At 54.7% G+C, this 55,585-nt stretch carries 58 protein-coding genes (1 of these 58 cut by a window edge); 36 read left to right on the top strand and 22 right to left on the bottom strand.

Annotation, left to right across the window (positions count from 1 at the left end; genetic code table 11):
* A protein-coding gene (locus tag FLS37_RS13375; RefSeq protein ID WP_157670472.1) for an SPFH domain-containing protein crosses the window boundary here: on the top strand, positions 1-652 show its 3' portion. 239 nt of this gene lie to the left of the window's left edge; the window shows 652 of its 891 coding nt (coding positions 240-891); its start codon lies beyond the left edge, outside the window; the stop codon is at positions 650-652.
* A 78-nt stretch (positions 653-730) separates the two neighbouring features.
* Here the strand turns inward: FLS37_RS13375 and FLS37_RS13370 are convergent, their stop codons facing one another.
* Positions 731-1,498: a DUF2189 domain-containing protein gene (locus FLS37_RS13370; protein ID WP_157670471.1), complete on the bottom strand. Its 768-nt coding sequence runs from the start codon at positions 1,496-1,498 to the stop codon at positions 731-733.
* A gap of 239 nt (positions 1,499-1,737) precedes the next feature.
* On the opposite strand from FLS37_RS13370, the gene coxB reads away from it, so the two are divergent.
* The 5 genes from coxB to FLS37_RS13345 all read left to right on the top strand — a co-directional run bounded on the left by coxB (position 1,738) and on the right by FLS37_RS13345 (position 6,202).
* Positions 1,738-2,835, top strand: coding sequence for a cytochrome c oxidase subunit II (gene coxB, locus FLS37_RS13365; protein ID WP_232522602.1), 1,098 nt, complete (start codon positions 1,738-1,740; stop codon positions 2,833-2,835).
* Entirely contained in the window at positions 2,832-4,475 is a 1,644-nt protein-coding gene (ctaD, locus tag FLS37_RS13360) for a cytochrome c oxidase subunit I (RefSeq protein WP_157670469.1), read from the top strand. The genes coxB and ctaD overlap by 4 nt, the downstream gene beginning before the upstream one ends.
* A gap of 140 nt (positions 4,476-4,615) precedes the next feature.
* On the top strand, positions 4,616-5,137 hold the full coding sequence (locus tag FLS37_RS13355) for a cytochrome c oxidase assembly protein (RefSeq protein ID WP_157670468.1): 522 nt from the start codon (positions 4,616-4,618) through the stop codon (positions 5,135-5,137).
* 15 nt (positions 5,138-5,152) lie between these two features.
* Positions 5,153-5,320, top strand: a complete 168-nt coding sequence (locus tag FLS37_RS13350; RefSeq protein ID WP_157670467.1) for a DUF2970 domain-containing protein — start codon at positions 5,153-5,155, stop codon at positions 5,318-5,320.
* A gap of 15 nt (positions 5,321-5,335) precedes the next feature.
* A complete protein-coding gene (locus FLS37_RS13345) occupies positions 5,336-6,202 on the top strand; it encodes a cytochrome c oxidase subunit 3 (protein ID WP_157670466.1) in 867 nt (288 codons plus the stop codon).
* Positions 6,203-6,315: 113 nt separating this feature from the next.
* On the opposite strand, the gene FLS37_RS13340 is transcribed toward FLS37_RS13345, so the two are convergent.
* A complete protein-coding gene (locus FLS37_RS13340) occupies positions 6,316-6,489 on the bottom strand; it encodes a DUF2909 family protein (RefSeq protein ID WP_157670465.1) in 174 nt (57 codons plus the stop codon).
* Between FLS37_RS13340 and FLS37_RS13335 the strand changes: the two genes are divergently transcribed.
* From FLS37_RS13335 to cyoE, 4 genes are read left to right on the top strand one after another with little or no spacing between them, the layout of a single operon-like run.
* Positions 6,473-7,189 carry an SURF1 family protein gene (locus FLS37_RS13335; protein WP_157670464.1) on the top strand — a complete coding sequence of 239 codons (717 nt, stop codon included), beginning with the start codon at positions 6,473-6,475 and terminating at the stop codon, positions 7,187-7,189. The genes FLS37_RS13340 and FLS37_RS13335 overlap by 17 nt on opposite strands.
* Positions 7,186-7,635, top strand: coding sequence for a hypothetical protein (locus FLS37_RS13330; RefSeq protein WP_157670463.1), 450 nt, complete (start codon positions 7,186-7,188; stop codon positions 7,633-7,635). The genes FLS37_RS13335 and FLS37_RS13330 overlap by 4 nt, the downstream gene beginning before the upstream one ends.
* Positions 7,636-8,655, top strand: coding sequence for a heme A synthase (locus FLS37_RS13325; protein ID WP_157670462.1), 1,020 nt, complete (start codon positions 7,636-7,638; stop codon positions 8,653-8,655).
* Positions 8,656-8,706: 51 nt separating this feature from the next.
* Positions 8,707-9,606, top strand: a complete 900-nt coding sequence (gene cyoE, locus FLS37_RS13320) for a heme o synthase (protein WP_157670461.1) — start codon at positions 8,707-8,709, stop codon at positions 9,604-9,606.
* Here the strand turns inward: cyoE and FLS37_RS13315 are convergent.
* From FLS37_RS13315 to FLS37_RS13275, 9 genes are all read right to left on the bottom strand, one after another.
* On the bottom strand, positions 9,603-10,469 hold the full coding sequence (locus FLS37_RS13315) for an HDOD domain-containing protein (protein ID WP_157670460.1): 867 nt from the start codon (positions 10,467-10,469) through the stop codon (positions 9,603-9,605). The two genes, cyoE and FLS37_RS13315, sit on opposite strands and share 4 nt — an antisense overlap.
* 136 nt (positions 10,470-10,605) lie before the next feature.
* Complete coding sequence (locus FLS37_RS13310; RefSeq protein ID WP_157670459.1) at positions 10,606-11,595, bottom strand: peptide ABC transporter ATP-binding protein; 990 nt, start codon at positions 11,593-11,595, stop codon at positions 10,606-10,608.
* The gene (locus tag FLS37_RS13305) at positions 11,588-12,571 is read right to left on the bottom strand and encodes an oligopeptide/dipeptide ABC transporter ATP-binding protein (RefSeq protein WP_157670458.1); all 984 of its coding nucleotides are present in this window, start codon (positions 12,569-12,571) and stop codon (positions 11,588-11,590) included. Before FLS37_RS13305 ends, FLS37_RS13310 begins: the two co-directional genes overlap by 8 nt.
* 10 nt (positions 12,572-12,581) lie before the next feature.
* Complete coding sequence (locus tag FLS37_RS13300) at positions 12,582-13,499, bottom strand: ABC transporter permease subunit (protein ID WP_157670457.1); 918 nt, start codon at positions 13,497-13,499, stop codon at positions 12,582-12,584.
* A 2-nt stretch (positions 13,500-13,501) separates the two neighbouring features.
* Positions 13,502-14,512, bottom strand: a complete 1,011-nt coding sequence (locus FLS37_RS13295) for an ABC transporter permease subunit (protein WP_157670456.1) — start codon at positions 14,510-14,512, stop codon at positions 13,502-13,504.
* Positions 14,513-14,806: 294 nt separating this feature from the next.
* Positions 14,807-16,402, bottom strand: coding sequence for an ABC transporter substrate-binding protein (locus FLS37_RS13290; RefSeq protein WP_198314629.1), 1,596 nt, complete (start codon positions 16,400-16,402; stop codon positions 14,807-14,809).
* A gap of 343 nt (positions 16,403-16,745) precedes the next feature.
* Complete coding sequence (locus tag FLS37_RS13285; protein WP_157670455.1) at positions 16,746-17,792, bottom strand: YbaY family lipoprotein; 1,047 nt, start codon at positions 17,790-17,792, stop codon at positions 16,746-16,748.
* Between the two features lie 26 nt (positions 17,793-17,818).
* On the bottom strand, positions 17,819-18,781 hold the full coding sequence (locus tag FLS37_RS13280) for a hypothetical protein (protein WP_157670454.1): 963 nt from the start codon (positions 18,779-18,781) through the stop codon (positions 17,819-17,821).
* A gap of 2 nt (positions 18,782-18,783) precedes the next feature.
* Positions 18,784-19,353, bottom strand: coding sequence for a sugar O-acetyltransferase (locus FLS37_RS13275; RefSeq protein ID WP_157670453.1), 570 nt, complete (start codon positions 19,351-19,353; stop codon positions 18,784-18,786).
* 115 nt (positions 19,354-19,468) lie between these two features.
* On the opposite strand from FLS37_RS13275, the gene FLS37_RS13270 reads away from it, so the two are divergent.
* Positions 19,469-21,094 (top strand): methyl-accepting chemotaxis protein, encoded by a 1,626-nt coding sequence (locus FLS37_RS13270; RefSeq protein ID WP_157670452.1) that lies wholly within the window; start codon positions 19,469-19,471, stop codon positions 21,092-21,094.
* A 56-nt stretch (positions 21,095-21,150) separates the two neighbouring features.
* Here the strand turns inward: FLS37_RS13270 and FLS37_RS13265 are convergent, their stop codons facing one another.
* Complete coding sequence (locus tag FLS37_RS13265) at positions 21,151-21,891, bottom strand: chemotaxis protein CheB (RefSeq protein ID WP_157670451.1); 741 nt, start codon at positions 21,889-21,891, stop codon at positions 21,151-21,153.
* A gap of 115 nt (positions 21,892-22,006) precedes the next feature.
* On the bottom strand, positions 22,007-22,906 hold the full coding sequence (locus tag FLS37_RS13260; RefSeq protein ID WP_157670450.1) for a DMT family transporter: 900 nt from the start codon (positions 22,904-22,906) through the stop codon (positions 22,007-22,009).
* Between the two features lie 235 nt (positions 22,907-23,141).
* On the opposite strand from FLS37_RS13260, the gene FLS37_RS13255 reads away from it, so the two are divergent.
* On the top strand, positions 23,142-24,386 hold the full coding sequence (locus FLS37_RS13255; RefSeq protein WP_304487622.1) for a benzoate/H(+) symporter BenE family transporter: 1,245 nt from the start codon (positions 23,142-23,144) through the stop codon (positions 24,384-24,386).
* A 142-nt stretch (positions 24,387-24,528) separates the two neighbouring features.
* Here FLS37_RS13255 and nudC read toward each other — a convergent pair whose 3' ends face one another.
* Positions 24,529-25,338 (bottom strand): NAD(+) diphosphatase, encoded by an 810-nt coding sequence (gene nudC / locus FLS37_RS13250; protein ID WP_157670449.1) that lies wholly within the window; start codon positions 25,336-25,338, stop codon positions 24,529-24,531.
* 207 nt (positions 25,339-25,545) lie between these two features.
* On the opposite strand from nudC, the gene FLS37_RS13245 reads away from it, so the two are divergent.
* Together FLS37_RS13245 and FLS37_RS13240 are read left to right on the top strand one after the other, a co-directional pair.
* Positions 25,546-25,833 carry a BON domain-containing protein gene (locus tag FLS37_RS13245; protein ID WP_157670448.1) on the top strand — a complete coding sequence of 96 codons (288 nt, stop codon included), beginning with the start codon at positions 25,546-25,548 and terminating at the stop codon, positions 25,831-25,833.
* A 99-nt stretch (positions 25,834-25,932) separates the two neighbouring features.
* Positions 25,933-26,241, top strand: coding sequence for a GIY-YIG nuclease family protein (locus tag FLS37_RS13240; protein WP_157670447.1), 309 nt, complete (start codon positions 25,933-25,935; stop codon positions 26,239-26,241).
* Here the strand turns inward: FLS37_RS13240 and FLS37_RS13235 are convergent.
* Both FLS37_RS13235 and FLS37_RS13230 read right to left on the bottom strand, forming a co-directional pair.
* Positions 26,238-27,500 carry an MFS transporter gene (locus FLS37_RS13235; RefSeq protein ID WP_157670446.1) on the bottom strand — a complete coding sequence of 421 codons (1,263 nt, stop codon included), beginning with the start codon at positions 27,498-27,500 and terminating at the stop codon, positions 26,238-26,240. The two genes, FLS37_RS13240 and FLS37_RS13235, sit on opposite strands and share 4 nt — an antisense overlap.
* Positions 27,501-27,558: 58 nt before the next feature.
* Positions 27,559-28,332 carry an exodeoxyribonuclease III gene (locus tag FLS37_RS13230; protein WP_157670445.1) on the bottom strand — a complete coding sequence of 258 codons (774 nt, stop codon included), beginning with the start codon at positions 28,330-28,332 and terminating at the stop codon, positions 27,559-27,561.
* Positions 28,333-28,457: 125 nt separating this feature from the next.
* Here FLS37_RS13230 and pyrE point away from each other — a divergent pair, with 125 nt between their 5' ends.
* The 3 genes from pyrE (at position 28,458) to ppgK (ending at position 30,557) form a co-directional block, all read left to right on the top strand.
* Positions 28,458-29,105 carry an orotate phosphoribosyltransferase gene (gene pyrE, locus FLS37_RS13225; protein ID WP_157670444.1) on the top strand — a complete coding sequence of 216 codons (648 nt, stop codon included), beginning with the start codon at positions 28,458-28,460 and terminating at the stop codon, positions 29,103-29,105.
* A gap of 3 nt (positions 29,106-29,108) precedes the next feature.
* Positions 29,109-29,696: a DUF4124 domain-containing protein gene (locus tag FLS37_RS13220; RefSeq protein ID WP_157670443.1), complete on the top strand. Its 588-nt coding sequence runs from the start codon at positions 29,109-29,111 to the stop codon at positions 29,694-29,696.
* Positions 29,697-29,789: 93 nt separating this feature from the next.
* Entirely contained in the window at positions 29,790-30,557 is a 768-nt protein-coding gene (gene ppgK / locus FLS37_RS13215; RefSeq protein WP_157670442.1) for a polyphosphate--glucose phosphotransferase, read from the top strand.
* Between the two features lie 89 nt (positions 30,558-30,646).
* Here ppgK and FLS37_RS13210 read toward each other — a convergent pair whose 3' ends face one another.
* Positions 30,647-33,391, bottom strand: coding sequence for a methyl-accepting chemotaxis protein (locus FLS37_RS13210; protein WP_157670441.1), 2,745 nt, complete (start codon positions 33,389-33,391; stop codon positions 30,647-30,649).
* Between the two features lie 158 nt (positions 33,392-33,549).
* Here FLS37_RS13210 and mnmG point away from each other — a divergent pair, with 158 nt between their 5' ends.
* From mnmG to FLS37_RS13145, 13 genes are all read left to right on the top strand, one after another.
* On the top strand, positions 33,550-35,463 hold the full coding sequence (mnmG, locus tag FLS37_RS13205; RefSeq protein WP_157670440.1) for a tRNA uridine-5-carboxymethylaminomethyl(34) synthesis enzyme MnmG: 1,914 nt from the start codon (positions 33,550-33,552) through the stop codon (positions 35,461-35,463).
* Positions 35,460-36,110 (top strand): 16S rRNA (guanine(527)-N(7))-methyltransferase RsmG, encoded by a 651-nt coding sequence (gene rsmG / locus FLS37_RS13200; RefSeq protein ID WP_374756839.1) that lies wholly within the window; start codon positions 35,460-35,462, stop codon positions 36,108-36,110. The genes mnmG and rsmG overlap by 4 nt, the downstream gene beginning before the upstream one ends.
* 89 nt (positions 36,111-36,199) lie before the next feature.
* On the top strand, positions 36,200-36,985 hold the full coding sequence (locus FLS37_RS13195) for a ParA family protein (protein ID WP_157670439.1): 786 nt from the start codon (positions 36,200-36,202) through the stop codon (positions 36,983-36,985).
* 82 nt (positions 36,986-37,067) lie between these two features.
* Positions 37,068-37,922 (top strand): ParB/RepB/Spo0J family partition protein, encoded by an 855-nt coding sequence (locus FLS37_RS13190; RefSeq protein WP_157670438.1) that lies wholly within the window; start codon positions 37,068-37,070, stop codon positions 37,920-37,922.
* 216 nt (positions 37,923-38,138) lie between these two features.
* Positions 38,139-38,474 carry an ATP synthase subunit I gene (locus FLS37_RS13185; RefSeq protein ID WP_157670437.1) on the top strand — a complete coding sequence of 112 codons (336 nt, stop codon included), beginning with the start codon at positions 38,139-38,141 and terminating at the stop codon, positions 38,472-38,474.
* An 11-nt stretch (positions 38,475-38,485) separates the two neighbouring features.
* The gene (gene atpB, locus FLS37_RS13180; RefSeq protein WP_157670436.1) at positions 38,486-39,283 is read left to right on the top strand and encodes a F0F1 ATP synthase subunit A; all 798 of its coding nucleotides are present in this window, start codon (positions 38,486-38,488) and stop codon (positions 39,281-39,283) included.
* 115 nt (positions 39,284-39,398) lie between these two features.
* A complete protein-coding gene (atpE, locus tag FLS37_RS13175; protein WP_348946626.1) occupies positions 39,399-39,665 on the top strand; it encodes a F0F1 ATP synthase subunit C in 267 nt (88 codons plus the stop codon).
* A 33-nt stretch (positions 39,666-39,698) separates the two neighbouring features.
* Positions 39,699-40,169 (top strand): F0F1 ATP synthase subunit B, encoded by a 471-nt coding sequence (locus FLS37_RS13170; RefSeq protein ID WP_157670434.1) that lies wholly within the window; start codon positions 39,699-39,701, stop codon positions 40,167-40,169.
* Between the two features lie 8 nt (positions 40,170-40,177).
* Positions 40,178-40,714 (top strand): F0F1 ATP synthase subunit delta, encoded by a 537-nt coding sequence (locus FLS37_RS13165; protein ID WP_157670433.1) that lies wholly within the window; start codon positions 40,178-40,180, stop codon positions 40,712-40,714.
* 8 nt (positions 40,715-40,722) lie between these two features.
* Positions 40,723-42,264 carry a F0F1 ATP synthase subunit alpha gene (gene atpA, locus FLS37_RS13160; protein WP_157670432.1) on the top strand — a complete coding sequence of 514 codons (1,542 nt, stop codon included), beginning with the start codon at positions 40,723-40,725 and terminating at the stop codon, positions 42,262-42,264.
* Positions 42,265-42,292: 28 nt separating this feature from the next.
* The gene (gene atpG, locus FLS37_RS13155) at positions 42,293-43,171 is read left to right on the top strand and encodes a F0F1 ATP synthase subunit gamma (RefSeq protein ID WP_157670431.1); all 879 of its coding nucleotides are present in this window, start codon (positions 42,293-42,295) and stop codon (positions 43,169-43,171) included.
* Positions 43,172-43,206: 35 nt separating this feature from the next.
* Positions 43,207-44,586 (top strand): F0F1 ATP synthase subunit beta, encoded by a 1,380-nt coding sequence (atpD, locus tag FLS37_RS13150; protein ID WP_157670430.1) that lies wholly within the window; start codon positions 43,207-43,209, stop codon positions 44,584-44,586.
* 11 nt (positions 44,587-44,597) lie between these two features.
* Positions 44,598-45,026: a F0F1 ATP synthase subunit epsilon gene (locus FLS37_RS13145; RefSeq protein ID WP_157670429.1), complete on the top strand. Its 429-nt coding sequence runs from the start codon at positions 44,598-44,600 to the stop codon at positions 45,024-45,026.
* 135 nt (positions 45,027-45,161) lie between these two features.
* On the opposite strand, the gene FLS37_RS13140 is transcribed toward FLS37_RS13145, so the two are convergent.
* Together FLS37_RS13140 and FLS37_RS13135 are read right to left on the bottom strand one after the other, a co-directional pair.
* Positions 45,162-45,662, bottom strand: coding sequence for a GNAT family N-acetyltransferase (locus tag FLS37_RS13140; RefSeq protein WP_198314627.1), 501 nt, complete (start codon positions 45,660-45,662; stop codon positions 45,162-45,164).
* A 107-nt stretch (positions 45,663-45,769) separates the two neighbouring features.
* Entirely contained in the window at positions 45,770-46,030 is a 261-nt protein-coding gene (locus FLS37_RS13135) for an accessory factor UbiK family protein (protein WP_157670428.1), read from the bottom strand.
* 250 nt (positions 46,031-46,280) lie between these two features.
* Between FLS37_RS13135 and glnK the strand changes: the two genes are divergently transcribed.
* The 3 genes from glnK (at position 46,281) to FLS37_RS13120 (ending at position 49,715) form a co-directional block, all read left to right on the top strand.
* Entirely contained in the window at positions 46,281-46,619 is a 339-nt protein-coding gene (gene glnK, locus FLS37_RS13130) for a P-II family nitrogen regulator (protein WP_157670427.1), read from the top strand.
* Between the two features lie 29 nt (positions 46,620-46,648).
* Positions 46,649-47,974, top strand: a complete 1,326-nt coding sequence (gene amt, locus FLS37_RS13125; RefSeq protein ID WP_157670426.1) for an ammonium transporter — start codon at positions 46,649-46,651, stop codon at positions 47,972-47,974.
* Between the two features lie 136 nt (positions 47,975-48,110).
* Positions 48,111-49,715: a methyl-accepting chemotaxis protein gene (locus FLS37_RS13120; protein WP_157670425.1), complete on the top strand. Its 1,605-nt coding sequence runs from the start codon at positions 48,111-48,113 to the stop codon at positions 49,713-49,715.
* Between the two features lie 357 nt (positions 49,716-50,072).
* Here the strand turns inward: FLS37_RS13120 and FLS37_RS13115 are convergent, their stop codons facing one another.
* Genes FLS37_RS13115 through FLS37_RS13105 form a run of 3 tightly spaced genes read right to left on the bottom strand, consistent with a single transcriptional unit; the run spans position 50,073 to position 53,337 of the window.
* Positions 50,073-51,533 (bottom strand): methyl-accepting chemotaxis protein, encoded by a 1,461-nt coding sequence (locus FLS37_RS13115; protein WP_157670424.1) that lies wholly within the window; start codon positions 51,531-51,533, stop codon positions 50,073-50,075.
* The gene (locus FLS37_RS13110) at positions 51,508-52,026 is read right to left on the bottom strand and encodes a PAS domain-containing protein (RefSeq protein WP_157670423.1); all 519 of its coding nucleotides are present in this window, start codon (positions 52,024-52,026) and stop codon (positions 51,508-51,510) included. The genes FLS37_RS13115 and FLS37_RS13110 overlap by 26 nt, the downstream gene beginning before the upstream one ends.
* Before the next feature lie 12 nt (positions 52,027-52,038).
* A complete protein-coding gene (locus tag FLS37_RS13105) occupies positions 52,039-53,337 on the bottom strand; it encodes an HD-GYP domain-containing protein (RefSeq protein ID WP_198314626.1) in 1,299 nt (432 codons plus the stop codon).
* Between the two features lie 200 nt (positions 53,338-53,537).
* On the opposite strand from FLS37_RS13105, the gene FLS37_RS13100 reads away from it, so the two are divergent.
* The 3 genes from FLS37_RS13100 to FLS37_RS17165 form a co-directional block, all read left to right on the top strand.
* A complete protein-coding gene (locus FLS37_RS13100; RefSeq protein WP_157670421.1) occupies positions 53,538-53,942 on the top strand; it encodes a carbohydrate-binding protein in 405 nt (134 codons plus the stop codon).
* Between the two features lie 75 nt (positions 53,943-54,017).
* On the top strand, positions 54,018-55,154 hold the full coding sequence (locus FLS37_RS13095) for a glycerate kinase (protein ID WP_157670420.1): 1,137 nt from the start codon (positions 54,018-54,020) through the stop codon (positions 55,152-55,154).
* A 230-nt stretch (positions 55,155-55,384) separates the two neighbouring features.
* Positions 55,385-55,585: transposase (locus FLS37_RS17165; protein WP_157670412.1), on the top strand; the 201-nt coding region annotated here is incomplete at its 3' end.

Here is a 55,585-nt window from a genome sequence, read left to right as displayed (position 1 = left end):
CGACGAAAGTGGCGCTGGTGATGAATCAATGAATTTCCAGGTGGCTTCTGGTGTGGTGATTAATGCGGATATCAGTATTTCTTACAGCATTGATTCAAGCAAAGCGCCTGTGCTGTACCAGAAATATAAACGCGGTTATGAAGAAATCACCAGCCAGATTATCCGCAATGCCATTCGCAATGCGCTGAATAATTATGGTACAGCCTACGATGCCGAAGGCCTGTTGGCGGGCGGTAAAATCCGGCTGGCTGAGCAAGTCCGCGCCAAAATTAATCAGGAAATGAATCAATACGGTATCGTGGTCGAGCAATTCGGGTTTGTAAACGAATTGCGCCTGCCGCCCAATATCCAGAACGCGATCAATGCCAAAATTCAGGCTACGCAAGAGGCGCTGCAATCAGAGGCCTTGCTGCGCAAAAACCAAGCCGACGCCGCCAATGCGGTAGCCGTCGCCAAAGGTAAGGCCGAAGCAAAAATCGCCGAAGCTGAGGGTGATGCCAAAGCACTAGAGGTCGTTGGAGAGGCGATCAAAAAATATGGTGCGGAAGCCGCGCAAGTGAAAAACCAAACGCTGTGGATTGAGAAATGGAATGGCCAGTTGCCAACGACTAGCCTAGGCAATAACACCACGGCGATGGTGGGTGTGAAGTAAATTGTATAAAGACAAAAGCCAGACAAGGCACGCTGTGCACTGTCTGGCTTTTGGAGATGGTTTGAACAGGGGTTGCGACTATTCAATCATCTCTTTGTAGGCGTACCACGTTGCGTGTCCCAGTAGCGGGAAGATCACAATCAGGCCGACCAGATAGGTGGCAAAGCCAATTGCGGTTAAGGTAACGATCAGTGCTGCCCAAATCACCATGGTGCTGATGTTCTCTGCTACGGCACGCAGGCTGGCCATCATGGCTGTAACACTATCCACTTCCCGATCTGCCAACATCGGGATCGATACGGCGGTCAGCGCAAAAACAAAGCAGGCCAATAAAAAGCCTGCCGCCCCCCAGACCAGGGTGAAATTGAGATACTCGCCAGTCAGCGCCTCGATGATTGAAGCGCCCGCTGGCACTTGCCCGTTGTATAGCAATGCAAACAAAATGGCCGAGACCCGCTCCCATGCAATGGCCACCATGCCCAGAATCACACCCAGAAACGCAATCTGACTCAGATTGCGGGTCACGTCGTGCAGCGATTGCATAAATGAGGTCGTACGGCCTTCTTCCCGTTCGCTGGTCAGCTCGTAAATGCCAGCCGCAGCCAAGGGCGATAAGAGCAAAAAACCGGTAACCAGTGTGGTAAAGAAGTGGCCGTTTGGATCGGCGATGCCCAGCATCAGCCAGCCCACGGCAGTGATGATGAGTCCATACGCCAAGCTCGGGCCGGGGTGTTGCAACAAATCGGCCATCCCCATTTTCAGCCATGCCAGCGGGCGATCAGCGGTGACTTTGCGGGTTTTGGGCAGCGTGAAGTGTTGATCCAGTTCGCTTAAATGCAGGTCCATGATCATGCTCCCTAGATGGCTTTGAGAAGGCGGTAATGATTCTTGTTAGACCGGATTGCCGCGGGATGTTGGTTCGAGCCGACGGGCGGCCATGTTGCGATGCAATAAAAATTGGCTAAAAATCAATAACTTGCCAGAGCTGGAAACTTTGCTAGCTTATAGAAAAGCGCTGCTGGTTGTCAGCAGGGGCGGAGATTGCAGCGATGAACCTGTCTTGTCGTCATCACCGAAACATCTGCATGGCCATCGCCAGTGTGGCCACTATGCCTGTGATGGCTGCAGGTGAATTCTGGACATTTACGCCACCAGCCAGCCAGATGGCACTCAATATCGAAGGTTTGCACAGCTATCTGATGGTGGTGATTCTGGCGATCTTTGTGCTGGTATTCGGCTTTATGTTTTATGCGATTTTGCGACACCGCAAATCACTGGGGCATGTGGCCAAGCCATTCCACGAAAACGTCACCATCGAGATTCTGTGGACCCTGATCCCCGCCATTATCTTGCTGGCCATGGCTTGGCCAGCCGCCAGTGTGGTGCTGGCGCAGAGAGACACGCGGGGTGCAGCCATGACGATCAAGGCCACTGGTTTTCAGTGGTTCTGGTCTTACGATTATCTTGATTATGGTTTTGGCTTCAAGAGCAAGCTGGCTACGCCACGTGCCCAGATTGATAATCATCACGGAGAAGGGCAGGCCAAGGGTGAGCATTATTTGCTGGAAGTTGATCATGAAGTGGTGGTGCCGGTTGGGCAGAAAATCCGCATTTTGACGACCGCCAATGATGTGATTCATAGCTGGGGCGTCCCCGCTTTTGGCGTAAAGCAGGATGCAATTCCCGGCTTTATCCGTGATACCTGGTTTACCGCCGATAAACTGGGCACTTTCCGGGGGCAGTGTGTCGAGCTGTGTGGCAAGGATCACGCCTTTATGCCGATTGTGGTGAAAGTAGTCAGCCAGACCGACTTCAAGCAGTGGGTGGCCGAGCAACAAGCTCGCGCCAAGGCCATGCAGGATGACCCGAACAAGACCTGGACTCAGCCCGAGTTGCTGGCGCGCGGCAAGCAGGTGTACGAAGCTAATTGTGCCGCGTGCCACAAAGCGGACGGCACTGGCGGCGGGCCTTTCCCCAGCATGGTGGGCTCTAAGCTGGTTACAGGCGATAAGGCCGGGCATGTACAGATGGTGCTCAATGGCAAAAATGCGATGCCAGCCTGGGCCAGCCTGTCCGATGTCGAGATTGCCGCCGTGATTAGCTACGAGCGCAATAGCTGGGGCAATCAAAGTGGCTTTGTATTGCCTGCCGAAGTTCGGGCAGCCCGAGGAGCGAGTCAATGAGCACAGTGATCAAGGCGGCAGATACAGTTGATACTCATGGGGGGCATCACGCTGAACACCATGCTGGATGGGCTCGTTGGCTATATGCCACCAATCATAAAGACATTGGCACGCTCTATCTGTGGTTTGCCTTTGCCATGTTCATTACTGGCGGGGTGATGGCGCTGGGCATCCGTGCCGAGCTGTTCCAGCCTGGATTGCAATTCTGGCAGCCCGAATTCTTCAACCAGCTCACGACTTTGCACGGCATTATCATGGTGTTTGGCGCGATCATGCCTGCATTCACCGGCCTGGCCAACTGGATGTTGCCACTGATGCTGGGTGCTCCGGATATGGCGTTTGCGCGGATGAATAACTGGAGCTTCTGGCTGCTGCCGCCTGCGGCTGCACTGCTGCTGATTTCGCTGTTTGTCCCCGGTGGCGCAGCGGCCGGTGGCTGGACTTTGTATCCGCCGTTGTCGGCGCAAGCCGGGATGGGAATGGATCTGGCTATTTTCAGTATTCACCTGCTGGGTCTGAGCTCGATTATGGGCTCGATCAATATCATTACCACCATTCTGAATATGCGTGCGCCGGGCATGACTCTGTTGAAAATGCCCTTGTTTGCCTGGACATCGCTGGTGACCGCGTATCTGCTGATTGCTGTAGCACCCGTGTTGGCCGGAGCGGTGACCATGCTGCTGACCGACCGGCATTTTGGCACCCATTTCTTTAACGCCGCTGGTGGTGGTGATCCGGTGTTGTTCCAGCATATTTTCTGGTTTTTCGGCCACCCCGAGGTCTACATCATGGCTCTGCCCGCGTTCGGGATTGTTAGCCAGATTATTCCCACCTTTGCCCGCAAACCGCTATTTGGTTATGTCTCGATGGTGTATGCCACCTGCTCGATTGCCATACTGTCGTTTATGGTCTGGGGGCATCATATGTTTTCTGTCGGCATGCCTGCGACGGCGCAGCTGTTTTTCATGTTTCTGACCATGCTGATTGCCGTACCAACCGGGGTCAAAGTATTTAACTGGATCGCCACCATGTGGCAGGGCAGTCTGACTTTTGAAACGCCGATGTTGTTTGCGATCGGTTTTGTTTGCCTGTTTACCGTTGGCGGTTTTTCCGGGCTGGTGTTGTCAATCGCGCCGGTCGATACGCAAATGCACGATACGTATTATGTGGTGGCGCATTTTCACTACGTACTAGTCGCTGGGGCGTTGTTTAGCCTGTTTGCTGCGGTGTATTACTGGCTGCCGAAATGGACTGGTTTCATGTATCACGAAGGCCGTGGCAAGCTGCATTTCTGGTGGTCGATGGTCTGGTTTAACGTCACCTTCTTTCCAATGCACTTTCTGGGGCTGGCCGGTATGCCACGGCGTATTCCGGATTACGCCTTGCAATTTACCGATTTCAATACGGTAGCCAGCGTGGGGGCATTCTGCTTTGGTCTGGGGCAATTACTGTTTTTTTATAATGTGATTCACACCATTCGTGGTGGAGTAGGGCCCGCGCCTGCCTCTCCATGGGAAGGCGGCAATACACTGGAGTGGGAAGTCGCCTCGCCCGCGCCGCATCACACCTGGGAAAGCCCACCAGATATCGAAACGGTCAGGCGCGGCCTGATTGCGCAGGCTGTGGAGGAAAAAGCATGAATTCGAACATCAAGACAGCACTTAAGCTCACTGCGCTGGCGCTGCTGTTTTTCTGCCTGGCTATTATCAGGCAGTTATGGGTATTGAGCTAAAGGCTAGATAAATATTGCTCTGCAGCTCATTACATGGGTGGGTATGTCATGACCTCAAGCACTGTGCAACGCAAAAATCAGGTACTGGCCGTCAAACTTGGCCTGCTGGCCTTGCTGATGTTCGGTTTTGGCTACGCCTTGTCGCCGTTTTATGCCGCGTTCTGCCAATGGTTGGGAATAGATCGCGCCGATGCCAGCCTCACCCGCCCCGGTGCGTCGATCCGAGTCGAATTTGACGTGAATATCGCGCCCGGCCTGCCCGTGGTGATGCAGGCACTCGATGGCGTGGTGACCGCGCAGGCGGGTGGCTTGCTCAAATCCCGTTTTGTGCTGCGCAATGACAGTGACCAAGCGCTCACGGTGCGGGCGGTGCCCAGCTTTGCGCCGGTACGCGCGGCAGGTTTGCTGCAAAAGCTGGAGTGTTTCTGTTTTGACGCTTTGACTTTGCAGGCACGCGAAACGCGTGAAGTGACGGTGGTGCTACTGATTGCCGAGCAGTTACCGCTAGAAATGGGCGCTGCCACCCTGTCATATAGCCTGCAACGCGGTGCTGTCGCCGGGGCGGGCTAAGCCGTGTGGGATAGTATGCGCGCGGTTCTGGCGGCATTTTTTGGGGTGCGCAGCCGCGAGCAGGCTAGGCGGCAACTCAAGCCGGCGCAGTTGATTGTGGCCGGGTTGTTGTGCGCGCTGCTGCTGGCTTTGCTGGTTTATGGCGTAGTGCAGTATCTGGTGAGCAGAGCAGGTCTGGGCTGAACTCGGAGGTGAAGTATGAATGTCGAAAACGGAATTCATGACGCGCATTACTATGTGCCGCCACCGTCGCGCTGGCCGATTGTCGGCTCGGCAGCCTTGTTTCTGCTGGGGCTAGGGGCGGCCTTGTCAATCAATCAGGTTGTGCTGGGCAATTGGGCCTTGCTGGCCGGGTTTGCCATTCTGTTCTGGATGCTAACAGGCTGGTTTGGCGATGTGGTTCGCGAATCCGAAGCCGGACAATATGGGCAGCAGGTTGATTACTCGTTCCGCTGGGGGATGAGCTGGTTCATCTTTTCCGAGGTGATGTTCTTTGCCGCGTTTTTTGGGGCCCTGTTTTATACCCGCGTCATTTCAGTGCCTGAGCTGGGGTTGGCTGGTGATACGCAAAGGCTGCTCTGGCCCGCTTTTCAGGCTGGCTGGCCGCTGGAAACCGGCCCGAAAGCGGCCGATTATGCCGCCATGCACCCTTTGGGCTTGCCAGCGATCAACACGGCGCTGTTGCTGACGTCGGGAGCTACACTCACCTGGGCGCACTGGGGCTTGCTGCAGCAGAAACGCCGGGTATTAAGCCGGGGATTGGCCGCTACCATTGCACTGGGCGTGCTGTTTCTGGGACTACAGGCGTATGAGTATCACCACGCCTGGACCGCACTGAATCTTACACTGGCGTCCGGTGCTTATGGTGCGACTTTTTATCTGCTGACCGGCTTTCATGGCATGCATGTACTGGTGGGGACGCTGATTTTGATCACCATGTGGCTGCGCGTGCAACGTGGGCATTTCACACCCATGCAGCATTTCGGTTTTGAAGCTGCCGCGTGGTATTGGCACTTTGTCGACGTGGTGTGGCTGCTGCTGTTTGTGCTGGTCTACTGCCTGTAGGGCATTCACCGCTCATAAGCCCGATGATGCATGTCAGCCTCGCCTAAGTCTGGTGCCGAACGCACTAAAAACCTCACTATAAATTGATTAAGTACACCTGCGATTGAATGACGCTACTGGATGAAATAGCGGCTAAGCAGTAGCAAGACAAACAGCGCTATCGATAGTCCTGCGCGCCAGGCAAGCATCTGCCACATGGGCTCGGATGCACCGCGAATCAAACGCAGCAAGGCCTGCCCGAGCAAAAGCAAGATGGCAAGGAGGAGCACAATGACCACAATTTTCATACCGGATTCTCCACATCTGCCTGCAGGACAGCACCGGGACGATGGACGTTCCCGTCATTCACGCGGTGCAGTCATTTTGCTCTCGCTGATTGCGCTAACCCTGTGTCTGGGCGTCTGGCAGCTTTGGCGCGCTTACGACAAGCATAGGCTACTCGACGAGATTGCGCGGGTACAGGCCTTGCCCCAATTAAGCTGGGAGCAGGGCGTACCGCCAGTCTGGCGGCATGTTCAGCTGCAGGGGCGCTGGCTTGGCCAGCACGAAATCTGGCTTGATCATCGCACTCAGGCGGGCCGCGTCGGCTATCACATCATCACGCCGTTTCTACTGAAAGATGGCACGATTCTGATGGTTAATCGTGGCTGGTGGCCAGCGAATGAACCGGCGCAGCCGCCTGCGGCCAAAGGCATGCCACAAGTGGTGGTGCAGCCCTGGCCGCGTTATATCGAGCTGGGTGCAGCGCCTGTGCAAGGGCGGGTTTTTCAGAATCTGGACCCGGGGCGCTTTGCCGCCTGGGCCTATCTGCCTTTTCCTGCGGCCTATGTGCTTGCCCGCGAATCGGCACCAGGCTTGAGCCCGCTGGCGGCCGAGCGCCCCTTTGGCGTTGAGCGGCATCTGGCCTATGCGGTCAGCTGGTTTTTGCTGGCCGGGATCGGGAGCCGACTGTTCCGGCGTTATCAACAGGGAGGTATGGGGGTATGACGCTGAAATATAGAAACAGGATGATTTTGCTGGCAATACTGGGTATGTGTATTTTGCCTATTCTGCTGGCTCAACTGGCGTGGCAATGGGCCAGGCCGCAAGGCGGGAGCAGTTTTGGTCAATTACTGGCTCAGCCCTTGCTTGAACCGGCGATGCCGCCGGTGTGGCAACTGCTGGCGTACTCCCAGGACGGATGTGGAACCCAAAGCCATGAGTTGGCGCAGTGGGCTGGCCAGCTACAAAAGGCGCAAGGACGGGTGCAAGAGCGGATTAGAGTGGCCGCCTGCCCGTCTTTGCCGCCATCGATGCAAAGCGGTATTTATCTGATAGATCCCCACGGCAACGCGGTCTTACGCTATACGCCGATGCAGCTGGCCGAGGCGGACGGACGGCAGGCTGCGCTGCGCGAAATCGGTCGGGTGCTGAAAAACAATCCGGGGCTTTAAATGAATCAATTCAGCCGTTCCCTTTTGTTACTGTGTATCGCCTGGACTGCCGTGCTGATGACACTGGGGGCCTATGTCCGGCTGGAAGATGCCGGGCTGGGTTGCCCCGACTGGCCGGGCTGTTATGGGCATCTGACTGTGCCGGATGAACATCACGAGCTGCTGCATGCCGAAAACCGCTTTGGCATGCCGGTTGATATTGCCAAGGGCTGGAAAGAAATGATTCACCGCTATGTCGCCGGTGGGCTGGGCTTGTTGGTGCTGGCCTTGAGCTTGCGGCTGGCGCGTGAACGCAGGCAGCATGGCCAATCCGTTTGGCCAGCTTTGCTGCCGCTGGTGCTGGTGCTGGTGCAGGGGGCTTTTGGCATGTGGACGGTAACGCTGAAGCTGATGCCCGTGGTGGTGACTGCCCACCTGATCGGCGGCATGCTGATTCTGATGTACTTATTGTGTCTGGCGGCCCGGGCCATGCCCGGCTGGTCGTGGCCGGCAACGCTGCGCCCTTTGTGGTTGCTGGCCATTGTGCTGGTTGTTCTACAGATTGTGTTGGGGGGCTGGGTCTCGACCAACTATGCCGCGCTGGCTTGTGACGGATTTCCGCAGTGTCAGGGGCGCTGGATTGTGAGCGAAGGCTTGCTGGAAGCCTTGCGGCCAGACCGTGCGCTGGGTGTCAGCGCCGACGGTCTGCCCCTGATGACGCATCATCTGGCCGCCATCCACTGGTTGCACCGGCTGGGGGCATTATTGGTTTCGGTCACGCTGTTGCTGCTGAGCTACCGTCTATGGCCATTGAGTGCGCGCTATGCCCTGCTGATTCTGTTTGCCTTGCTGCTGCAAGTGGGCTTGGGTATCGCCAATGTCCTGCTGGGATTGCCGCTCTGGCTGGCTTTGGCTCATCACAGTGGTGCGGCTTTGTTATTGGCGATACTGCTGTTTGGCTTTGCCCGGTATCGGCCGCAGTTTCGCGCGGCGGTCGTGCCAGCGCTGAGCCGCTTGGCCAGTGAATCCGGCATAGCCTGAGTTTAAATTTTTGGTTTGCATCGCATCTGCATCTGCAGCAAGGGGGCGAAAATGGCTGTTTCAGAGCTGGATACACCGCAGTTGGGGCTGGCCTTGTTCCGGCTGGGCAAGCCGCGTGTTGTTGCACTAATCGTTTTCTGCGCCTGGATCGGCATGTTACTCGCCAGCACCAGCCAGTTTCGCCCCGGGGTGATGCTGGCGGCCATTCTTGGCATCGCTCTGATTGCCAGCGGTGCAGCTTGCGCCAATTGCCTATTTGAAATTGAACGGGATGCGCTGATGCTGCGCACCCATTTACGGCCTTTGCCGCGAGGTGCAATTAGCTGGCAGTGGGCAGCGGCGTATGCTTTGTTGCTCACGGCTAGCGGGGCATTTCTGCTGGGGCAATTTGTAAATACCCTTACCCTGTATTTAACGCTAGCTACCTTTATTGCTTATGCCGTGGTCTATACCCGCTGGTTAAAACCAGCCAGCCCGCAGAATATCGTGATCGGCGGTGCTGCCGGTGCCATGCCGCCCATTCTGGGCTGGGCGGCGATGACCGGGGAAGTATCAGCCATTGCGGCGTCGCTGTTTCTGATGATCTACGCCTGGACGCCACCGCATTTCTGGGCACTGGCGCTGTACCGGATGGAGGATTATCGCAAGGCGGGCTTGCCCATGCTGCCCGTGACGCATGGCCGGGCTTTTACCCGGCTGGCCATCTGGCTATATAGCTGGATTATGGCCGCCACGACATTATTGCCCGTGGCCATCGGGTTTTCAGGCGGGGTTTATCTGTTGGCGAGTCTGGGTCTGAATGGCTGGTTTTTGCTGGGGGCGTGGCGGGTGTATCGCAGCGACGCTGACGAGGATGCCCGTCGCTTGTTCCGCTGTTCAATCGCGTATCTGGCGTATCTGTTTCTGGCCTTGCTGATTGATCATTACGTTTTTGCCCTGCTAAGGCTTTAAAACATGCTGATCATCTCCTGGCAGGCTTCATCCATTTCACTGCACAAATCGGTGTATTTGGCGTGGCTTAGTTCCTTGGGCTCGTGCAAATCGGGCAGGTCCAGTTTTTGCATCTCGGCAAAGCCACCAGCAAACAGATTGGCGACGTAGATCACTTCACTCAGATTGCGCGGGGTATCAATAAAGGGGCGTGGCTGGTCGATTTCATTTACTGCGGCAACCACTTCTTCAGGTAAGCCCAGCGAGTCGAGCAAGATGGTGCCAACACTTTCATGCCATTGTGCAACTAGGTATTCGACGGTTTTTGGGCGCTCGGATAATTCGGGATAGCGTCCGGCGCGGTCGAGCATGAAAAATGCGCCCAGATCGTGCACCAGCCCGGCCAGCATGGCAATTTCGGGGTTAACACGGGTCAGACGCCGGGCGATCACACGGGCGATCATCGCCGTTTTCAGGCTGTGGATCCAGAACCAGTTGGCTGTATCGTCAAAGGCACTTAATTCACGCGATCTGACCAGTTGCTGCATCGCGCAAGCTAGCGCGGTCGAACGCGCGGTTTCCATGCCAAGGCGGGCGAGTGCCGACCCCAGATCCAAGACCATATTACCCATCGGGTTATACACCACCGAATTGGCCAGCTTGAGCAATTTGGCCGTAATCAGCGGGTCTTTCTGGATCTCGTGCACAATCCGTTGAACGGACGCGGTTTTACTCTTCATTACCGTGCTGATTTGGACCGAGGCGTCAAAACAGGTCGGGAAAATCACTTCATTCTCAAGCTCCTTGGCAATGTCGATCAACATGCTCAAGCGCTCATCATGCAGCTGTTCCGGTGTTTTATTGGCATATTGCAGAATGGACATGATTTTCAATTCTGAAAAGTCGATACACCAGCATAGTTAATGTCTGCGCCCAGTACAAAATTTGTTGCGATGCAAAAATGGCCAGATGGGCGGGCAGGGACGGGGAACGCGATGGCGTCACCCGTCCCGCGCTGGATCAGCGCGCAATGTTCTCGATGTGATGGCAGGCAATCATGCGATTGGCTAGTGGGCGTAATGGCGGCACTTCGGCCCGGCAACGCGAGTCGGCGTAGGGGCAGCGGGTGCTAAAGGCGCAGCCAGTGGGCGGATTCAGTGGCGATGGCAGCTCGCCAGTGAGCTTCATTTTGGCGCGGCGGTCTTCCTGCCGGATCGCCGGGGTTGCCGACATCAGCGCGCGCGTATACGGATGCAAGGGCTGCTCGAAAATGGTTTTCTTGTCGCCGTATTCAACGGTACTACCGAAATACATCACCATCACATCGTCAGCAATATGCTCGACCACCGCCAGATTGTGGCTGACAAACACATACGCCGTGCCCAGCTCGTCCTGCAGATCCATAAACAGATTCAGAATCTGCGCCTGAATTGACACATCGAGCGCCGAGGTTGGTTCGTCGGCGACGAGCACTGCGGGTTTGAGCATCATGGCGCGGGCAATCGCAATCCGCTGGCGCTGGCCGCCGGAAAACATATGCGGGTAGCGGTGGTAGTGCTCGGGGCGCAGCCCGACGATGTTGAGCATCTCGCGCACACGCTGCTCGCGCTCGCTGGCGTTGAGCCGGGTGTTGAGCAGCAAAGGTTCGGCCAGCATGCTGCCGATCTGTTTACGCGGATTCAGGCTGGCGAATGGATTTTGAAAAACCATCTGCACCTTGGGGCGCAAGGCTTTGAGCGCGGCGGCATCGGCGTTGGCAATGTCCACACCGTCAATCACCAGATGGCCCGAGCTGGGCTCTTCGATCAAGGTGAGCTGGCGGGCCAGCGTTGATTTTCCACAACCCGATTCGCCGACGACGGCTAGCGTCTTGCCTGCGGCCAGCTGGAACGACACATCGTTCAGCGCCTTGACCGTGGCATGGCCTTGCAGAAATCCACGGCTAACGCTGTAGTGCCGCGACAGCCCCTTGGCTTCCAGAATGGTATTAGGTGTACTTTGATTATTCATGGGTGGGTATCCCGCTGGAGTCCAATGGAGTCAAGCAGCGCACGCTAGTACCCATCAGGGGTAATAAGGCAGGCTTGGTGCTGCGACAGGTATCGGTCACGTAAGGGCAACGCGGGCTGAGCAAACAGCCTTGTGGCCTATCGTATTGGCCGGGGACCACACCGGCCAGCGTTGATAGGCGGCGCGCGCCCTTGCTGTGCTCGGGAATCGAGGCGAGTAGCGCCTGGGTATACGGGTGGCGCGGCGTAGCAAACAGTGCATCGGTGGCGCTGCTTTCAACGACTTCACCGGCGTACATCACCACCATGCGTTGCGCCACTTCGGCGACGACGGCCAGATCGTGGGTAATCAGAATCAGCGCCATCTCATTCTGCTTCTGCAGATTAACCAGTAGCTCCATGATTTGCGCCTGTACCGTGACGTCGAGCGCGGTGGTTGGCTCGTCCGCGATCAGCAGTTTGGGCTCGCAGGCAATCGCCATCGCGATCATCACGCGCTGGCTCATCCCGCCCGAGAGTTGGTGCGGATAGGCTTCCAGCCGTGATTTGGCGTCAGGGATTTCAACCTGTTCGAGCAATTCCAGCGCCCGGCGCCGTAATGCCGCGCCGCGTAGCGGGGTATGCAGCTTGAGCGTTTCCATCAGCTGAAAGCCCACGGTATACGCCGGGTTCAGGCTGGTGAGCGCATCCTGAAAAATCATCGCAATGTCTTTGCCGATGATTTTGCGTTTTTGCGCCGCTTTCATGCCGAGCAAATCCTGGCCGTTAAACTGCAGCGCATCGGCAGTGACGCGACCGGGCGCGTCGACCAGCCCCATCATCGCCAGCATCGTCACCGATTTGCCTGAACCCGATTCGCCGACGATGCCGACGATTTCGCCACGGTTTACCGTCAGATCAAGGCCGGAAACGGCGTGAAACGGCTGCGCTGTGCTGCCAAAGCTCACATTGAGATTGCGAATATCTAATAAACTCATGCTCTGCCCCTTATGCCAGTTTCTTCAGTTTCGGGTCCAGCGCATCGCGCAAACCATCGCCCAAGAGATTGAGCGCAACGACCGTCAGCAAGATGGTGACGCCGGGCATGGTGACTACCCACCATGCGCTATCGATGTAATCACGCGCCGACGCGAGCATGGTGCCCCACTCGGGTAGTGGCGGCTGTGCACCCAGCCCCAAGAAACCCAGCGCCGCAGCGTCAAGAATCGCCGATGAGAAACCCAGCGTGCCTTGCACGATCAGCGGTGCCATGCAATTGGGCAGCACGGTGTTAAACATCAGACGCAATTTGCCCGCACCGGCTAGCCGGCTGGCGACGACATAATCTTTATTCAGCTCGGTCATTGCCGAAGCGCGAGCCAGGCGAACGTAAGATGGCAAAGACACAATCGCAATGGCCAGCATGGTGTTCAGCAGACCCGGTCCCAGCACGGCCACGACGGCGACCGCGAGCAGCAAGGAGGGCAGCGCCAGCATAATGTCCATCAAACGCATAATGCCGTTGCCGAGCATCTTCGGATAAAACGCCGCCAGCAGACCCAGCACAATGCCGGGCAGCATGGATAGCGCAACCGAGACCACGCCGATCATCAGGCTCAGGCGCGCGCCGTGCATCAGCCGCGACAAAATATCGCGCCCCAGCTCGTCGGTGCCCATGATATGCAGCCAGCTGCCACCGTTCACCCAGACTGGCGGTGTGAGCAAGGCATCGCGGTATTGTTCGATCGGCGAATGCGGTGCCAGCCACGGCGCAAACAGCGCGGCAATGACCAGCAGGCCGAAGAAAATCAGCGCAATCAGCGCGCCAAGATTGGCGCTAAATGACTGCCAGAATTCTTTTAAAGGTGAAGGGTAGCTTAGTGCGCCACCGCTATCGTTCAGTGTTGTTTGGATAGGTGTGCTCATACTTACCTCGCGTGGCGGATGCGTGGGTTAATCACTCCGTAGAGGATGTCCACCAGCAGGTTGACGGAAATCACCAGGGTGGCGATCAGTAGAATACCGCCCTGTACGACGGGATAATCACGGCGGGAAATCGAATCAATCAGCCATTTGCCAATGCCGGGCCAGGAGAAAATGGTTTCGGTGAGCACCGCGCCGGCGAGCAGCGTGCCCACTTGTAGGCCGATGACGGTGACGACGGGCATTAGCGCATTGCGCAAGGCGTGCACGATCACGATGCGCGTACGCCCCAGGCCTTTGGCGCGGGCAGTACGGATATAGTCTTCACGCAGCACTTCCAGCATGGCCGAGCGCGTCATCCGGGCAATCACGGCCATCGGTATCGTTCCCAATACCACGGCGGGCAGCACCAGATGATGCAGCGCCGATTTGAAAGCACCTTCTTCACCGGAAATCAGCGTGTCGATCAGCATAAAGCCGGTGACCGGATTGATGTCGTATTCCAGCGCGATCCGGCCCGACACCGGTGTCCAGCCCAGATGTACCGAGAACAGCATGATCAGGATCAGCCCCCACCAGAAAATCGGCATCGAGTAGCCGGTGAGCGCACCGCCCATCGTCACGTGATCAATCACTGTGCCGCGGCGCGTTGCTGCCAGCATGCCTGCGGGCAGGCCGATGGCACAGGCAAACATCATCGCGCATAGCGACAATTCAACCGTGGCCGGGAATAATTTTAGAAATTCGCTCAGCACCGGCTCTTGCGTCACAATTGACTGGCCGAAATTGCCCTGCAGCACATTGAGCACATAGTGCCCGTATTGCACATACAGCGGCTGATCCAGCCCGAGGCGCTGCATGGCGGCGCGATAAAACTCGGGGTCGATCTGGCGCTCGCCCATCATCACCAGAATCGGATCACCCGGAATCATGTGGATCAGCGCAAAAGCGAGCAGGGTCACGCCGATAAAGGTCGGAATGACGACCGCGATGCGGCGTAAAATGAAACTAAACATGCTGACTCTCCCAGCAAAATGCGCGGCATTTCGCAGCGGGTTGGCAAGCAGTGGCGTCTCTGCGCGGCTGGCGTGGGCGCACCTGATGCGCGGGGCGTCAGTGCGGGCTCTGGTGTGCAGAAAGCAGCCTAGCTACTTGTTTGGAAAAATCGCAGCCCGGTGGTGGGCTTGCAGGGTATATCAATATAGCCCTGATCTGATAACGCTTACAGCTTGATACTCACAGGTGTATACGGAGCGCCACGCGGCACTCCGCCGCACCGGGGTTGCAAGTAGACCCCGGCGCGAATGGCCTTATTTCAGGCTCACACCGTAGAAGGAGTTCAGACCAAACGGGCTGATCTTGAAGCCTTGCACTTCCTTGCGCATAGGCTGATACACTGTCGAGTGCGCCAGTGTGGTCCATGGCAGCTCGCGTTTGAAAATCAGCTGGGCTTTTTCATACAGCTTCACGCGTTCGGCCTGATTGGTGGTGGCGCGGCCGGTGGTGATCAGATCATCAAATTCCTTATTGCACCAGCGCGCGTAGTTGTTGCCGCCGACCGCTTCGCAGCCCAGATTCACGCCCAGCCAGTTATCAGGATCGCCATTGTCGCCGGTCCAGCCGATCAGCAGCGTATCGGCTTCGCCCGCTTTGGCGCGCTTGATGTACTCGCCCCATTCGTAAGTGACAATCTTGGCCTTGATGCCGATTTTCGACCAGTCGTTCTGGATCATTTCGGCCATCAGCTTGGCGTTCGGGTTGTACGGGCGTTGCACCGGCATCGCCCACAGAGTTACTTCGGTACCCTCACTCACACCGGCTTTTTTCAGCAGCGCTTTGGCCTTGGCCAGATCGAGTGGCGCATCTTTCAGGTTTTTATTGTAAGACCACTGGGTGGGTGGCATCGGGTTGGTCGCAACCTGCCCAGCACCTTGGAAAACGGCGTCGATGATTGATTTTTTATTGATCGCCATATCGAGCGCCTGGCGAACTTCCAGCTTGTCGAATGGCTTGCGCGTCACGTTATAGCTTAGCCAGCCCGTATTAAAGCCTGCCTGGCTCGGTACAACGAGTTTGGGATTGGTTTGCATGGCTTTCAGATCGGCCGGTTTCGGGTAGGCCATTACATGGCATTCGCCTTTTTGCAGCTTCTGATAGCGCACTGAGGCGTCGGTGGTGATGGCGAAAATCAGCTTGTCGAGCTTCACATCACCCTTGCGCCAGTATTCCTTGTTCGCGTCGTAGCGGATATTGGCGTCTTTCTGGTAAGACTTGAAAACAAAGGGGCCAGTGCCGATAGGCTGGGTGTTGATCTGCTGCGCTTTGCCCGCTTTGAGCAGGCTCTCGGCGTATTCGGCCGAATGGATCGAGGCAAATGACATCGCCAGATTTTGCAGGAAAGCGGCGTCAACTGTTTTCAGTTTCAGGCGCACGGTGTACGGGTCTACTTTTTCAATCCCGATTAGATTGGTGTCCAGCGCCATATCGGACGCGTAGGGGAAATCGGTCGGTGCGGCTTTATTAAATGCGAAATTCTTGTCGGTAAAGCGCTTAAACGAGAACACGACGTCATCGGCGTTAAAGTCGCGTGTTGGCTTGAAATACGGCGTGGTGTGAAATTTCACGCCTTTGCGCAGTGTGAAGGTGTAGCTCAGATTATCGGCGCTGACGGTCCATTTTTCGGCCAGACCGGGACGAATCTGTGTCGAGCCGGGAGAAAACTCGACCAGACGGTTGAAAATGGTTTCGGCTGAGGCATCAAAATCGGTGCCGGTGACATGGCGCGCCGGATCAAAACCGGACGGGCTGCCTTCCGAGCAATAAATCAAAGTACCGGCTGCACTGGCGGTGCCGCTGATCAGTGCAATGGCACTGGCGATGACGACGCGACGCATTTTCTGGGTCATAGTATTTCTCCACAGGAGTGACTGACACTCTTACATTGATGGGACAGGTGAATCGTAGTCTGACGCCCGGCAATCTGACATTCGGACTATCCCGCACGAATCATGAGCTTATGATTCAAGTCAATATTGCGAAACGGAGATGCTGAAGAGGCGGTGCGGAGCGGGCTTTTCCGCTCCAGAGAGGAGGGCGTGAGTAGGCCAGCCGAGGTGAAGATCAAGATGATCGCAACGGCGCTGTTGCCTGCGCACCGCTGCGATTTGCCTGCAAATAATTTGTTTGAATGTGCCTTGGGTATTGCTCTGTAGCTATTTCATTGCATGTTCTACAGGGCTATACCCTTGCTTAATTAAGGATCAGCGTTGCCGTGCGGCCATGGCCATGGGTCAGCACCGGGCGGGCTTCGCTGCTCATGATGGTGCGGCCGTTTTGCCGCAATTTGGCGCTGACCAGATAGCGGTGTTGGGGGTTGATGGCCGCTGGATCAAAGCGCAATACCACTGCTTTGGACGTGCCTTTTTCCAGAATCTGGCTATGCCGGGCGATGACTTCGCCGGCCTTGGCGCTATCCAGATTACGCAGCTCAAGCACCTGTTCGCTGCCTGGGCGCAGCGCACGATCAAGCCAGTGCACGTTCACCGACACGGTTTCTACGGCCTGATTGACGACAACGCCGTACATCGAAAAGCTCTGGGTCAGCTCTTCGCTAGTGAGACGTAACGCGGCAAATTGCTGCGCCGCTGCGCTGCCCGGTTCGAACGGATGATCTGCCCCCAATTGGGCGAAATAAGTACGCTGGCTATCCGTGCCCAGTAGCAGGGTATTGGCCGGGAGTTTACCTACTGGCCGCTGGCTGGCGGGGAAAACCAGCAGATTGAGTAAGCGCGCGTTGGCGCCGTTTTCAGTTTGAAACCGGTATTCGAGCTGATGTGTGGCCGCGTAGCCATCGTGCTGAATGGCCGGGTCAATATCGCGGCCAGCCTGCGCCGTGAGTTTGACATCCAGAGCCAGCCAGCGCTCTGGGGGCACGAAAACGATGCCGCTAGACGCATCGCGCACCGGCGTCAGTGGCTCGCTATCACGGCTGGCGGTGCAATCCCTTGCCAGCGGAGTTTCGCCTTGCAGCAGCATGGCCTGATCACCCTTGATCCACACGGTATAGTCGCCATTGCTGTATTTGCTGCCCGAAGCGCTGACAAGCTGGGTGAGCGTCATGCGCGTCAGGCCGTGCACCGGCTGATACAGACCGCGCTGCACTTGAATCTGATCCTGACCAAGACTGCGAACCTGAAAAATATCACCACTGCCACAGCGGAAAGTGACGTTGTAAGCGGTTTGCGCCAGCGCCAGCGAACTGAGCAGGCTGGTGGCGAGCAAAATCCATCTGTTCATGGTGGAGTCCTGTGGGTAAGTTGAAATTAAAACCGGGCTTCGCCGGTAAAGGTGCTGGGCGCGCACGGGGTTTGCATCAGGCTGCGCGGCACTTGCAGCACCATCAGTAGCTTGCGGATGGGCTCGCTGCGTTGCAGGACCAGTTCGCTGATTGCCATCGCCTGCTCATCCCCCAGACCGCTGGCAATAATGCCCATTGAATCCACCAGCAAGCTTTGCTTTTCCAGCGTCAGGATGTCGGGCGTGGCGGCCAGCTCGGTAATGAATAATTCGCACAAGGCATCGGGGCTGCGCGCTTCGTTACATTGTTGCAGCTGCCCGGTGAGCGAATTGATGCGGCTTTGCTGATGGGTATATTCGGGTGTGTGCGCCTGTGCCATCCGCAGCATGGTGCGGGCATTGAGCAATTCGGCGTCAAGCCGCGCTTTATCCTGCTCCAGCGTTGCAATGCGTAGGCTGGCTTGCATGGCCACCAGCTCCAGAATCCGGCGCGGGCCGGAGGCGAGCAGGCTGGTGAGCGAATCGGCAGTGGCGTTGACACGATAATTGCTAAATTGCAAAACCTGCTGCGGTACATCCTGCCTGATCTGCCCGCCTTCTTCGACCATGCCATAGCGCATTTTTTGCCGCGAATCCGCAGTAAAAATAATGTAGCAGGTGTCGATAAAGGGGTTCTGGGCGAACCAGTTTTGCAGCAGCGTATTTTGCCCGATCAGCTCACCCATTCGAGAAGGGGTGGCAAACAGCAGTTGCAAGATACGCTCCTGTCGCCAGCTCGATACATCGAGCGCCAGCGGCTCCGGCCATTCGGTCGTAAAGCGCTCAGCATGATCCTGCGCCCAGCGTACATAGGGCGAGAGGCGGCTTTGGTATTTGCGCGCCAGCTTGATGGTCGGGCTGGCGATCTCGGTGAGGGCGTCGACCAGCTCGGGGTCGGCTCCGGGAGGCGGAGCGGTTCTATTGAACAGGCTTTTTAAAGTAGCAAACATGGTTAGGGGTTTTTGGCGTAAAGCGTCGCCTCATCGGGTGGTGTCAATTGACGTACGACCTGTGCTGGGTTGCCAACAGCCAGCGAGCACGCAGGAATATCGCGGCTCACTACGCTGCCTGCGCCAATGACGCTATGGTCGCCTATCGTTACGCCAGGACAGATAATCGCATTGGCACCGATCCAGACATTGGCGCCAATCGTGATCGGTTTGGCCCAGAATGCCCATTGCTGGCGCTCGGTAGGGTCTACCGGGTGGGTGGCGGTCTGAATTTGCACATTCGGGCTGATCAAGGTGTGGTGACCAATACTAATCGGCGCTGCGGCCGCGATTTCAACATTAACATTGATAAACGCCTTACGGCCTATGCTGATCAGCTGACCACGAACAATCTTGAGTGGCCCGTTGATCGTCACTTCATCGGCTTGGGCAAAAATCTGTTTGAGCAACGCCGCTTTTTCTTCGCTTTGATCGTATCCCAACTGATTATACTGGCGGATCAGTAGCCGCTCTTGCGTTAAGTCATCGTGTCCAATTTCATCAAAAGCAAATTTGCGGATATTGTCCGACATTGATGCGCCCCAATATTAGTGATGTCTGATTTAGAGTATACTTCTTGCTTTGCAGTATAAGCCACCTATCATTGTAAGGATTGGTGATTTTTAACGCCGGGGAGCGGGTAAAGCGATGAAGACTTGGGGTGTAAAGGCTCGGTTAATGGCAGGATTTGGCCTGGTTTTGGTCTTGCTGCTAGTAGTTACACTCGCCGCTTTGATGAGTTTGGGCACCATCAAAAGCAAGATTGGCGAGCTGGTTGGCGAGCGTTATCCCGCCGCCGTCGCAGCCAATGAGTTGGTGATGGTGGCGTATGAAACCGATTTGCTGTTCCGTAATGCCGCCCTGGCCGAAGATTACGAAGGCATGGATACCGAGCTGAAAAAGCTCGACGAGCAATTGCAGCGTGAAAATGCGCTGCTGACTAGGCTCAAAGCCATGCCAATGGACGCGCAATCGAAAGCGCTGATGGACGAAGTGGGGCGTGTCCATGAGGCGATTGCCAAACAGAAAGTGACTCTGGTCAGCCAGTTCCAGCTTGATCGCACCACCGGCGCTACTTTTATCAATAATATCTACGCCCCGGTGAGTAATGCCTACCGTGACGCTGTGCTCAAGCTGGTTCGCCATCAGGGCTCGGTGATGGAAGACGGCAAACAGCAGGTGGCCAGCGGAACGACTGCGGCGCTGAGCGTGATTTCCATCGTGGCCGTGCTGGCCATTATTACGGGTCTGGCACTGGCTTTGCTGATTGCCAATCAGGTGATTCGCTCGCTGCTTGCCGCCAGCAATGTGGCAGAGAAAATTGCCGCCGGAGATTTGACCCACGATTGGCGCGGGCAGACTATTGGCAAGGATGAAATCGGTCTGCTGCTGTCATCGCTGAAAAAGATGCAGGAAAACCTGACGCAGATTATCGGCCAGATTCGTGATAACTCGCACGATGTCGCCAACGCTGCCCGTACCCTAAGCCATGCATCGCAGCAGATTCATAGCGGAACCGATTCGCAATCGTCGGCGGCGAGCAATATGGCCGCAGCCGTTGAAGAAATGAGCGTCAGCATGGATCAGGTGGCGCACAATTCGGTTGATGTCGAGCAAAAAGCGCGTGATGCAGGCCAACTGGCACAGGTTGGCAGTGGCGATGTGGGTGCTGCGGTAAGGGAAATGCAGGCCATTTCCGGTGAAGTGAATAGCGCGGCACAGCAAATTACCGAGCTGGGACGCAATATTGAAGAAATCGGCAGCATTGTCGTCGTCATCAAGGACGTGGCCGACCAGACCAATTTGCTGGCGTTGAATGCGGCGATTGAAGCTGCACGTGCTGGTGATATGGGGCGCGGCTTTGCCGTGGTGGCCGATGAAGTGCGCAAACTGGCCGAGCGAACCGCCCAGTCGGCATCGCAAATTACCGCGATGGTGAGTTCGATACAGGGTAGCGCCCAGGATGCTGTAGTTCGCATGAGCAATGGCAGCCGCCGGGTTGGCGAAGGACTGAATCTGGCGAATCAGGCCAGCGACAGCATTGGCAAGATCAATGCCAGCAGCAGCAATGTGGTTGAATCGGTCTTCGGTATTTCCGAGCAAGTGCAGGAGCAAAGAATGGCGGCACGCGATATTGCCGTCAATGTGGAGCAGATCGCCCAGATGGCCGAAGAAAACTCGGTGGCCGTGCGCAATATGGTTGATTCCATCAGCCAGCTTGAATCGATGTCCAGCCAGCTCTCGCAAACGGTGCAACGATTCAAGGTGCGCTAAGAAAAATCAGGACACCATGGTCTGGGTGGCCTCGGTGTCCATTGGGCTGCTAACTGTTAGCGATACTGGCTGATTGATTCGGCAACACGCTCCAGCGGCAGTACATCGCGAGTAGCGCCCATGCTCAAGGCTTCTTTGGGCATGCCAAAGACCACGCAGCTCGATTCGTTTTGGGCAAAAGTCTTGGCGCCCACATCCAGCATTTCGCGCAATCCTCGCGCGCCATCGTCGCCCATTCCAGTCAGAATATAGCCAACTCCATTGCGGCCTGCGGCGCAGGCTACCGAACGGAACAGCACATCAACCGATGGCCGGTGGCGGCTCACCAATGGGCCTGCCATCACTTCGACAAAATATTGCATGCCGCTTCGGCGCAATAGCATGTGCTTTCCACCGGGTGCGATCAAGGCCAAGCCGGGTTCTATCCGGTCATTGTTGCGGGCCTCGCGAACTTCGATTTCGCACAGGCTATTGAGCCGCGCGGCAAAACTGCCGGTAAATTTTTCCGGCATATGCTGCACAATCACAATGCCGGCACACGTCTTTTTCAGCTTGGGTAAAATGGCTTCCAGGGCCTGGGTGCCGCCAGTTGAGGTGCCGATTGCAATGACTTTGGCTGTGGCTGGAATTCTATCGAGCGGATTTGGCGGTTTTAAAATGGCGTCGGCATTCAGCTTGGGCGCGCCCATTCTTTCCTGAATGCTCGACTGGGTGTTGTTCATCCCGGCGCTGCTTGCAGCTGGCCGGGCGCTGCCAGTGCTGACGCTGTGACTGGCAAAGCTGTTCATCGTCATCATGCCTCCGCCATGCCAGGCTGCAAAGCACCGGCATGATTCTTTGTTGATGATGACGATGGCTGAAACATTGTTTCTCCTTGGCAAACAGCTTGCCTATTTACCGTGATAGCAGACCCTAGCCTTTCTTGCCAACGATCCAGACCCCGGCCAGTACAATCGCCGCACCCAGCCATTGTAGTGCGCCCAGTGTTTCACCCAGAATACTGACGCTAAAAATAATCGTCAGTACCGGCCCAAAACTGCCTATCAATGCAGTGCGCCCTCCACCGATACGTTGCATCGCTGCCGTTGTGGCGTAGACGGGTAAAATGGTCGAGAACACTGCGATCAAACCGGCATAAGCCCAGACCTCGGGTGTTTGTACCAGCGTGCCGATTGGGCGGGCGAGTACAAAATGCAGCAGCATGGCAAGGCTGGACACTGTGAGCCCCAGCTCGGTAAAACGCATCGACCCGACCTGGGTAATGAGTTTGGGGCTTAGCGTCATATACAAGGCAAAGCACAGGGTGCTGGCCAGAACAAACAGAATGCCAGCCCAGTCGGAGCGGGCATGCGCCAGATCTGGTAGCAAGACCAGTGCAATGCCCAGATACGTTAATGGCATGGCCAGCAGCACGCGTTTTGAAATGGTTTGCCCCAGCAAAATGGCGCCAAGCACAATGGTAAAGGTTGGATAGAGGCACAAAATCAGGCGTTCCAGGCTGGCGCTGACGGTTTCCAGCCCAATGAAGTCCAGAATGCTGGAAAGGTAATAGCCCAGAATGCCCAGCCCGACAATGCCCCATTTTTGTGCGTAACTCAATGGCTCGGTCGGGGCAGCCCGATAAAAGCGGATTATTTGCAGTGCCGAACCCGCGAGGATCATGCGCAAAGTGACTAGAGTGACCGCATCCACGCCGTAGCGGTAGGCCAGTTTGGCGAAAATGGCTTTGGCGGCAAAGCCGGTTGAAGCCAGAAAAGCCAGAATAACGCCAATCTGGTAGGGGCTGAAACGCGAGGTGATGTGCCTAAACATAGTGCTACTCCCAGGTGAGGCGGAAACTACCCGGGGAGGGATCGCCTGCCGCGGGATGGTTTTCCGCGGTAACGATGCCAAAACAGGCGAACGCTAGCGCGCAGGCGCGACTAGCAGCCACGCAGCAGCGTGGGCATGGAGGGCGATCAAATAGGTGTAATGGGTTTTGATGGCTTTCATGCCTTGATCATGCCTTCATCATCTGTAAGCCGTCAACCCGGCACGCTGTAACCAGATGTTCTGGCTTAATCTGCGCCAATCTGTGTTTGCCGCTGCCCGCCAAAACCGCCAGAATAAAGCCGGACCTTGGGGAGTGGGCATGCAGGTATTGAAAGATTTTTCGTTCTCGGCGCTGGTTGCGGGCTTTGTGACGGTGCTGGTGGGTTTTACCAGCTCGGCGGTGATTGTGTTCCAGGCCGCGCAAGCGCTGCATGCCACGCCCGCCCAAACAGCGTCGTGGATGTGGGCGCTGGGGTTGGCGATGGGGCTGACGTGTATTGGTTTGTCGTTGCGCTATCGCGTTCCGGTGGTCACTGCGTGGTCGACGCCGGGCGCGGCGATGTTGGTCACCAGCGTTGCGGGCATCAGCATGCCCGAAGCGATTGGCGCATTTATGCTGTCGGGTGCGCTGATTTTGCTGGTGGGACTGACCGGCTGGTTTGAACGCGCGATGCAGCGCATTCCGCTGGCACTGGCCTCCGCGATGCTGGCAGGTGTTTTGTTGCGCTTTGGCTTTGGCGCTTTTACCGCTTTGCAAAGCCAGCTCTGGCTGGCAATTAGCATGATCGTGACGTATTTGCTTCTGCGTCGCTGGCAGCCACGCTACGCCATAGTGGGGGTATTGCTCGTTGGCACTATACTGGCAGCGACGCAGGGGCAATTACATCTGGGGAGTATTTCATTCGAGCTGGCGATGCCGGTGTGGACGACACCGACATTAAGCTGGCAAAGCGTCGCCAGCGTCGCGCTACCGCTGTTTATGGTGACGATGGCGTCGCAAAACGTGCCCGGCGTCACCGTGCTGCACGCCAACGGCTACCGCCCGCCGATTTCGCCGATTATTAGCTGGACAGGTTTCACCACCCTGGTGCTGGCGCCATTTGGCGCTTTTGCGATCAATCTGGCGGCGATTACTGCAGCGATCTGTATGGGTAAAGACGCGCACGAAGATGCCGCCAAACGCTACGTTGCCGCCGTCGCAGCCGGTGTGTTTTACGTGCTGATCGGTATTTTTGGCGCGACGGTTGCCGCGCTGTTTGCTGCTTTTCCAAAGGAATTGGTGATGGTCGTCGCCGGTCTGGCGCTGCTCAACATCATCGGCAATGGTTTGGCGCTCGCGGTGCGTGAAGAAGCGCATCGCGAAGCGGCGATCATCACTTTTGTCGTCACCGCTTCGGGCGTGACGCTATTCGGTATCGGCTCGGCGTTCTGGGGGCTGGTGGCGGGTGGTGTCGCAACGCTGGTGCTGCGTAAGAATTAGAAAACGACTGCGAGGCACGATTACTGTGTTATCGCTAAAAATCCTTATGTACTCGAGTACATTCCGGTTTTTCGTGTTGCCTTGTCCTCGTGCCTCTCGCTACGTTTTCTAGCGCAGTGTTTGGCGATTTCTTATCGATGAGTTAAACCGCCTCACCCCGACGTACCGCATCAATCAGCCGCCACGCCACGCTGTAGCTGCTTGGCAAATCGGGTAGCGCGGTCAGATCAAACCAGCGCGCATCTTCGATTTCGCCTTCCTGGCAGACGATTTCGCCGGACTCGTAGTCGGCAATAAAGGCCAGCATCAAGGAATGCGGAAAAGCCCAGCTCTGGCTGCCAAACCAGTGCAGATTTTTAATCCGCACGCCGACTTCTTCGAGTACCTCGCGGTGCGCGCATTGCTCCAGGCTTTCTCCAGGCTCGACATAACCGGCCACGGCGCTATACATGCCAGCGCGAAAATGTGGTGAGCGTGCAAGTAAGATCTCGTTCCCGCGCCGGATCAGTACCATCACCGCGGGTGAAATGCGTGGCCAGACGCGATGACCGCAGCTGCTGCATTCACACGCCGCCTCGTGCGCCAAAGGCCGGGTCGACGCGCCGCACACGCCGCAAAAGCGGTGCGTGTGATAAAAGGTGGCAATCTGGCTGGCGCGCCCGGCCAGCAGCCATAATTCTTCGCCAATCAGCGCATGGCTGGCGCGTAGCTCCAGCGCTTTCAGTGTGTCGGGCAATGCTAGCTCGCGCCAGTACAGCAAATGGACAGCCCGCCCCTGATAATGGCCAATGATGAGCTGATAATCGGCGCTGGGCAGGCGCGCAATGTGCGCCATGCTGGCCAGACCGCTTTGATCGCATAGCAGGGTATTGCCATGTAGGGCAATGACAATATCTTCTGCGTGGATATGCTCGGTATGGGTATGTGCGGGAGTGAAATCGTTGGGCAGCATGGGCTCGGGCTTGAATGACGTTGAGCTATGAATTAGCAGGCTCTAGTGTAACAAGCACCTTGCACGCATGCGAATTGATCTTTGATCCGGGCTGCGTGGGCGCTCTGTCTTGAATTTGTCTTGAAAATTAAATCTTTCTGTAATGTGCACCAACTAGAATCGCCAGCATATCCAAGCCCTGTGGGCCACATTCAGAGAGAAGACAAGATGAAACGCATTGCCCTGATCGCGACTTTGCTCGCCGCTGCTACCTTCAATACAGCCCAAGCTTCCGACGCTTGTGTTTGGGCTTGTCTGGCCATGAAAACCAAAGCGGCGCTCGACGCTGACCCTGTTTTGAAGCCATTTGATATCCAAGTGAAGGCCACTGATACCTATGACGTGAAATTAAGCGGTTCGGTTGATGAAGGCGAGCAAATGGCGCAAGCCGGTATGATCGCCGAAGCCATCAAGGGCATTAAATTCGTCAATAACGACATCATGCCAAAAAACTGATTATCCGGTTTTTGCCGCAAGCCAAACCCCGCAGTGCGGGGTTTTGTTATTTTCGGGTATCGTTATGGCCCAGTGCGCCAACAGACGAGTTTCCTGCCAATGCAGCCGTGGTTTGTTTATCTTTTGCGCTGCCGCGACGGCAGTTTGTACACCGGCGTAGCGGTCGATGTAGCCAAGCGCTTTGCCGCACATCAAGCGGGCAAAGGCGCCAAATACACCCGCGCCCACCCGCCCGAATCCATTGCGCTGGTGCTGCCATGCGCCAACCGCAGCGTGGCACTTAAGCTTGAATACGCCATCAAGCAGCTGAATGTGGCCGATAAAAAACGCTGGATCGCCGGAGATGCTCCGCGATTGCCAGCGTTTTATTGTGATGCGCAGCAGCTGTGGCAACTCGCTAGCGCTTAATCGTCGCCCGGCAATTCACGCGGCGCATCCAGCGCGGTGATGGTTTTGCGTAAATACAGAACCAGCAGCAAGCCCGGAATCGCGACGATGGCCGAGAACACAAAGAAATGCGCCCAACCGAGAGCAACCACCAAATAGCCCGAAGCTGGGCCGACATACACGCGGCCAAACGCTGCCAGTGCCGATAGCAAAGCAAACTGGGTCGCGGTAAAACGCGGATTGCACAAGCTCATCAGTAGCGCGACGGCAGCCGTTGTCCCCATGCCACCCGCCAGATTCTCGCCACCAATCGCAAAATACAGCAGTGGCAAGCTGGGCGCGCCGTGTAGCGCGATCAGCCAGTAGCCCAGATTCGTCAGCGCCTGCAGCACGCCAAATACCAAGAGCGAGCGAAACAGCCCCCAGCGCAGCATCAGCACCGCACCGCTAAAGCCGCCGACAATCGTGGCGATCATGCCAAACACTTTATTGGCCGAGCCGATTTGCGTTTTGGCGTAGCCCATATCGAGCAGAAATTTGGTCGACAGGCTGCCAGCAAACGCGTCGCCCAATTTATACGCGACGACCAGCACCAAGAGCATGATGGCACCATCACGGCTGAAAAACTCATGCAGCGGCTCGACAATCGCTTCGCGCAGCGAGCGTGGCGGCTGGTACTGCACTTCCGGCTCGGGCGAGAGCAGCGTCACCACCGCCATTGCCGCCATCAAGGCGGCCATTACCCAATAGGTTTGCTGCCAGCTCAGGATGCCATCGGCCAGAATCAAGGCCAGCGCCCCTGAGGTGAGCATCGCCATGCGGTAGCCAAACACGCCGACCGCCGCACCCGCGCCGCGCTCGGTTTGATGCAGGGTTTCGGTTCGATAAGCGTCGATAACAACATCCTGCGTTGCCGAGAAAAACGCCACCAGAATCGCCAGTACGGCAAAAGTCGCCAGATGCGTTTGCGGGTCCAGCCCGCCCATCGTTGCAATCGCTCCCGCCAAGGCCAGCTGCGCTAGCAACATCCAGCCACGCCGCCGCCCAAGAAACGGCATCGGGAAACGATCAATTAATGGCGACCACAGAAATTTCCACGTATACGGCTGGCCGACCAAGGTGAACCAGGCGATGGTTTTGATGTCGAGACCGGCGTCCGATAGCCACGCCTGCAAGGTCGAGCCGGTGAGCGCCAGCGGCAAGCCCGAAGCGAAGCCCAGAAACATCGCCGCAGCGATGCGGCGATTGTTAAAGACCGCAAGGTAGTGATTGATATTCATGGGTATATCGCTGTAGGGCTTGTTCTGATTGTTATTGGGGGCAATACATTGGGGTGTATTAAAGCGCCAGCGGATAGTCGTAATCCACAATCAGCGGCGCGTGATCGGAAAACTTCTCGTCTTTATAAATACTGGCCGCAGTCGCGGTGGCCGCGAGCGCAGGTGTTGCTATCTGATAGTCGATCCGCCAACCCACGTCTTTGGCATAAGCCTGGCCGCGATTGCTCCACCAGGTGTAGCCGGGGATTTGCGGGTAAAGTGTGCGCCAGGTGTCGACCCAGCCACTATTGAGCAGCTGGGTCATCCAGGCGCGCTCTTCGGGCAGAAAGCCCGAATTTTTCAGATTGCCTTTCCAGTTTTTCAGGTCAATCTCGTGATGTGCGATATTCCAGTCGCCCATGATGATCACATCACGGCCCGACTCGCGCAGCGCGTTCAGCCGTGGCCAGAAGCGTTCCAGAAAGCTGAATTTCACCTCTTGGCGCTCTTCGGATGACGAACCCGATGGCAGATAGAGCGACACCACCGACAGCTTGCCAAAGCGCACTTCCAGATAACGCCCTTCCGCATCGATGTCGGCAATATCCAATCCGGTAATGACCTCGTCGGGCTCGCGGCGGCAATAGAGAGCGACGCCGCTGTAGCCTTTTTTCTCTGCATAGTGGAAATAAGCATGAAACCCGGCGGGCGTATGCTCGGGCTTGAGGTCGGCCTCCTGGGCTTTCAACTCCTGCACGCCGATGACATCGGCGTTCTGGCTGGCGAGCCAGTTAAAAAAACCTTTGGTCGTGGCAGAACGAATCCCGTTCAAATTGGCAGAAATAATGCGCACGCGACGTATCCTTGTAATGCTATGCTTACGGGTATTGTGAAATTAAGTGTTAAAGCAAAAGTTCCCACGCGGCTTCGCCTAGCGTGGATACTTTTGTCCACTACCTACAGCTTCAGGACTATCCGATGACTAACTTCCGTCAAGATTTCATCCGCTTTGCCGTTGAGCAGAAAGTACTCTGTTTTGGCGATTTTATCACCAAAGCGGGTCGCAACTCGCCGTACTTCTTTAATGCAGGTTTGTTTAGCGACGGTACGTCGGTCGGCGAATTGGCGCGGTTTTATGCGCAGGCCGCCTTGGCATCAAAAGTTCAGTTTGATGTGCTGTTTGGGCCTGCTTATAAAGGGATTGTGCTGGCCTCGGCCACAGCGGTGGCGCTGGCTAACGCCGGCCACAATGTGCCCTTTGTCTTCAATCGCAAAGAAGCGAAAGATCACGGCGAGGGTGGGGTGCTGGTCGGTGCGCCACTCAAGGGGCGCGTGATGATTATTGATGATGTGATTTCCGCTGGTACTTCGGTGCGCGAATCGGTGAATATGATCCGTGCCGCAGGTGCCGAGCCGGCAGGTGTATTGATTGCACTTGATCGCATGGAGCGCGGCCAGGGAGAGCTCTCTGCGGTACAGGAAGTCGAGCAGCAATTCGGCATTCCGGTTATCCCTATTGCATCTTTGCAAGATTTGCTGACTTTCCTTGCTGATCAGGACGGAATGACTGAGAATCTGGCCAAAGTCCAACAATACCGTAGCCAGTACGGGATAGATCAAGGTTAAGTTATGCGGCGTTTTATTGCTTTTGCTTTGCTGTGCACGATGGCTCTGAGCGTTCAGGGGGCTACGCTTTACCGCTGGGTCGACGAGAACGGCAAGGTGCAATTTAGTGATAAACCGCCGTCCGGCCAGAGCAAGGACGTGACCGAGCTGGACAAGCATGGTCGCGCCCGCAATATCGGCAATAACCTGAGTGAGGCCGAGCGCGCCGCAGAGCTGGAGCGGCAACGTCTCGCTACCGAGCAACGTCGCAAAGACAGAGCCTTGCTACAATCATTTTCCAAGCCTGAAGAAGTCGATCTTCTGCGTGACCGCCAGATTGAAGCGCTGGCCGCTGCCCAGCAAACCAATCGCTTGCGTTTGCAAACGCTGCAAGAGCGCCAGAATCGACTGAATCAGCAGGTTGAGCGTTTAAAAAAGAACAAAAAACCGATCTCAGCCGATTTGCAAACAGAGCTTGATCTAAATCGCGACGAGATCAAGACAATTAATCAATCATTAGCCCGACAAGAGCTTGAGCTGGTCAAAATCAAGGAAAAAGCCGAGGCTGACAAAGCCCGTCTGATCCAGCTGCGCAATATCCAGCCCAAGTAAGCGCGAATAGGCCGGCACATACGGGTTTTATCGTGTTGGTGGCCTTTATTTTGAATGGCACACTAAGCCCAACTTTCTTTGATGAAAAAGACGATGACTACAGCAACGCCACGAATTGTTTTGGGGATTGATATCGGCGGCACCGGGATCAAGGGTGCGCCAGTGAATGTTGAAACCGGCGAGCTAGTCGCCGAGCGTCACCGTATTGAAACGCCGCAGCCTGCGACGCCCGAAGCCGTGGGCAAAGTGGTCAAGCAGATTGTTGACCATTTCCAATGGCGTGGCCCGATTGGTTGTACCTTCCCGGCCATTGTACATAATGGCGTCACCCTGTCAGCCGCCAATGTAGATCAAAGCTGGATTAACGCGCCGGCACAAAAAATCCTGTCAGCAGCAACGGGCTTGCCCTTGATCATGCTCAATGACGCCGATGCAGCGGGAGCGGCGGAAGTGGCTTTTGGTGCAGCCAAAGGCCGTGGCGGCAAAATTATCGTGATCACGCTGGGTACCGGCATTGGTAGCGCGCTGATTGTCGATGGCAAGCTGATTACCAATACCGAGTTTGGCCATCTGATTTTCCCGAAAGACATGATTGCCGAGAAATATTGCTCGGCCAAGGTCAAGGAAGACAAAGAGCTCAGCTGGAAAGATTACAACCCGCGGCTGAATGCGTATCTGGAGCATTTGCAACTGCTGTTCTCGCCAGATCTGGTGATTATTGGCGGTGGCGTGAGCAAAAAAGCCGATAAATTCATCCCCGAGATGAAGAATCTGCGCTTTGAGTTAGTTGCGGCCACTTTGAAAAATGAGGCGGGTATAGTCGGTGCTGCTTTAGAAGCAGCAAAGGCCTTTGATATTTAGAGGGTATATTGCTGTAGGTATTGTTTGATTTGGATTTGCAGCGTATACATTGGTAAAAGGCCCGTCTTTACGGGCCTATTTTATTGTGTTTAGGTTTGAAATACCGAGACTGCCGAATCAAGTCGCTGAGTTTGTGACATCATTTCGCTCGAGTTTTGCGATAGTCGATTCGAGAGCGCTCTGTTTTCTTGCACATCCGTATCAATGGCCGCAATCGATTGGCTCATTTCATTCACGCCCATGCTTTGTTCGCGTGATGCATGGTCAATTTCCTTCAGCATATCGGTGAGGCTACGAACCTGATTGACGACATCATGGACTTGGGTTGCGGATTGTGTCGCCAACTGATGGCCTTGATGAATCTCGGTAACAGAAGCATCAATAAGGGTTTTGATGTCTTTAGCGGCACTGGCTGAACGTTGCGCCAGATTTCGTACCTCTGCGGCAACGACAGCAAAGCCACGACCCGAATCACCCGCGCGTGCAGCTTCTACGGCGGCATTGAGTGCCAGAATATTGGTTTGAAAGGCAATGCCATCGATGAGACTGGTGATGTCCGCAATTTGACGCGCGCTTTGCGTCAACCTAGCCATTGCATTGGTCACTTGATCCATGGTTTCACGCCCAGCATTCGCTTGTTTCGAGGCGGTACTGGCCAATTGGCTGGCTGATGCCGTAGTTTCTGCGTTGCTTTTCACCATAGCGCTGATTTTGGCGGCAGTTTGGGCTGTCTTTTTCGATGCTTCTGCTTGTCGATGGCTGCGTTCGGTCAGTTCGGTATTGCCACCAACTAAGGAATTGACGCTGTCGGCCACTGCACTAGATGCGCCACGAATCTCAGCAATAATTTGGCTTAATTGGCTAATGGTGGTGTTAGCATTGTGTTGTAACTCGTCAAATATCCCTTTGCGCTGACCGGTCATTTCTTGTGTTAAATCGCCACGGGCCAAAGCGGCTAAGATGTGATTAATGTCGGAAAGACCCTGTTCATTGGTGTTTAATAATTGATTCAGGTTTTGCCCAAGTTCGGCAAAAAAGCCGGTTTTTCCGGTTAAATCGATGCGGCCTGATAAATCGCCATTGGCTGCGCGATTGACCAAGGCTGCAATTTCGTTCGCGGTTGCTAGTTCATCGGTGCGGTCTTGCCATTCAACCACTTGCCCGACGATGTTGTCTTCGGCATCAAGAATTGGGCTGAGCGTCACCGTGTATGTGCCTGTACCAAGGCGTACATCCGCACTGCGTGTGTGTTTGACCATGCCTTGTAATTGATTGGCGTGCTGTAGCAAGGAATTTAAGCGGGTGTGTAATAAGTCGCTGACGTTATTTAAGCCGGCATGTTGCGCAAAACGGCCTTTGCAAGCGAGGTTGAAATACATAATTTTGCCTTGCTCATCAGCAATTTGTACCGGAGTGGAGACTTGATCAAGAGCCTGTTTTACTCTGAGTGTAAATTCCGCCTCTGACGCAGCCAATTCCATTCGTTCTCTGACATGATCAATCTCGGTTGAAATCATTGCTTTTAAGCCTTTCATACTATCCATATGCAGGCTGTACTCACCTTGGGTATATAAGCTAGTGAGCGCCACCATTTTCATTTGAATGCCCGTGTGTGAGCGAACAAGCTCGTTAACACGCTCAACCATTTCTCGATAGCCTCCGCTAAATCGTTCGCTATTCATAATGCAATGAATATCACCATTTTCATGTGCATTCGCCATGCTGATTTGTTCAGCACTAAAGTCACGCAAGTTTTCCACGAGACGTCCTAAGCCGACGTTGAGTTCGGTCAGTTCATCATTGCCCGACAACGCTTGCGGAATTGAAAAATCGCCTTCCGCGACATTTTGAAATGCCGTTTTGAGACGTTGTAAATTTCGCTGTGTAGAGAGATAAAAACCAGTTAATAACCATGCGGCGCTTAAAAAAGCGATGAGGGCGGTTGAGAAGGCCACGAGTAATTTAATTCGCCGTCCCTCAATGCGTTGCTTGAGTAATAAATCAAGTTGTTCATAACCCAGATTGCTCAGCTGATTGGCTGCCTCAATTACTGAGGTGCGCAGTCGTTTAATCTCGCCCTGATTTGGCGTGGGTAGCTGCTGACTTTGTAATGGTTGAACAATTTGTCGTTGATATTGCGCGCTATATTGCTCGAGTTGCTGAGAAAGGATTTGAAATGCGCTTTGCAATTGCGTGGCAACGGCAGGCTCGCTTCCGTTTACTTTACGAATGGCGCTCTCGATTTGTTGGCGAGTTGCATTGAGCCGATCAGGTGCAGTCAATAAGATGAGCTGAGTTTTTTGCTCATTAAACTGTCCTTGTTCAATCTGCAGTTGAGCTTGAGTTAAATCATTGACGAGACTAGGTAGTTTTCCGATGGTGAGGTCGCCAACATAATAGCTGGCGGTTTCCGGATCTAGGATCAAATTGGAGTTGTCATTAATCTGGGCGATTAAATCAAAGAGCTTGCTGCTCAAAGGATCCGTTGCGCTTGAGCTGGCCGATTCGAGTTGTGATACAACTGCCGTTACTTCTTTCGCTACTTGCAAATCCTCGCCAACTTCGGCATTGCTCTGCTGAAGTTCCTTTAAATGGATAGAATTCGGGCTTGAGCCTGCCGCGGGTGTATCTAGGCTGCCAACCCAGAGTGGATAGAGGTGTTTTAGCAATTCCACCCCACGCCGCTCTTGCTTGGCAAAGGTAATATCATCTATTGCAGCAAACCAGACAAAAAATAATAAAACAACGGTAGGAGCGGCAAAAAGTACTGAAACAATTAGGAATTTTTTCGGGTATCTTAACTGTGCCATGAGGCGGGTAGCGACGTTAAACACATTTTATCCCTTATATAGAAACGGTTCTTATTACTGTAGAGCAAGTTTGCAGCGCTAACTGAAATTTTCATGATGATGATGAGCATCTATCTTGCTTACCCAAGTGCCTGTTTTAGCGTAGAATATTGCCCCTTTACCGCTGTTCGAGGCCATGCGCCATGCTTTACCCTGATCGTTATGATGTGATTGTTGTTGGTGGCGGCCATGCTGGCACCGAAGCTGCGCTGGCCAGCGCGCGCATGGGGCGCAAAACCTTGCTGCTCACGCACAATATCGAAACGCTGGGGCAGATGAGTTGCAACCCTTCGATTGGCGGTATCGGCAAAGGCCATTTGGTCAAGGAAGTCGACGCGCTCGGCGGCGCGATGGCTTTGGCGACTGATATGAGCGGCATCCAGTTTAAAACGCTCAATTCCAGTAAAGGCCCGGCAGTGCGCGCGACGCGGGCGCAGGCTGATCGCGTGCGCTACAAAGCGGCGATTCGCCATATGCTGGAAAATCAGCCGAACCTCGACCTGTTCCAGCAAGCCGTTGATGACCTGATTCTGGACGGCGACAAAGTCGTTGGTGCGGTCACGCAAATCGGCATCGAGTTCCGCGCCAGCGCCGTGGTGCTAACGGCCGGTACTTTCCTTGGCGGCAAAATCCACGTTGGCCTGGAAAATCACGTTGGCGGTCGCGCTGGCGATCCGGCGTCGATTACCTTGTCGCAAAAATTGCGCGAATTACAACTGCCTGTCGGCCGCCTGAAAACTGGTACGCCACCGCGCATTGATGGCCGCACGATCAATTTTGACGTGCTCGGCATTCAACCGGGTGATACGCCTGAGCCGGTGTTTTCATTGCGCGGCTCGCGCGAGATGCACCCGAAGCAACTGCCGTGCTGGATCGCGCATACCAACCTGAAAACGCACGATATTATCCGCAGCGGTTTTGATCGCAGCCCGATGTTTACCGGCAAGATTGAAGGCGTGGGCCCGCGCTATTGCCCAAGTATCGAAGACAAAATCAACCGTTTTGCCGATAAAGACAGTCATCAGATTTTCCTTGAACCCGAAGGCCTTGATACCAATGAATTTTATCCAAACGGCATTTCAACCAGTTTGCCGTTTGATATTCAACTCGCGGCTTTGCAATCGATTGAAGGCTTGGAAAACGCGCGCATTCTGCGCCCGGGCTATGCGATTGAATACGATTATTTCGATCCGCGCGCATTGAAAAACAGTTTTGAATCGAAAGCGATCAAAGGTCTGTATTTTGCGGGCCAGATTAACGGGACTACCGGTTACGAAGAAGCTGCGGCGCAAGGCTTGTTTGCTGGCTTGAACGCTGCGCTGTATGCCCGCGACGAAGCGCCGTGGTGCCCAGGCCGCGACGAAGCCTATCTGGGGGTATTGGTCGACGATCTAATCACCAAGGGCGTTACCGAGCCATACCGTATGTTTACCAGCCGCGCTGAGTTCCGCTTGCAATTGCGCGAAGACAACGCCGATTTGCGCCTGACCGAGCACGGCCGCCGCCTTGGTCTGGTTGGCGATGCGCAATGGGCTTTGTTCAGCGAAAAACGCGAATCGATCTCGCAGGAATTCGAGCGTCTGAAATCAACGTGGGTGAACCCGCGTATTCTGGTCGCAGCAGAAGCCGAACGAGTATTGGGCAAGGCGATTGAACGCGAGTACACGCTGGCCGACCTGCTGCGCCGTCCGGAAGTCACCTACGAAAGCCTGATGAGTCTGGAAGTCGCAGGTCCCGGCGTGGCGGATGAAAAAGTCGCCGAGCAAATTGAAATCCAGGTGAAATACCAAGGTTATATCGAGCGCCAGCAAGGCGAAGTCGCCAAGCGCGATACGCTGGAAGACGTGGCTCTGCCCGATGATTTTGACTTCACCCAGGTGCCGGGCTTGTCGAAAGAAATTCAGCAGAAATTGAGTACGCAGCGCCCGCAAACACTGGGTATTGCCTCGCGAATTTCCGGTGTCACACCGGCCGCGATTGCGCTGTTGGTGGTGTACATCAAGAAAAGTCGTATGGCGGCAGTTGCCGATGAGCCGGCCGTAAAGGATGTCCAATGAGTGACGCTATGAACGGCCATTTGGCGGCGATGCTGGCGCAAGGCCTGGCGGAAATGGATTTGCCGCTGGATGCGGCGCAGCAGAGCAAACTGCTGGCCTACGTGGCGCTGCTGCAAAAATGGAATAAAACCTACAGCCTGACTGCGATTCGCGAACCCAAACGCATGGTGACACACCATTTGCTCGACTCGCTCGCACCGCTCAAACACCTGCCTGCAACGCCGCTCCGCATGGTGGATGTCGGCTCGGGCTTTGGCACGCCGGGGATTCCGTTTGCGATCGCGCGTCCGGACTGGAAACTGACTTTGCTCGACTCCAATCATAAAAAAACCACGTTTTTGCGTCAGGCCGTGTTGGAGCTGGCTTTGCCCAATGTCCAGATTGTGACCGGGCGAGTCGAGGCCGTGCAGGCCGATACGCCATTTGACGTGATTACTTCGCGGGCATTTGCCGACTTGAGCGACTTTATTCGCTGGACCGAGCATTTGCTGGCTGATGGGGGTAAATGGGCTGCACTCAAAGGGGTATATCCCCAGGAGGAAGCTGCAGGCTTGTCTGCCAACGTATACGTCGACCATATTGATGCGCTGCACGTGCCTGGATTGGACGCCGAGCGGCATTTAGTGCACATCCGCAAGCGGACTTAATATTGCTGCGCGTCGATTTGCCATCAAAAAACCGCGCTGTCCGAGTAAACTAGCAAATCGGTGAAGGTCTGAGCACAGAGAGTGGATGAATGAAAATATTGGCGATTGCGAATCAAAAAGGGGGCGTTGGTAAAACCACCACCGCCGTCAATCTGGCCGCCAGCCTTGCGCATTTGGGCAAGCAGGTGTTGCTGGTTGATCTCGATCCGCAGGCCAATGCCACCATGGGCTCGGGCATCGATAAAACCAAATTGCGCCATTCGGTGTATTCGCTGCTGATTGGTGAGTCCGAGATGGCCGCAACGGTGAAACGCTCCGAGTCGGGTGGCTTTGATGTCTTGCCCGCCAGCCGTGATCTGGCCGGTGCCGAGGTTGAGCTGGTGGATGCCGAAGCGCGAGAAATGCGGCTGAAAACAGCGCTGGCACAAGTGGCGGGGCAATATGATTTTGTCATTCTCGATTGCCCGCCGGCGCTTAATTTGCTGACGCTCAATGGTCTGGTTGCCGCCGACGCGGTGATGATCCCGATGCAGTGCGAATATTACGCGCTCGAAGGTTTGTCCGATCTGGTCAATACGCTCAAACGCATCAAGCAAAATCTCAATCGCAAAATTGAAATCGAAGGCTTGCTGCGCACGATGTTTGACCCGCGCTCGACGCTGGCGCAGCAGGTGTCCGATCAGCTAGTGAAGCATTTCACCAGCAAGCTGTATCACACCGTGATTCCGCGTAATGTGCGGCTGGCCGAAGCGCCGAGCTATGGCCGCCCGATTCTGGCTTACGACAAATCATCCAAAGGCGCGCAAGCCTACCTGGCGCTGGCCGAAGAGTTGCTGGCGCGTCATGGCGTACAAGAAGCCATGCCCGTAATGTAATGGATGTAGTGGTAATGGCTGCAAAAGCATAGCCAGCTTGGCTTTGCGATAGATACCCCAATCAATAATCGTTGGAATGGTAATGGTCAGTAAAAAATTCAAAGGTCTGGGGCGTGGTCTTGATGCCTTGATGGGCGAGCCATCGGCCAGCGACGAGCTTAAAACGCTGGCTGTTGAGCTGCTGCAGCCGGGCAAATATCAGCCTCGCTCGTTGATGGACGAAGACGCATTGCAAGAGCTAGCGGCGTCGATTCGCGCGCAAGGCCTGATGCAGCCGATACTGGTGCGCTCGATTGCGAGCAATCAGTCTGCGGAGGCCGAGCGTTATGAAATCATCGCCGGCGAGCGTCGCTGGCGTGCGGCGCAGCTGGCGGGCTTGACCGAAATTCCGGCGTTGGTGCGCGACATTGCTGACGAAGCGGCGCTGGCGATGGCCCTGATCGAGAATATCCAGCGGGAAAATCTGAATCCGCTCGAAGAAGCGATCGGCATTCAGCGCCTGGTTGACGAGTTTGGTCTGACGCAGGAAGCAGCGGCGCAGGCTTTGGGTAAGTCGCGCTCGGCGGTGGCCAATCTGCTGCGATTATTGAATCTGGCGCCTGCAGTGCGCGAGATGTTGCTCGCCGGGCAGCTGGATATGGGGCACGCCCGTGCCTTGCTGCCGCTGAGCGAAGATCGTCAGCTGGAAGCGGCTAGGCATGTGGTGCTTAAAGGTCTGTCGGTGCGCGAAGTAGAGGCGCTGGTGAAAAAAATGCAGGCCGAGCCGCAGCAAAACCCGGTTTTGGCTGCCGATCCGCAAATTATTGCGCGTCAGGAGAACCTTTCGGCGCGTTTGGGGACCAAGGTACGGATTGTAACGGGCAAGCAGGGGCAGGGCAAAATTACTATTGAGTATGAAAACGAAGCCCAGCTGGACGCCTTGTTGGCAAGGATGTAAATCTGGTGCGCTGCCTGCACCAAAAAGTGGCGACAATCCTGAATTGATGATTACTCGTTTAAAAAGAAAGGCTTTTCTCTTTACCCGTCTGGCATCATTTGAAAAATAAATGCCGCTAAGTCAATGTGTAAAATTGACGTAGGGCAAATCTACTCCGTATAATCGCGGGGTTTCACTTACGGTGGGACGATGGTCAAGACAGCACAGATTCGGGGCGTGATTCGCTTGCAGCTAGCGATCACCGTGGTACTCGCTGTAGCGCTCTTACTGATTTTGGGTCAAAAAGCAGCAATTGCAAGTGGTTTGGGTGGATTAATCGCCATTTTGGGTAGTGTGTTGTACGCAATGATCGCGTTTAGCGTGAAATTTGCGCCGCCAGCCGAAATCATGCGCCGCCACTTTGCTGCCGAAATGGCCAAGCTTTGTGTGACGTTGCTCAGCTTTGCAGCGTTATTTGTTTTGTATCGGCAGGCAGCATGGCTGTGGGTGTTCGTAGGATACCTGGCAGCGGCTAGTGCCTACTGGTTTGGGCTTTTAATTAACAGACGGTAATAAAAGAAATCATGGCACAAGATGCAACTAGTTATATCCAGCACCATTTGACCTTTGCCAAATCGGCCAGTGGCATCCATTTGGATACCTTCTGGGTTGCGCTGATTTTGGGTTTGTTGTTTGTCGGCGTTTTTGCTTATGTCGCCAACAAAGCTACCGCTGGCGTGCCAGGTCGTTTGCAAAACTTTGTCGAGCTGATTGTTGAAATGGTCGACAACCAGATCAAGGATGCTTTCCATGCAAAATCAAAAGTCATCGGCCCATTGAGCTTGACGATTTTTTGCTGGGTTTTCCTGATGAACTCAATGGACTTCTTGCCTGTTGATCTGCTGCCAATGGCGGCGCAATGGATTGGCTACACCTTCTTCGGTGCTGATCCTCATCACGTTTACTTGCGTGTTGTACCGACGGCTGACGTAAATCAGACTTTTGCAATGTCTTTGACTGTAATGCTGCTGATCATTGGTTTCTCGATATCTGCAAAGGGCTTGTTTGGCTGGATTAAAGAGTTGTTTACTGCGCCATTCCACGCCGATGGCTTGGTCATGACCATCATTCTGATGCCGGTGAACTTTGCTTTCCAGTTGATCGAATTAGCTGCTAAACCAATCTCTCTGGCGCTGCGTCTGTTCGGTAATATGTATGCCGGTGAGTTGATCTTCATCTTGATCGCCTTGCTGCCATGGTGGATCAACTGGGTGCTGGGCGCGCCTTGGGCGATCTTCCACATTCTGGTTGTAACGCTGCAGGCCTTTGTATTCATGATGCTGACCATCGTGTATCTGAGCTTGGCGGTAGAAGACCACTAAGATTTCTGTCCGTTGGCGTGTGTCGGTTGGGTGCACGACGTCGGACACAGTTTTACCCAACCTAGTAAATTTGATTTAACCCTTAGGAGTATCAAAAATGGCAACACCTGAAGTAATTGCTTCCGTACAAGGTATGACTGTAATCGCTGCTGCGATCATCATTGGTCTGGCTGCGATCGGTACCGCTCTCGGTTTCGCAATCCTCGGCGGTAAATTCCTCGAGTCTTCTGCTCGTCAACCAGAAATGATCCCAGTTTTGCAAACTAAACTGTTCATTATCGCTGGTCTGTTGGACGCGATCTCTATGATCGGCGTTGGTGTTGCGATGCTTTACACCTTCAACAACCCATTCCTTGCTGCCCTGACTGCTGCTGCTCAGTAATCATTTGATCAGCCTTTAAGGAGGACATTCAGCGTGGAATTTAATTCGTCTCTCATAGGTCAGATGATCACTTTCGCGATCCTGATCTGGTTCACGATGAAGTTTGTTTGGCCTCCGCTGACCAAGATGATGGATGAGCGCGCCAAGCGCATCGCTGATGGCTTGGCTGCGGCTGACCGTGCAAAGCAAGATCTTGAAAATGCTGAGAAAAAATCAGCAGACAAACTGCGTGAAGCGAAGCAACAGGCAGCCGAGATCATTGCTCAAGCGGAAAAGCGCGCTGCACAACTCGTCGATGAAGCCAAGAGCCATGCCAAAGTTGAAGGCGAACGCCTGATCGCTGGCGCTCAAGGTGAAATCGAGCAGCAAATTCAACATGCAAAAGAAACACTCCGTCAGCAAGTTGCCTCTTTGGCAGTCGCTGGTGCCGAGAAGATTCTGCAGCGCGAAGTAGACGCTGCCAAGCATGCTGAAATGCTGTCATCTATCAAAGCGGAATTGTAAGAACAGTCATGGCAGAACTTATAACCGTCGCTAGACCCTACGCTGAAGCGGTATTCCGCTTGGCCAAAGAGAGCAATACCTTGCCTCTGTGGTCGGACGTACTTGCCAACCTTGCGAGCATCGCAGGGAACAAGGATGCCCTTGACGTAGTGGCTAATCCAAAGTGTTCTGCTACTCAGGTTCAGGAGCTGTTGGTCGGGCTCCTGGGCGTTGATGCTAACGCAGAGGTTAAAAACTTCCTGGCAACAGTGATTGAAAACAGTCGCTTTACGGCCCTTCCGGCCGTAGCGGCTTTATTCGAAGAACTGAAAGCGGCAGACGAAGGTGTAGCGCAAGCGCATATCGAGTCTGCTTTTGCTGTGACTGATGCCCAACTGGCCGAACTGACGGCTACGCTCAATCAGCAACTCAAACGCAAGATCACAGCCGATGTTAGCGTAAACCCCGATTTGATCGGTGGTGTGAAAGTAACGATCGGTGATCTGGTTATTGATGCCTCAGTACGCGGCAAATTAACTGCTCTTGCAACGAGCCTGAAGAGTTAGGAGAAATCATGCAACTTAATCCGTCCGAAATCAGTGAACTGATTAAAGCTCGGATCCAGAATCTGCCGCAAGGCGCACAGGCCAGCACGACTGGTACTGTTGTGTCGGTAACTGACGGTATCGTGCGCGTGCACGGCCTGTCTGAAGTTATGCAAGGCGAGATGCTGGAATTCCCGGGTAATACCTTCGGCTTGGCGCTCAATCTGGAGCGTGATTCCGTAGGTGCCGTAATTCTGGGTGACTACAAACACATCGCCGAAGGCGATGAGGTTAAATGTACTGGCCGCATTCTGGAAGTTCCAGTCGGTCGTGAGCTGGTTGGCCGCGTAGTAAACGCTTTGGGTCAGCCTATCGATGGTAAAGGCCCACTGGGTACTACCGAATCAGCTCCGATTGAAAAAATTGCACCAGGCGTTATCGCCCGTCAATCTGTATCACAACCACTGCAAACCGGTATCAAATCAATCGATACTATGGTGCCAGTAGGTCGTGGTCAGCGTGAGTTGATCATTGGTGACCGTCAGACCGGCAAGACCGCCGTTGCTCTGGACGCGATCATCAACCAGAAGGGTACTGGTGTTACGTGTATCTACGTTGCGATTGGCCAGAAAGCATCTTCGATTGCGAACGTGGTTCGTAAACTCGAAGAGCACGGCGCTTTGGCTCATACCATCGTCGTTGCTGCTGCCGCTTCTGAATCAGCTGCGCTGCAATACATCGCTGCATACTCAGGTTGCACGATGGGTGAATTCTTCCGCGATCGCGGTGAAGACGCATTGATTGTTTACGATGATTTGTCTAAGCAAGCTGTTGCTTACCGTCAAATTTCGTTGCTGTTGCGTCGTCCACCAGGTCGTGAAGCCTTCCCTGGCGACGTATTCTATCTCCACTCTCGTCTGCTCGAGCGCGCTGCGCGTATCAACGCTGATGAAGTTGAGAAATTGACTAACGGCGCTGTGAAAGGCAAAACCGGTTCTTTGACTGCATTGCCTATCATTGAAACCCAAGCAGGTGACGTATCTGCATTCGTACCAACTAACGTAATTTCGATTACTGACGGTCAGATCTTCTTGGAAACTGACTTGTTCAACGCGGGTATTCGCCCAGCGATGAACGCGGGTATTTCGGTATCACGTGTAGGTGGCGCAGCGCAGACTAAAGTCATCAAGAAACTGGGTGGCGGTGTACGTCTGGCTCTGGCTCAGTACCGTGAATTGGCAGCATTTGCCCAGTTCGCGTCTGATCTGGACGAAGCGACTCGTAAACAGTTGGAAAACGGTAAGCTGGTCACTGAGTTGATGAAACAAGCTCAGTACAGCCCACTGAAAGTTGGCGAACTGGGCGTGACCCTGTTGCTGATCAACAAAGGCGTATTTGCTGATGTTGCAGTTGACCGTGCTCTGGCATTCGAAGCTGCTTTCCTGAGCCACCTCAAGGCAAACCACGCTGATGTATTGGCGCGCATCGATGAGAAAGGCGAACTTTCTTCTGATGATGAAGCTGCTGTACTGAAAGCTGCGGAATCCTTCAAGGCCGGCGCTGCTTACTGATTTGAGACGTAGATAAAAGGATCAGATCATGGCAGGCGGTAAAGAGATTCGTACCAAGATCAAAAGCGTAAAAAATACGCAGAAGATCACCCGCGCCATGGAAATGGTTGCTACGTCGAAAATGCGCAAGGCTCAGGAACGTATGAAAGCGGCCCGCCCTTACGGTGAAAAAATCCGTAATGTGGCCGCTCACCTGAGCCAAGCTCTTGTCGACTATCAGCACCCATATCTCCAAAAGCGCGAAACCGTCAAACGGGTTGGCCTGATTATGGTGACCTCGGACAAAGGCTTGTGTGGTGGTTTGAACACCAACTCGCTACGTCTGGCTTTCAATAATGTGAAAGAGTGGCATCAAAAAGGCGTTGAGACGGTTGTAACTGCAATCGGCAATAAAGGTTACGGGTTTATGAACCGAAACGGCGCGAAGGTTATTTCTTCGGTCGTAGGTTTGGGTGATACCCCGCACCTGGAACAGCTGATTGGCCCGATCAAAGTAATGATCGATGCTTATATCGCTGGTGAAGTGGATGAAGTTCATATCGCTTACACCCGTTTCGTCAATACGATGAAACAAGAACCAGTGCTAGAGCAATTGTTGCCACTTGCGAGCGAAACATTTGAGCCGGCACAAAAGCCTGCGCGTACTCATAACTGGGAATACCTGTATGAGCCAGATGCGAAAACTGTGATTGATGACTTGATGAACCGCTATATCGAAGCACTGGTATACCAGTCCGTAGCGGAAAACATGGCATCTGAAAATGCAGCTCGTATGGTCGCAATGAAGGCCGCAACCGATAACGCTGACAAGGTGATCGGCTCCCTGCAACTGCTGTACAACAAAACGCGTCAAGCTGCGATTACGAAAGAACTTTCGGAAATCGTATCTGGTGCAGCAGCAGTTTAATGGGCCCTGACGGATTAACTGGATTAGGAAAAACGATGAGCCAAGGTAAAATCGTACAAATCATTGGACCAGTTGTTGACGTGCAATTTCCACGCGACAACCTGCCCAAGGTGTATGACGCGCTCAAACTGGTCGACATCGATCTGACGCTGGAAGTTCAGCAGCAGCTCGGCGACGGCGTAGTGCGCGCCATTGCCATGGGTACTACCGATGGTATTAAACGTGGTACTAGCGTAAACAACACTGGCGCACCAATTTCGGTGCCAGTAGGTAAAGCCACGCTAGGCCGTATTATGGATGTATTGGGTAACCCAATCGACGAAGCTGGTCCTGTGAACGCTGAGGCAACTCGCGCTATTCACCAGACTGCGCCTAAGTTCGATGAGTTGAACCAAAGCATTGACCTTTTGGAAACAGGTATCAAGGTAATTGACTTGGTATGCCCGTTTGCGAAGGGTGGTAAAGTGGGTCTGTTCGGTGGTGCCGGTGTAGGCAAAACCGTCAACATGATGGAATTGATCAACAACATCGCTAAAGCGCACAGCGGTTTGTCTGTGTTCGCTGGTGTAGGTGAGCGTACTCGTGAGGGTAACGACTTCTACCACGAAATGAAGGACTCTAACGTTCTTGATAAAGTGGCGATGGTTTATGGTCAGATGAATGAGCCTCCTGGCAACCGTTTGCGCGTAGCGCTGACGGGTTTGTCAATCGCGGAACACTTCCGTGACGAAGGCCGTGACATCCTGTTCTTCGTAGACAACATCTACCGTTACACACTGGCCGGTACTGAAGTTTCCGCTCTGTTGGGCCGTATGCCTTCAGCGGTAGGTTACCAGCCAACACTGGCTGAAGAGATGGGTGCTCTGCAAGAGCGTATCACTTCAACCAAAACAGGTTCGATTACCTCGATTCAAGCGGTATACGTACCTGCGGATGACTTGACTGACCCGTCTCCAGCGACCACCTTCGCTCACTTGGATGCGACCGTGGTATTGAGCCGTGATATTGCGTCTCTGGGTATCTACCCTGCGGTAGATCCACTGGATTCGACTTCACGTCAGCTGGACCCACAAGTGGTTGGTGAAGAGCACTACACGGTTGCCCGTGGTGTTCAGTCTACGCTGCAAAAGTACAAAGAATTGCAAGACATTATCGCGATTCTGGGTATGGACGAGTTGTCTCCAGAAGACAAACTGGCCGTATCACGTGCTCGTAAGATCCAGCGTTTCTTGTCTCAGCCGTTCCACGTGGCCGAAGTGTTCACGGGTTCTCCAGGCAAGTACGTTCCGCTCAAAGAAACCCTCAAGGGCTTCAAGGGCATCTTGAATGGCGATTACGATCACCTCCCAGAGCAGGCCTTCTACATGGTTGGCGGCATCGAAGAAGCGATCGAAAAAGCCAAATCGATGCAATAAGGGGTTAAGCAATGGCCATGACCATGCATGTGGACGTAGTTAGCGCTGAAGAGCTGATCTACTCTGGTGTCGCTGAGTTTGTTTCAGCGCCAGCCGACAAGGGTGAGATCGGTATTTTGCCGCGGCACGCACCGCTGTTGACCCGCATTCGCCCGGGCGCGATCCGTATCAAGATCGCGAACTCGAACGAAGATGATGTCATCCTGTTTGTTTCAGGCGGCATGCTCGAAGTTCAGCCGGATGGGGTAACGGTATTGGCCGACACTGCGATTCGTGGTGCAGACATCGATGAAGCCAAAGCGCAGGAAGCTAAGCGCAAGGCCGAGGAAGCGTTGAAAAACCACGCTTCCACGATGGATTTTGCCATGGCGCAGGCCGAATTGGTCGAAGCAGTTGCAAAACTTGCTGTCATCGACAAGATCAAACGGCGCGGCCACTAATCATCGTTCTGCGATGGTTTTGCACTAAAAAACCAGCCCTCGGGCTGGTTTTTTTACGTCTGTCACTTGGTTGGGTATATCGCTGTGGGCAAGGTTGTGATTGCCCTGTAGTGCTATACCCTCTATTGCTAGGTGTTAGGCTAGTTTGCGCACAAAGTGCAAATGCCCCATTTCGCGAACATAGCCCATTTTCTGATACAGGCGATGCGCCGGGACATTTTCCGGTGAGGTTTCCATCGTTAGAATCGCCACGCCAGTGGCTTTGGCTTCGCGTTCAACTTGCGCCAGTAGTGCCTCGCCAATCTGCTGGCCACGATTGTCGGGTAGGACAAACAGATCATTAAGCACCCAGCAGCGGCAGAGTGCCATTGACGAAAAGCTAACATAAACCTGGGCAAATCCAATCGCCTTGCCTTGTGCATCGCGGGCCAGGTACAGACGTGAATCACCAACGGCCAGGCGCTCGGCCAGAAAAGAGCGTGCTTCTTCGCTACTTTGCGAGTGATTGGCGTACTGCGGAGCATGATCGATATAAAACTGGCGATAGGCGCTAAACAGCGGTGCCAGATCATCCAGATCCAGAATGCTGGCATGGGTAATGGCAAAACGGGTTTCAGGCAGGGTATGGGCAAGCACAGCTTTCTCTTTCTTGTGGTATCAGGTTACTTAATGTTACAAAAAAACCGAGCGCAAGGCTCGGTTTTCATCGTGCTTGTTGTAATTCACCAAGCAACACTACATGTTCAGATTCCGTCTTGCGGGTTATTCATTTGCAAGCGCGCTTCCAGATCGGCGACGCGCGCCTCCAGCTGGGTCACCGTCTCGCGCGTGCGGGCCAGCACTTCCTGCTGAATCTCGAATTCTTCGCGTGTCACCAGATCAAGCTTGTTAAACGCGCTTCCCATCATGGCGCGCACGTTTTTTTCCATATCTTTGGCGGGGCTGGCGGCAATCGCATCGGAAATCTTGCCAGCGATTTCATCAAAAAATTTATCTTTCAGCATAGGGTGCTCCTTGCGTGAGTCGGGGGTGGCTTAGCTATGAGTTTAGCAGATGCCATTTAGTTTCAATGCGCTTGATGCGTGCACTAATTAAGTGCGGCGCGGTTTTTTGCCGTCATCAGCCTGTATCAAACTAGTGCGAACCTGTCAGGCTTGAGCGCTATCATGCTGATTTTTATTGCATAAATAAACTGGCATGCTTAGTGCTAAGAGTTCATCGTCAAAAAATGATTTCCTAGCCAAGGAGCAAACCATGAAATTTGTTACCGCAATCATTAAGCCTTTCAAGCTCGATGAAGTTCGCGAAGCTTTGTCCGAGATTGGCGTACAAGGCCTGACCGTGACCGAAGTGAAAGGCTTTGGTCGCCAGAAAGGGCACACCGAGCTATATCGCGGTGCCGAATACGTTGTCGATTTTCTGCCCAAAGTAAAAATCGAAATCGCCATTGCTGACGAGCTGCTCGATCAGGCGATTGAAGCGATTGAAAAAGCGGCGCATACCGGCAAGATTGGCGATGGCAAGATTTTTGTCTTCGATCTGGCCCATATCGTGCGCATCCGCACCAGCGAAACCGGCGAAGCCGCGATTTAATACCAACGCATTTTTCGGAGCATACTGAAATGAAAAAAATGACTTCTTTGCTTGCTGCCTTGGGCACGGCTTGTGCCTCAGGTGCAGTCTGGGCTGTAGATGCATCAGCAGTGGCCACTGCGCCGGTGTTGAGCAAGGCAGATAACGCCTGGATTCTGGTTTGTGCCGCTTTGGTGGTATTGATGAGTATCCCCGGGTTGGCTTTGTTTTATGGTGGTCTGGTGCGCACCAAAAACATGCTTTCGATTCTGGCTCAGGTCTTTGTTGTATTTGCAATGATCTCGGTGCTTTGGGTTTTATTCGGCTATAGCTTGGCATTCACGTCAGGCAACGCGTTCATTGGTGGATTTAGCAAGGTGTTGCTGGCAGGTATAGCGCCTGACACCTTGGCTGACACATTCACTGCAGATGTGAAAATCAGCGAGCTGACATTCGTTGTTTTCCAAGGTGCGTTTGCTGCTATTACTGCGGCACTGATTGTGGGCGCTTTCGCCGAACGTGTGAAATTCAGTGCTGTACTGGTGTTTACTGCCTTGTGGTTTACTTTCTCGTACACGCCGATTGCCCATATGGTTTGGTTTGCAGAAGGCCTGCTCTTTAAGGATGGTGCGCTTGATTTTGCTGGTGGCACGGTAGTGCATATTAATGCTGCTGTAGCTGGTTTGGTTGGTGCCTACTTTGTTGGAAAGCGAATTGGCTATGGTCGCGAGGCAATGACACCACATAGTCTGACCATGACCATGATTGGTGCTGCGTTACTGTGGTTTGGTTGGTTTGGTTTCAACGCGGGCTCTGCTCTGGAAGCCAATGGTGTTGCAGCACTTGCGTTTGTAAATACCTGGGTGGCAACCGCCGCTGCAACCCTATCTTGGCTTGTGGCTGAATGGATGATAAAAGGCAAGCCATCGTTGCTGGGGGCGGTTTCTGGTGCAGTAGCGGGCTTGGTGACTATTACTCCGGCCGCAGGTCTGGTGGGTGTCGGTGGTGCAATGCTGATGGGCTTGCTAGGTGGTGTTGTTGGCCTTTGGGGGGTTCACAGCCTGAAACGCCTACTGAATGTCGATGATTCATTGGATGTTTTTGGTATCCACGGTGTGTGCGGCATTGTTGGCGCTATTCTGACTGGTGTGTTTGCAGCGCCTGCTTTGGGCGGGATGGGGGCAGCCGAATTCGATATGCTGGCACAAGTGAAAATTCAAACTCTCAGTGTTTTGATTACCATCGTATGGTCAGGTGTTGTATCAGCAATCTTGTTTGCCATTCTGAAATCAACGATCGGGATTCGCGTGAAAGAAGACGAAGAGCGCGAAGGTCTGGATGTAACCAGCCATGGCGAGAAAGCCTACAACCTGTAATTGGTTTGAAGTGTTCCTGTGTACTTGTAAACCAAGTGCAATTGATAAGCCCACCTTCTGGTGGGCTTTTTTTCGGCAAGCTGTCTGTAATTTGCTAGATTGGTAGCTCTGTTTTGCATCCATGCCGAGTAGAGCCATGAAACATATTCAAATCAAGCAATGGCTATTGATTCTGGCTTTGACGGTGGTCGCCGGTCTAGTGGCATTAGCTGCTAACTCATGGCTTAGCCACCGTGATATTTCCCGGCAAGTCGGTCTTGCCGGGCAATTGGCCTATCAAAGCAATCTCTTAGGCCAGCTGCGCAGCCAAGTGATCGAGATTACGCTGATTGCCATGGATAATATTGTCGACAAGGAAGAAGGCAAGGTTCATCCCGAACGGATTGCCGAATCCGACAAGCTCAGCCAAAGCATTGAAGCGGCAATTGCCGGTGTGGACGATCCGGCGCTCAAGGCAGAGATTTCCGCGCAATTCGCCCAGCTCAAACAAGGTGCCGTTGTCGAACTGCCCAAAGTGATCGAAGCGCGTGCCGATGAAACCACGTTTGCCGCGATGGACGACAAAATCGATGGTGCAGCCACCAAGCTGGCCAAATTGATCGAAGAGGCCGATGCCAAGGCGCAGACGGCTTTCGATACTGCTTTGCAGCAGCAGGATCAGGTGCTGGATGATTCAACCCAACAGATGCTGATTTTGTTCCTGCTCGTCGGCGTGGTGGTTTGCGTCGCTTTATGGTGGATTGCCCGCCAGATTTATTTGCCACTCGAAATCGAGCCGCAGTCCTTGCGCGAGCTGGTGAGCAAAATTGGTGCAGGTGATTTGAGCCAGCCTATTCCTTATCAGAATCGTGAATCAGTGCTGGCGGGTGTCAGCCTGATGCAGCAGGAATTGCAGCAGGTGGTGAAAGCCATCCGCAATGTCTCCGAGCAATTGGGGCAATCGGCGGGCGGGCAAACCGAGCGAGTACAACATTTACGCGCCCGCGCCCAGACCATGCGGCAGGCCGTGGACGGCATTCAGGATAGTGTTTCGCAGACCAATAACGGCCTGGCTCAGATGACAACGAGTACCCATGTGGCGATTGATCTGGCGCGCGAGGCTGGATTGCGCGCCTCGGATGGTATTGCACGGGTCAAATCGGTGGCTGGCAGCATTCAGGTGCTGGCAGGCGGGATTAATCAGGCGGCGTCTGCGGTGCAAGAGCTGGGCGATCAAACCGAGTCGATTTCCAGTCTGGTCATCAGTATTCGCGAGATTGCCGATCAGACTAATTTGCTGGCGCTGAACGCTGCGATTGAGGCCGCCCGAGCCGGTGAGCAGGGGCGTGGTTTTGCTGTGGTTGCAGATGAAGTGCGCAAACTGGCCGAGCGTACGACTCAGGCAACGCAGGATATTGTTTCGGCAATCAGCAATATTCGCGGCCAGACCGCGCAGGTGGTCGGCGGCATGACACAGAATGTCGCGCTGGCCGATCAAGGCCTGCAACAGACCCAGGTGGCTCAAGACAGCATGTCGCTGATTGTCGATAGCAGCCAGAATGTGGTGAATGCGGTTGACGAGCTATTGGCCGTGATGGGGATTCAGAGCGAACAAAGCGTCGCGGTGACCCGCCATCTGGATGAAATTGATCGCAGTTCGCAGGAAAATCTGACTGTTTTCGGTTCGGCTGCCGATCAATCTCAAGCCCTGAGCCAGCAAGCCCGCGAGCTGGCACAAACCGTGGCCAAGTTCAAAGTTTGAACGCGTAGTAATTATTTGGTCATGTTCAGATTACGTGTTGATGGCTTTTTGAGCCGTGGAATCGCTTTTGTCCCCTCCCTTGACGGGAGGTGGCTAGGGTGAGGGTGATAGGTTGAATTGATCGTCAAATCAAGCATTTCAACCCCCATCCCAACCTTCCCTCATCAAGAGGGAAGGGGCTACTTCAGCTCATTTTCAATCATATCAACACCAAAGCTGAACATCGCCAATTATGGATGGGTATATTACTGTAGCCATTTCTTAATATGATCTGCAGCAATATACCCATCGCTGTCTGATTGAATCATCAGTTATGTCGCGGCCTCAATGCTGCTCGGCCTGCAGCGTGGATAGACCCTAGCGCTGCTGATGCTTTTGCTCGACCAGCTGGTCGAGTAATTGAAACAGCGACTGGCTGGCATTTTCGGCGCTGATAAATTGACGCTGGATCTGCTGTTGCAAACCGGTGTCATCCGGCCAATTGTGCGCGGCCAGCGCGACAATCTGGTGCATGGTCTGATAAAGCTGCTGCTGTGGCATGGCCAATTCACGGAATGCGGCGTATTGATTGTAATCGCGCAGCTCGTTCACGCTGGCGTACCAGCGGCCAAACACGCTGTCTGTGGCCTGCATCTGCAAGGTTTGCTGCGCTTTGCGCGCCAGATCGCCGCCCATGATATTGATATAGCCATTCTGTTTGAAGTACAGAATCTCCACCTTGGCCTGCGAGGCATGGCAGACGTCCTGCACATAGGCAATGCGTTGCAAAGCCTGTTTGGCGCGCAGCTCGCTGCTCTGGAAACGCTGCTCGATGCCGCTCACATGTTCGCCTGATTCATGTGCCATTTCGCGCATGCTGCCGCTCACCCGGCTAATGCTGCCCGCTTTTTCCTGTAAGGCCGTCATCACCGCGCCAATTTCGCTCGACGCAGCCTTGCTGCGTTCGGCCAATTTGCGTACTTCGTCGGCAACCACCGCAAAGCCGCGCCCCTGCTCGCCAGCGCGCGCAGCTTCAATTGCGGCGTTGAGCGCCAGTAAATTGGTCTGATCCGATAAATCGGCAATCATATTGACCGACGAGCTGACTTTGGCGGCCAGCGCACCAAAGCCATCAACGGCAGCGCTGGTGTCGTCAATATGCCCAATGATGGCCAGCAGCGTATTGATCAGCTGTACCACTTGCGCCCGGCTGTCTTCGGCATCGGCCACATTCTGGCTCGATAGCCCTGCCAGCTCGTCGGTGGCGCTGGCGATGCCGACCATATCGCCCTGCGTCATTTCCAGATTGGCGAGCAGATTGCGGGTGTTGAGCTCACCCAGCTGCGAGAGCAAGCCGTTACGGCGCTCCTGCACTGCGTTTTTTTCCAGCACGATCAGCGACTGATTGGTGCGATCCAGCGAGTCCCGAAAGACGCCGTGCAGACCCACGGGCTGCGCCTTGCGGAAAAAACGCCCCTGGCTGGCCATTTGCAGTGCGGTTTGCTGCTCGCGAAAGCAGGCTTCCAGCTGATCGAGCATATCGTTGATCGCCCAGCTGATGCGGCCAAATTCATCGGTATTGGAAATATGCAAAATCCGCCCGCCGACTTGTCCGGCGGCCACATCACTGGCCACGCGCTCCAGCTGCTGCAATAGCGCCAGATCGGCACGCGATCTCATCACATAAAGATGGCCGCAGACGATGCCCGCCAGCAGAAGCAGCAAGGACCAGCTGTTAAAGCCATGCAGATACCAGGACAGCAAAAAATGCAGGCCCAGCAGGCTGCACAGGAAAATCACGACCAGCGTCACCCTAGAGTGAAAGGACAAGTTCTTCATAGCTCACCCCTTGTTGTTGCAGTACCGAGTTCAGCAGCGCCAGCGAAGCATTGCAGGCGTCGCGCGGGCCTGCAGCCTGTTCGGCGGCCAGCATTTGCTGGTATAAACCCGTGCAGGTATCCACCGCTGAGCGTTTCGGGCAGCGGCGTACAGACAGATACCCAATGATATTGCCTTGCGCATCGTAATCCGGCGTGACATTGGCCAACACCCAGTAAAAGCTACCATCCTTGGCCATGTTTTTAACGTAGGCAAACACTTCCTGCCCGCTGGCGATGGTGTCCCATAGGTATTTGAACACCCCGCGCGGCATGTCGGGGTGGCGAATGATATTGTGCTGCGCGCCCAGCAGTTCGTGCTCGGTATAGCCGGAGTACTCGATGAAAATGCGGTTGCCGTAGGTAATCCGCCCCTTGGTATCGGTTTTGGAGACGATAAAATCATTTTCGCGCATGATTTTTTCGTGTTGCGTCGGGGTAATTCGGTTTTTCATGGTGAGCTCGCCTTATGCCTGTGTGGCCAGTTGCCAGAATTCGATCAGATCCATGCCTTCCTGATTTTGCGCACGAACCCGCGCGGTTTCCACGTCGCTCAGATTGGCCTTTAGCGTGGCAATCACCTGCGGATCGAGTTTGCCTTGCTGCGCCAGCTCATGCAGGCTGTCGAGCACAGCGATCGGGCTGAGTCCGGGGCGATATGGCCGATCTTCGGTCAGCGCAGTGTAGACGTCGGCCACCGCCATAATGCGCGAGCCCAAAGTCAGCTCGGCTCCGGTGCGATGGTAAGGGTAGCCGCTGCCATCGAGCCGTTCGTGATGGCATGCCGCCCATTCGGCGACGTCTTCCAGCCCCTTGATTGCGCCCAGAATATCCAGTGTCAGATAGCTGTGCGAGCGAACCCGGGCCATTTCCTGCTCACCCAGCGCGCCTTGGCGCTCGATGTATTCGCTGGGAATCGCCAGTTTGCCCAGATCGTGCAAATAGCCCGCCATCCGGATTTTGATGCATTCCTGTTCGCTCATTTGCAAATGCCGGGCAATGGTTTCGGCGGTGATGGCCACACCCACCGAGTGCGTGGCCGTAAAATGGCTGCGCGAATCAATCACCAGGGCAAAAAACTGGGCAAACTGCAGCATCTGCTCCAGATCCAGGTCGATATTATCGAATGGCGCCAGATCCATCAGAATGCGATCCAGATTGCGCGAAAAAATATCCAGCCAGAAGCTTTCCTGCTGCGCGGTTTTGCAAAATGCCTCGACAAATAGCGGGTGAAATTTGCTGCCACTAGCGTCGCAAATCTGCTCGACAATGCCAGGGGCCGCGCCAAGGATATTGTCTTGCCCCTGCGCCAGCACCTCGATGCGGTCGGCCAGATAAATCAGGTGGCTCATCAAGGGCACTGTTTCGCCCTCAAACCAGGCGCCCGCGCCGTAATTCCACTGTATATGGTGGTGGCGTACCAGCGCGGCGTAGCGGTCAAAGCCCGGAAAGCGCGATAACAAGAGTGCGCCCAGATGCGCATGGGCGTGCGCGTCGTGCTCTTCAAAATCCAGCAGGGCGAGCCGGTCTTGCAGGCCAATTGCGCCAATATCATGAAAAATGGCCGCGCCAAACACATCCTGATAATCGCTGTCGTTCAGTGCCATATTGCGGGCAATTTGCGCGGCGATCAGGCAGGTGCGCTTCTGGTGCGAGCCCAGCGCCGGATCGAGCAGGTCAAGCGCGGTCGATAGTGCGCAGACCATGTCGAACAGGTGAATCCGGAAGGTTGAAAGCGCATCGATTCTGACTTGATGATTGTACATAGCCATCCTGATTAGAGCTGAATGTTTACTCTGCGCTTCAGTATAGGCTGAGGAAATCGATCAATACCGCATAGCTGCAAAAATGCAGCCCTGCGCGTAAAGCGGGCAGTGAATATTGCCGCTACGCTTGTGAGCCTGATCATCCGCCGCCACTCAAATCGCTGCGATACTGTTGGCATCCAATGGCGGGGGAAAATGGCATGATGAAAAAATGGGGTCTGGGTTTGCTGGCTGTGCTTTTAAGTGTCTCGGCGTGGGCCAGCCCTGATTGGCGTGAAGGCTTGTATTACCCGCAAGGCGCGCGCGTTTTTTATCTGGGGCAGAGCTATGAAGCACTGCAAAGCCATCGGGCGGTGAAGGGCGCCAACTGGAATCCTGAAGCCGCCGCCGCGCTGTGGCGCAAAACGGATGAATCCAGCCACGGCGCAGGCGATGGCCAGTGGCGTGAAGGGCGGCATTACAGTGTCGGCGAAATAAGCCGCTATCGTGGCCATACCTACCGCTGCCTGCAAAACCACAAAGCCGAGAAAGGCGCAGGCTGGAATCCCGAGCGCGCGCCCAGCTTGTGGGAGAAAGTCAGCCACAATCCGGGTTGGCATCATTAATGTGCTAATGGGTATATGCTTGTAGATCAAATAATATAGTGGCTGTGGCTATATACCTCGTATTGTTGGGTGAGAATGAAAAAAATCGTGATTGCGCCGGATTCATTTAAAGAATCGCTCAGCGCCCGGCAAGTGGCGCAGATGATTGCCGATGCTTTTCGCTCGGTGCTGCCTGCGGTGGAGATTGTGGCGATTCCGCTGGCCGACGGCGGCGAAGGCACGCTGGCGGCATTGATCGACGCCACAGGCGGGCAGTTCCGCTCTGCCACGGTGCACGACCCCTTGGGTGATCCGCTGCTCGCGCACTGGGGTTTGCTCGGTGACGGCAAAACGGCGGTGATCGAAATGGCCGCCGCCAGCGGATTGGCGTTGATCGCGCCGCAGCGGCGCAATCCATTATTGAGCTGCAGCGCTGGCACGGGTGAATTGATCAAAGCCGCGCTGGACGCGGGTATGCGGCATTTTATTCTGGCGATTGGCGGCTCGGCGACCAATGACGGGGGCGCGGGGATGCTGCGGGCGCTGGGTGTGCACTTGCTCGATGCCGCTGGCAAAGCGCTGCCTGCCGGTGGTGCGGCGCTGGCGCAGCTCAGCCGGATTGATCTAAGTGGTCTTGATCCGCGTCTGGCGGACTGCCAGTTTGAGGTGGCCTGCGATGTGGACAACCCGCTGACTGGCAGTCAGGGCGCTTCGGCGATTTTTGGCCCGCAAAAAGGTGCAAGCCTGGCGATGGTCGCCCAGCTGGACGCTGCATTAAGCCATTACGCCAGCATCATCCGCCAGCAAATGGGCATTGATATTGAGCACCACGCCGGGGCGGGTGCTGCGGGTGGCATGGGCGCGGCGGCGCTTGCGTTTTTCAATGCCCGCCTGCGGCGCGGCGTTGAGATTGTGCTGGATGCCAGCGCTCTGGCGCAGCACCTAGCCGACGCTGATCTGGTGATTACCGGCGAAGGCCGTCTGGATGGGCAGACGGTGTTTGGCAAAACACCGCTGGGTGTGGCGCAACTGGCCAAGCAGTTTGGCCTGCCGGTCATTGCCATTGGCGGCTGCCTGCGTGAAGACGTCGATCAGTTGTACGCGCATGGGATTGATGCGGTGTTTTCCTGCATACATAAGCCGATGACGCAGGACGAGGCGCTAAGCCATGCCAGCGACAATCTGCAGCGCGTGGCGCGCAATATTGCGGCGCTGATCGCCATCTCGTCTTGAAGTTCGATGTTGATACCTTGCCAGCAATGCGATGGTCTGTGCTGCCAGGTATGAAAAAAGCCTCGCTAAAAGCGAGGCGGGATCAATTCAGTGCTAAACCAAAAGTTCTCATGCATCGCTATCTAGACTTGTCGTACTACTTGTACTGATTGCCTTTGGCTCAGTGCCTTGCCTGAAAACGCTGTAAGCATCCAGCTGGCCCACATTGAATAGCCGTATTGCTCCTTGAGATGATCGTGTCCACGATAAACTTAGGTGGACACATGGACGCTATACTCCCACTTCAATCAACACCCAGTAGAGCTCGTCGCAAGCACAGCCCCGAGTTTAAGGCCGCTGTGCTGGCAGCTTGTCACCAACCCGGTGTTTCAGTCGCAGTCATCGCGCGCCAATATGACCTCAACGATAACATCGTACATAAATGGTTGGCC

Source organism: Chitinibacter sp. GC72 (genome assembly GCF_009760905.1).
In the GTDB taxonomy this organism is placed as follows: domain Bacteria; phylum Pseudomonadota; class Gammaproteobacteria; order Burkholderiales; family Chitinibacteraceae; genus Chitinibacter.
This window is presented reverse-complemented; position numbering and strand designations above follow the sequence as displayed.

What these genes read in the sequence shown, in the direction of transcription:
- FLS37_RS13370 (WP_157670471.1), bottom strand. Translation starts at nt 1,498, where the DNA reads ATGGACCTGCATTTAAGCGAACTGGATCAACACTTCACGCTGCCCAAA.
- coxB (WP_232522602.1), top strand. Translation starts at nt 1,738, where the DNA reads ATGGCCATCGCCAGTGTGGCCACTATGCCTGTGATGGCTGCAGGTGAA.
- ctaD (WP_157670469.1), top strand. Translation starts at nt 2,832, where the DNA reads ATGAGCACAGTGATCAAGGCGGCAGATACAGTTGATACTCATGGGGGG.
- FLS37_RS13355 (WP_157670468.1), top strand. Translation starts at nt 4,616, where the DNA reads ATGACCTCAAGCACTGTGCAACGCAAAAATCAGGTACTGGCCGTCAAA.
- FLS37_RS13350 (WP_157670467.1), top strand. Translation starts at nt 5,153, where the DNA reads ATGCGCGCGGTTCTGGCGGCATTTTTTGGGGTGCGCAGCCGCGAGCAG.
- FLS37_RS13345 (WP_157670466.1), top strand. Translation starts at nt 5,336, where the DNA reads ATGAATGTCGAAAACGGAATTCATGACGCGCATTACTATGTGCCGCCA.
- FLS37_RS13335 (WP_157670464.1), top strand. Translation starts at nt 6,473, where the DNA reads ATGACCACAATTTTCATACCGGATTCTCCACATCTGCCTGCAGGACAG.
- FLS37_RS13340 (WP_157670465.1), bottom strand. Translation starts at nt 6,489, where the DNA reads ATGAAAATTGTGGTCATTGTGCTCCTCCTTGCCATCTTGCTTTTGCTC.
- FLS37_RS13330 (WP_157670463.1), top strand. Translation starts at nt 7,186, where the DNA reads ATGACGCTGAAATATAGAAACAGGATGATTTTGCTGGCAATACTGGGT.
- FLS37_RS13325 (WP_157670462.1), top strand. Translation starts at nt 7,636, where the DNA reads ATGAATCAATTCAGCCGTTCCCTTTTGTTACTGTGTATCGCCTGGACT.
- cyoE (WP_157670461.1), top strand. Translation starts at nt 8,707, where the DNA reads ATGGCTGTTTCAGAGCTGGATACACCGCAGTTGGGGCTGGCCTTGTTC.
- FLS37_RS13315 (WP_157670460.1), bottom strand. Translation starts at nt 10,469, where the DNA reads ATGTCCATTCTGCAATATGCCAATAAAACACCGGAACAGCTGCATGAT.
- FLS37_RS13310 (WP_157670459.1), bottom strand. Translation starts at nt 11,595, where the DNA reads ATGAATAATCAAAGTACACCTAATACCATTCTGGAAGCCAAGGGGCTG.
- FLS37_RS13305 (WP_157670458.1), bottom strand. Translation starts at nt 12,571, where the DNA reads ATGAGTTTATTAGATATTCGCAATCTCAATGTGAGCTTTGGCAGCACA.
- FLS37_RS13300 (WP_157670457.1), bottom strand. Translation starts at nt 13,499, where the DNA reads ATGAGCACACCTATCCAAACAACACTGAACGATAGCGGTGGCGCACTA.
- FLS37_RS13295 (WP_157670456.1), bottom strand. Translation starts at nt 14,512, where the DNA reads ATGTTTAGTTTCATTTTACGCCGCATCGCGGTCGTCATTCCGACCTTT.
- FLS37_RS13290 (WP_198314629.1), bottom strand. Translation starts at nt 16,402, where the DNA reads ATGACCCAGAAAATGCGTCGCGTCGTCATCGCCAGTGCCATTGCACTG.
- FLS37_RS13285 (WP_157670455.1), bottom strand. Translation starts at nt 17,792, where the DNA reads ATGAACAGATGGATTTTGCTCGCCACCAGCCTGCTCAGTTCGCTGGCG.
- FLS37_RS13280 (WP_157670454.1), bottom strand. Translation starts at nt 18,781, where the DNA reads ATGTTTGCTACTTTAAAAAGCCTGTTCAATAGAACCGCTCCGCCTCCC.
- FLS37_RS13275 (WP_157670453.1), bottom strand. Translation starts at nt 19,353, where the DNA reads ATGTCGGACAATATCCGCAAATTTGCTTTTGATGAAATTGGACACGAT.
- FLS37_RS13270 (WP_157670452.1), top strand. Translation starts at nt 19,469, where the DNA reads ATGAAGACTTGGGGTGTAAAGGCTCGGTTAATGGCAGGATTTGGCCTG.
- FLS37_RS13265 (WP_157670451.1), bottom strand. Translation starts at nt 21,891, where the DNA reads ATGATGACGATGAACAGCTTTGCCAGTCACAGCGTCAGCACTGGCAGC.
- FLS37_RS13260 (WP_157670450.1), bottom strand. Translation starts at nt 22,906, where the DNA reads ATGTTTAGGCACATCACCTCGCGTTTCAGCCCCTACCAGATTGGCGTT.
- FLS37_RS13255 (WP_304487622.1), top strand. Translation starts at nt 23,142, where the DNA reads ATGTTCTGGCTTAATCTGCGCCAATCTGTGTTTGCCGCTGCCCGCCAA.
- nudC (WP_157670449.1), bottom strand. Translation starts at nt 25,338, where the DNA reads ATGCTGCCCAACGATTTCACTCCCGCACATACCCATACCGAGCATATC.
- FLS37_RS13245 (WP_157670448.1), top strand. Translation starts at nt 25,546, where the DNA reads ATGAAACGCATTGCCCTGATCGCGACTTTGCTCGCCGCTGCTACCTTC.
- FLS37_RS13240 (WP_157670447.1), top strand. Translation starts at nt 25,933, where the DNA reads ATGCAGCCGTGGTTTGTTTATCTTTTGCGCTGCCGCGACGGCAGTTTG.
- FLS37_RS13235 (WP_157670446.1), bottom strand. Translation starts at nt 27,500, where the DNA reads ATGAATATCAATCACTACCTTGCGGTCTTTAACAATCGCCGCATCGCT.
- pyrE (WP_157670444.1), top strand. Translation starts at nt 28,458, where the DNA reads ATGACTAACTTCCGTCAAGATTTCATCCGCTTTGCCGTTGAGCAGAAA.
- FLS37_RS13220 (WP_157670443.1), top strand. Translation starts at nt 29,109, where the DNA reads ATGCGGCGTTTTATTGCTTTTGCTTTGCTGTGCACGATGGCTCTGAGC.
- ppgK (WP_157670442.1), top strand. Translation starts at nt 29,790, where the DNA reads ATGACTACAGCAACGCCACGAATTGTTTTGGGGATTGATATCGGCGGC.
- mnmG (WP_157670440.1), top strand. Translation starts at nt 33,550, where the DNA reads ATGCTTTACCCTGATCGTTATGATGTGATTGTTGTTGGTGGCGGCCAT.
- rsmG (WP_374756839.1), top strand. Translation starts at nt 35,460, where the DNA reads ATGAGTGACGCTATGAACGGCCATTTGGCGGCGATGCTGGCGCAAGGC.
- FLS37_RS13195 (WP_157670439.1), top strand. Translation starts at nt 36,200, where the DNA reads ATGAAAATATTGGCGATTGCGAATCAAAAAGGGGGCGTTGGTAAAACC.
- FLS37_RS13190 (WP_157670438.1), top strand. Translation starts at nt 37,068, where the DNA reads ATGGTCAGTAAAAAATTCAAAGGTCTGGGGCGTGGTCTTGATGCCTTG.
- atpB (WP_157670436.1), top strand. Translation starts at nt 38,486, where the DNA reads ATGGCACAAGATGCAACTAGTTATATCCAGCACCATTTGACCTTTGCC.
- FLS37_RS13165 (WP_157670433.1), top strand. Translation starts at nt 40,178, where the DNA reads ATGGCAGAACTTATAACCGTCGCTAGACCCTACGCTGAAGCGGTATTC.
- atpA (WP_157670432.1), top strand. Translation starts at nt 40,723, where the DNA reads ATGCAACTTAATCCGTCCGAAATCAGTGAACTGATTAAAGCTCGGATC.
- atpG (WP_157670431.1), top strand. Translation starts at nt 42,293, where the DNA reads ATGGCAGGCGGTAAAGAGATTCGTACCAAGATCAAAAGCGTAAAAAAT.
- atpD (WP_157670430.1), top strand. Translation starts at nt 43,207, where the DNA reads ATGAGCCAAGGTAAAATCGTACAAATCATTGGACCAGTTGTTGACGTG.
- FLS37_RS13145 (WP_157670429.1), top strand. Translation starts at nt 44,598, where the DNA reads ATGGCCATGACCATGCATGTGGACGTAGTTAGCGCTGAAGAGCTGATC.
- FLS37_RS13135 (WP_157670428.1), bottom strand. Translation starts at nt 46,030, where the DNA reads ATGCTGAAAGATAAATTTTTTGATGAAATCGCTGGCAAGATTTCCGAT.
- glnK (WP_157670427.1), top strand. Translation starts at nt 46,281, where the DNA reads ATGAAATTTGTTACCGCAATCATTAAGCCTTTCAAGCTCGATGAAGTT.
- amt (WP_157670426.1), top strand. Translation starts at nt 46,649, where the DNA reads ATGAAAAAAATGACTTCTTTGCTTGCTGCCTTGGGCACGGCTTGTGCC.
- FLS37_RS13120 (WP_157670425.1), top strand. Translation starts at nt 48,111, where the DNA reads ATGAAACATATTCAAATCAAGCAATGGCTATTGATTCTGGCTTTGACG.
- FLS37_RS13115 (WP_157670424.1), bottom strand. Translation starts at nt 51,533, where the DNA reads ATGAAGAACTTGTCCTTTCACTCTAGGGTGACGCTGGTCGTGATTTTC.
- FLS37_RS13110 (WP_157670423.1), bottom strand. Translation starts at nt 52,026, where the DNA reads ATGAAAAACCGAATTACCCCGACGCAACACGAAAAAATCATGCGCGAA.
- FLS37_RS13105 (WP_198314626.1), bottom strand. Translation starts at nt 53,337, where the DNA reads ATGTACAATCATCAAGTCAGAATCGATGCGCTTTCAACCTTCCGGATT.
- FLS37_RS13100 (WP_157670421.1), top strand. Translation starts at nt 53,538, where the DNA reads ATGATGAAAAAATGGGGTCTGGGTTTGCTGGCTGTGCTTTTAAGTGTC.
- FLS37_RS13095 (WP_157670420.1), top strand. Translation starts at nt 54,018, where the DNA reads ATGAAAAAAATCGTGATTGCGCCGGATTCATTTAAAGAATCGCTCAGC.